The sequence below is a fragment of the Arthrobacter sp. ISL-48 genome (assembly GCF_018613805.1).
Taxonomy (GTDB): Bacteria; Actinomycetota; Actinomycetes; order Actinomycetales; family Micrococcaceae; genus Arthrobacter.
In genome coordinates, this window is record NZ_JAGGPL010000013.1 from 226150 (window position 1) to 283820 (window position 57671).

Here is a 57671-nt window from a genome sequence, read left to right on the forward strand (position 1 = left end):
TGCTGGCAAAGATCTTTTCGCCGTCGAACCCGATGGCTCTGGGGCCCTTGAGTTTGGCTCGTTCCGGGTACAGCTCGTTCAGGTTGTCCGCCCGGTGCTCGACGGCCCTCCGGAAGGGGAAGAGCGGAATGCCGAGGTCCTGCAGCTTTTGCGTGAAAACGGGGCCCGTGTACCAGGCGACGTCGTGGCCCCGTTCCTTGAGCCGTACCGCAACGCCCGTCATCGGATTGAAGTGGCCGTCAATGGCCTGGCTGGCGAAAAGGATCTTCATGGTTCCGCTCCCACTTGCCCCGCACGGTCCCCGGCGTGCAGGGAAAGGTTCCTGAACCCTAGTCCGGCCAGACCCTACCGGCAAGGGACCGGCCGCTGCACTGCCAGATGCCGTGCAGTTCGGCTAAGCGTCCAGTTTGGTCAACGGCGCGTACCGCAGCAGGAGCCGCTTCTCCCCGACATCGAACTTCACCTTGGCCACGGTCTTATCCCCGGCGCCTTCCAGGGCCAGAACCGTGCCGTTACCGAAGCTGGTGTGGTTGACCTTGTCCCCCACGCTGACGGCAACCACTTCCTTTTGCGGCTGTACCCGGTTCTTCGCAATAGCGGCCGGGACGTCGGCGTTGAACCCTGCGCTGGAATCGGCACCCGCTCCCCTGGCGGTGCCTGCGCCCCAGAAGGAACCGCCATACCTGCTCGAGCCGATGGACGCGCCGCTCCCCCAGCCTCCGGACTGCCGGCTGGTGCCTTCACGTTTCCATTCCACCAGTTCTGAGGGAATCTCTTCCAGGAACTGGCTGGCGGGGTTGTACTGGCTCTGGCCCCACATGTTGCGGACCTCGGAGCGCGTGACATAAAGCCGCTTGCGGGCACGGGTCAGGCCCACATAGGCGAGCCGGCGTTCCTCGGCAAGTTCCTTGGGGTCGGTGGCGGAGCGCTGGTGCGGGAAGAGCCCGTGTTCCATTCCTGTCAGGAACACGACAGGGAATTCCAGTCCCTTGGCGGTGTGGAGGGTCATCAGCGTGACCACGCCCAGCCGCTTGGCTTCAGCCACCGCGGCGTCGATGTCAGCCCCCGGGGCATCAGGAATCTGGTCGGCATCCGCCACGAGGGACACCTGCTCCAGGAAGGCGCCGAGTGACCCTTCCGGATTCTCCTGTTCGTATTCACGGACGACGGCGACGAGTTCGGCCAGGTTCTCCACGCGGGACTCGTCCTGGGGATCGTTACTGGAACGCAGCCCGGCGAGGTACCCCGTCTGTTCCAGGACTGCTTCAAGGGCAGCGGCGGCGCCGGAACCGGACGCGACTTCTGCCAAGTCATCGAGGAGCTTCACGAACCCCACGACGGCATTGACGGAGCGGGTGGCCATGCCCGGGGCTTCCTCGGCGCGCCGGGCCGCAGCCATGAAGGACATGCGTTCCCGCTGGGCCAGCGCGGCCACGGCCCCTTCGGCCCGGTCTCCGATGCCGCGCTTGGGTTCATTCAGCACGCGGCGCAGGTTCACGTCGTCGTCGGGGTTGACCAGGACGCGGAGGTAGGCGAGGGCGTCCTTGATTTCCTTCCGCTCATAAAAGCGGGTGCCGCCCACCACTTTGTAAGGCAGGCCAACGCGGACCAGCACGTCCTCAATGGAACGGGACTGCGCGTTGGTGCGGTAGAAGATGGCAACGTCCCCGGGGCGGAGGTTGTCCTCGTCCTGGAGCCGGTCTATTTCCTTGGCGATGAACTGTGCTTCGTCGTGTTCGTTTTCGCCCACGTAGCCGATGATCTTGTGGCCGTCGCCCTCTGCCGTCCACAGCCTTTTTTCGGGCCGGTTGGGGTTGCGGGAGATCACCGAGTTGGCCGCGCTCAGGATGTTCTGGGTGGAGCGGTAGTTTTGCTCCAGCTTGATGGTGCGGGCGTCCGGGTAGTCGTTCTCGAATTCCACGATGTTGCGGATATCGGCGCCACGGAAGGCGTAGATGGACTGGTCGGAATCGCCCACCACCGTGAGCTCGGCAGCTCCTGGCCCCTCGCCCACAATTTCGCGCACCAGCGCGTACTGGGCGTGGTTGGTGTCCTGATATTCATCCACCAGGACGTGGCGGAACCTGCGGCGGTAGGAATCGGCGAGCGCCGGGAACGCGCGGAACATATAGACGGTCTCGGCGATGAGGTCATCGAAGTCCATGGCATTGGCCTGTCGCAGCCGCTGGGTGTAGCCCTTGAAGACCTCCGCCACCGCCTGTTCAAACGGATCGTTGTGGTTGGCGGCGGACGCGTAGGAGTCGGCGTCGATCAACTCGTTCTTTAGCGCGGAGATCTTGTGCTGGATGGCCTTGGGCGGGAACTTCTTCGGATCCAGGTCCAGGCTCTTGGATACCTGTGTGACGAGTCGCAGGGAGTCAGCGGAGTCGTAGATGGAGAAGTTGGACTTCAGGCCGACGTTGGCGGCCTCCTGCCGAAGGATGCGCACACAGGAAGAGTGGAACGTGGAGATCCACATGATCTTGGCGCGTCCGCCCACCAGCGCCTCGATGCGCTCCCGCATTTCCGCGGCAGCCTTGTTGGTGAAGGTGATGGCCAGGATCTCGCCATGATGGGCGCGGCGGGTGGCGATCAGGTAGGCGATCCTGTTGCTGAGGACCCTGGTTTTCCCTGACCCGGCGCCGGCCACAATGAGTAGAGCGCTGCCTGAATGCTTAACGGCCTCCTCCTGCTGAGGATTGAGCCCCTGCAGCAGTTGAGCGGCGTCTGGCCGGTGATGGCCTTCATGGCTGCCGCCCTCGGCACCCTGGGCCGCTGATCCCTGGCTGCCTGCCTGCCGGTTGTTCGCAACGCCGCCGGGATTTTCCGCGCCGCGCCGGGACCCGCCGCCACCGAAAGCGGCGTCAGCGGTGAGGCCCTCCCCGCGGGACTTAGTGAGGGCTGCGGCTGCGGGAGCGGCCTTGAACGGTCCGTCAGAGTACGGGTCAAACAACATATCCATGGTGCCTACAAGTCTAGGCGGTGGGGCCGACACTCACTTCCAGCCTGTGGATTACTCGCCCGCGCCTTGGCTCAGGCCACCGAACCGGACTCAAGTGCGGCACGTAACTGGCGCACCGCCGTCGTGCCTCCTGCCATGAACCACTCCAAGCCGTTAACCCGGACGGTGTCAGTGGCGCCACCGGCAGCGCGGACGATTGCCTTGCCGGGCAGCCAGTCCCATTCCGGGCAGCTGTGCTGGAACCAGCAGCCCAGCTGCCCGTCTGCCACCCGGCCCAGGTCGCAGGAGCCGGAGCCAAGCATCCGCAGCGCCGCCGCCGAAGTTGCGGCCGCGTGCCACGGCATGGCGCAGAGCGGATCGGCCAGCCAGCTGGGATGGATATAGGTGGCGGCCCCAAGCTGGGCGACATCGGTGCTGTTGCGCGCGCCGTTGTTCTCCTGGAAGACGGTGAGTGCTTGGCCGTTAAGCGTTGCCGGGCGGGATCCGCCACCCAGCCAGAGTTTGTCCTCCTCTGGCTGGAAGATCGCACCGAGCAGCACATCCGAGGAGTCCTTGAGCGCTATCGCGGAGCACCAATAGGTGGAGCCGTGCAGGAAGTTGTAAGTGCCGTCCACGGGATCGATGACCCATGTCCTGCCGCTGCTCCCTTGGACCGACGCGCCCTCCTCCCCGAGGATGCCGTCTTTCGGCCGGCAGCGCTGCAGCTGCTCCAGCACGTACGCCTCCGCTGCGTGGTCCGCCGCCGTGACGATATCCGAGACGGAGGTTTTCTGCTGCGACTGCAGCCCCGCCATCCGCATCAGGAGCGCCAGCTGGCCGGCTTCACGGACAAGTGCGGACGCCAGCTGGTAGTCGTCCAATGAGGGGTCGAGTTCAATTGCGCTGTGCCGGCCAATGGTCATGGCTTCAGTTTATGGGGCGGGATAATGGGGCCATGGCCAAAACCCCAGCGCAGCGGATCAAGAAGCACGGCTCCAAGGCGGCTGTTCCGCAGCACCACCTTCCGCCGGTGATCAATCCCACTACCGCCCGCTCGCCGCAAAAGGCCCAGAACAACAGCAACCTGATCCTCATCGCCGGAGTGGTGGCCAGCCTGTTCCTGTTCTGGTACGTCCACCTGCTGACACTGAACCAGCTCACTCAGCTCACCGGCGGACTCGCCATGCCCGACTCCCTGCTGGGCGGCTTCGGCACCGCCTACATCGGCCAACTGCACGGCGTCATGGACGACGCCGCCCGTGGCCAGCTCAACTACGTCCACAAGACCGCTGGCACCCTTTTCCCGCTCATCTTCGGCTTCACGTGGCTGCTGCTGATCGGCACGAACGTCGCCCGGAAGCAGCTTCGCTGGCTCCTCTGGGCGGTCCCGCTGCTGTTTGTTGTGGTCCGGCTGTGGGGCAACGTTGCCGTTGACGGGGTGCTGGCTTCTGAAACGCCCGACGCCGGCCAGGTGGCACTCGCTTCCACGCTCACCGTTGCAGGTTGGATCCTTCTGGTCCTTAGCCTGCTGGCCGGAGCCGCGGCGGTGTTTCTGGGGAAAACACGGGATGCAGGGAGAAGCGACTAAACGTCGAGCCCCATGTGAGTCGCCAGCCTCTTCGCCTCAAGTGAAGTTTTCGTGGCCGTTTTGGCTGCGGCCAGCCTCAACACGGCCCCGATGAAATCTTCCGGCACGTTGGCCGCTGTCCTCTGCTCGCCGGGAACGGCTGCCCATAGTTCGGTGCACGTAGCGAGCAACTCCGGAGTGCCGGCAGGAAGCCGGTGAAGGTCGGCTGCAACCCGTACTGACGTGGTTATTGCCGGCCAGACAGTGTCAAGATGGCCTTCGTAGGCCACCAGGGCAAGGCCCCGGGTGAGGCGACCCAGCTCAAGCCGACCTGCATTCAACCGGCGTTCGACGGCCGTTCTAAGGTTTTCGGCGTTCAGCAGGCGCCGTCTGCAGAGCTCCAGCATGGTGTCAACGGCGTCTTCCCGGTGCTCCGGATTGTTGGCGACGAGCTTTCCGAGCAGCCATTCCTGGGTTTGCAGGCCAATGCCTCCGGCGGTTGCGCCCGTCATGTGACCGTGACGCCGGCTGACCAAGTCATCGTAAAAGGACCTCTGCCGGGACCATGTGGCGCCCAGGTCCGGCCAGAAGGGCACAACCGTCGATGCTGCGGGCCAATGGTTCCACTGCCAGTCCCTGCTGTCCGACCACATGTCCTTCGTGATCAACTCCCGGGGGATGGACGGAAAACGTTCCAGCGAAATAGGCAGGACGAGTGCTTCATTCTCGCGCGAAGGGGCGAAGCCGCCCCCGCCGACCCAGTCACGCAGGATCCGCCCGGCCAGGCGTTCGGGATCGGCTGAGCCGCCCAGCGGAGTGACAGGAAGCTCAGGTATATCCGATGCTGACCGCTTGTCCAGCGGCCCCAGCCTCAGGAGTGCCTGGAAAAAGTCCGTTTCCCCGTATTGCCAGCCTTCGCGGGCAAACAGCTGGAGCATAGAGACAAGCCGATCCAATTCCACCCTGAAGTCGGAGCGGCTGGGAGTGGCCAGTGAGTAGGGAACCAGCCCGGCTTGGACAGTCAACTCGCTGTAGCGAAAAACGCGGATAACCGCGAGAGCGTTTAGGCGGCAGAAAGCGTCTGGCCAGCTGAATGGCCCTGACCTGGAAGCCTGGACACGCGCCGTCAGGAAGCGGTGGGCACTACGATCATGCTCCCCTGACGCCCACATGGTCAGCACTGTTTCCGGATCGGGGTGAGCCCAATGGTCCGAGACCCGCGGCAGCGGCCTGGGCAGATCCCCGCTCCGGATTGAATGTCGCCGCGCGTACCAATCCCGGACCTCGTGGGGCGCGTGGTAGACGGAGCGTAGGAAGCGGTCGAGGTACTGCTCCTCTGCCAAGGTGTACGCGCCGTTCCTGTTCCACAGCGGTAGCGGCTTCTCAGTATCAACGTCGAACGCCACGTACACAGGAACTTCCGGCAGCCTGGTCCCGGTGCCCCACAGCGAAACCCCCGAAGTTTGTTCCTTCGCCATTGCGTCCGCCGATACACCCAGTATTGACTCCGCCAGGGTACGGATTCCCAGATCCGAGGATTCCCAAGCAGCCTCCCAACAGGCCGCTAGGATATCTTTGTTGTACCCAGCGCCCGCCCGTAGCGACTTAAGGTGCCGCACCAGCCGGTTCTGCGGTTTCTTCTCGCTCCTGCCGAACACTGCGACGCTGACGTCCTGAAGGTCCCCGCCAGTAAGAGTTGTCGCAAGCAGGAGCTCCAGGGCCATGAACGACAGGAATCCGGGTGCCGTCGCGACGGTTGAGATCAGCAGCGGAATGATCTTGCCCGCTTCGACTGGTTCAAGTTTCAAAGCCGCCAGAACCTCGGCCAGAACACGCTGGTTCGGAGATCCATCGCAGCGGGACAGTGCAGTAGCGGCCAGCTCGAGGATATAGGCCCGACTGACTGTCCCCCGCTGGATGTATTCACAGACGGCGGCTCCCACGCCTGCGCCCTTCAACGGGGCCAGCGCATCCGGAATGCCAAAGCAACGCATCAGGGCTTCGGGCGCAGTGGCGTCGAGGTCAAACAGTTCCACCAGGTGTTTCTGCATTCTGGGAAGAACTTCGGAACGGCCTGAAGGATCGATGCGGAACTGCAGCCCTCCCCAGCTCGGGTATTCGTACTTCGCAGCAGTTTCATCGTCCCAGACTTCGTGGATCCGTCCCCGCATGAGCTCCCGGTAATAGAGTGCCCACAGCCGGGGATAGGCAATCAAATCATTGGTGGGAAGGTTGAAATGCAGAATGATCGGCAGGCAATGACGGATAAGCGCGGCAGCTGTTTCTCCGCCCGCCTTTGCGTTCTTGTTGATTGAAGCCGCCACGAAGCTGCGGCACCAGTCCTCGCCCTTCGACACCAGGATGTCGACGATCAGCATGACCTCGACGCTTCGGCTCGATGCCAGGCGCCGCCAGAGCAGGAGGCCGGCAGCTTTGCCTGGAGGATTTATAGACACGGTGACGAGGTCCCGGACAGTTGCGCGGAAAGGCAAGAGGACGTGATCCGTATGAACATTAGTGCGCCAGTCGGCGTCGTCACGCAACAGCGACTGGCCGCCTTTCGTGAACCATGTCCTGGCCTCCGAGAGCTCGTCCGGAGGGACGGCCCTGATGTACTCAAACAGGGCAGGCCGGTCGCCGACCGTTAGCAGCCGCCGGATTTCCTGCACCATATGCGGATCGCCGCGTTCTTCAGGGCTGGTCACGCTGCGCCTCCCTCCGGGTCCGAGGCGTTGCTTAGCCTGAGCAACTGCACGGCCAAGACGTGTTTGCAGGGTCCCCGCGATCCGCGGTGCTCATGCCACCAGGGACACGTGCACTGGTAGGATCCTTCAGCCTCCCAGATTTTGTGGACGTATGTGCCAACGCCGGAGGGCACTTCCCAGTAGGTGTCCTGCCGGGTCAAGCCCCCGGTGGCCACGATGCGGCGTGCAGCCGCAAGCCTCGGGTAGTCCTTGACGGTGCGTTCCGAATCTAGCGGCAGCTCGCGGTGGAAATAGGCACCTTCGAGCAGGTCGAATCCCACTTTGCCGGATGCCCCCAAATGGGCGAGTCCGTGCGTGATCCGGTGGGCAGCAAGACCTGTCCTAGCTTGTAGCACGGCAGTTGAAATGACGGGCTGCCAGCCAAGGAACTCCAGAACGGCGGCGCCGGCATCGTCCGCGCCGGGAACAGCGAGCGACTCAAGGATCCCGCCCTCTCCGGAGAAACCCCTCCAGGGAGCAGGCGAAAGCAGCAGGGTGAAGTCGGCTCCGGGCAGCCTGAAGACCCAGCCGCTGGCCCCACTGTGGTGCTTGAAAATATCCAGGTGCGTCGCAAACCGTGCCACTCTCTTGGCGGAAGCTACCCGCCCGGTACCCGCTAAGGTAACCGTCGACGGCTTCGGCGTCGTCACCTCCCGGAGTCCTCTGCCCGATGGCAGGAGGAATACGGTCCGGCCCGGCTGCGCTGCTGGGAGTGCGGCAAGGAACTGGCCGACAGCGGATCCACTGATCGTGGCAAGGTGAGACATTGCCGCGGCCAGGCCCGGGGTCTCGGCGAAGCCCCGGACCCAACGGTCGGGAAGTTCGACTTTCCGTTCCACATGGCTCGCCGCCGGCGTCGAAATCAACAACTCGTCCCGGCCGACGGACAAATGAAGCGTCTCGTTGCGGTGTACGTTGGCGAGCGCGGAGCGGAGCGGGCTATTGATGTCCACGTTGGTTGTGCCGAAGCCGATCTCACCACCATCGAGGCCTGCTGCCAACAGATCCAGCCGCGCGTGAACGCCGTTGCAGGCAGAGAACGACTCGCACCGCAGCCGGTCTCCACTGGCGGTCATGACCGGATCGAGGACGTCGCTGAGCCGGAAAGCTACGTCAAAATATCTCGACGCGGCGACGTCCGCTACGGCCAGCAGAGCGTTCGCCACCACATCCGGCCGTGCCGCGAATCCGCGGAAAAAGCTGGGATTATCCACGATTCCCTGAGGTGTGGCGCCCAGGGCAGATTCAAGCAGAAGCTGCTTCCCGCCGTCGGCATCCTGAAGCGTGGATTCAGCCAAATAGCCGCTCATGGATTGGCCTCAACACGCAGTTGTACCTGGTCAGGGGTGGAGGCCACATCCGGGTGCAGGGACCGGTCCCCCACCGGCGAGGCCGCAGGCGGCGTCGACATAGCGAAAGCCTAAACCGGCACTCCGGGCATCCACCACGAAAGAAGGCCTCAAGTTTTCGTCAAGGCCGGGCACTGCCTAGTATTGGGTCCTGACATCTGCGGCTGCCTGGGCGCGCCTCTGCTTCCGGTGCCGGTGGACCCGCTGCGCAATGACCAACCCAGCCGCCGCCACCCCTACCGTGACCGGATAGCCCATCAACCGTTCCAGCGTTCCGGGCTCCGGGACGTCCATGTGCGTCAGGCCGCCCGTCACCAGCGCGGCGAGCGATGCCAGCCCGCACACCAGGATGAACCACCCCAGCGGGGTCTGGTTCAACCACAAAACTCCCAGCAACAGCAGCGCCGCTGAGCCTGCAATGAAGTACATGAGCGCGCCGGCAAAGTGCCATTGAGAGCCTGCATCCTCGGGAAACAGGCCCACCATCATGGTGCCCGCACCCGCGGTCCCGGTGAGCACCCGAAACCACAAGGCCGCAAGCCAGGGTTTCCTGTAGCGGCCGGGATGAACGCGGGCACCGGGCCTGGCAGCGACACACAGCAGTCCAGAGCCCAGGAGCATCGCGCCGAGGAGCATCCCGAGCCCCTGCACCACAAAAGAGGCATTCATGAGCAGGTGCAGCGGAGAACAGACATCCCGGCCGTCATAGATCCCGCACTGCACAGCGCCAAGATCGCTGATATAGCCGGTCCGGCGGTCGTACGGCCGCGGCCCCGCCCAGGCACCGATCACCGCCGTTTCAGCGGCAAAATACTGCAGGACACTCAGGACGGACCATGCTCCGAAGTACTGGCGGGCTGACGTTGTGTCCGGGATGAAGGCCACCGCGGGCGCGGACATCGGGGCTGAGCTCATGCCAAGAGCGTAGTACGGGCTCCCACCTTGTATGCTTGTATCCGTGTCCGGACGGACCGGCCCTGCCGGAACAACGGATGCGCGCCCTCGTAGCTCAGTGGATAGAGCACGGCTCTCCTAAAGCCGGTGTCGTTGGTTCGATTCCAATCGAGGGCACTTGAACCATCCCGAACCGGAGTTTGACCTCCGCGCGTACCTGTTCGGTTCCCGCACCGGTAATGTCACCGAAAGTAAAGCGGGCACAGGACGCTGGAACGTGGAACGCCAACTCCTGGACCGGTCGGCTGGCACCCGCGGAACCTTTTCCGGCGTCGTGCGTTTTTCCGCCACGGACGACGACGGCGGCCTGGCCTTCCACGAGGAAGGCATCCTCCGCTGGCCCTCCTTTACAGGTCCTGCCTCGCGCGGCTATCTCTTGAAGCCCGCCGGTCGGGCAGATGCCCTGGACGTGTTTTTCGCGGACGGACGGCCCTTCCACCGAATGAGCTTTACCCGGGAAGCCAACCTGGACCGGCACTGGTGCGATCCTGACACCTATCGCGTGACGTACACCCTGGATAACGCTGACCGGTTCAGCTATGCCTGGGACGTGCGGGGGCCGCACAAAGACCTGCTGCTGACGTCCCGCCTGACCCGGCTATCCTGAACGGTTAGGCTCGGAAGCATGAAAGCCCGAATCGTGGTCTCCGCCGTCTGCGTTTTCGACGACGCCGGCCGGCTCCTGACCGTCCGCAAGAGCGGCACCGCCATGTTCATGCACCCCGGCGGAAAGCCCGAGCCCGGGGAAACCGCCGCGCTGGCCGCCGCCCGGGAACTCGCCGAGGAAGTTGGCATTGTTGTCGATCCGGGCGAGCTGGAGCTGATGGGCGTCTGGATTGCCGACGCCGCCAACGAGGCCGCCACGGACATCGAGGCCACGGTGTTCAGGGCGCCGGGAACCTGGACGGCCCATCCATCGGCCGAGATCGCCGAGATCCGCTGGCTGGACCTGGCCGCGCTGGATCGGGGAGTGCCGCTGCCCGCGGACCTCGCCCCGCTGCTCACGGACCACATCCTGCCGGAGCTTGCCGGGACGCGCGGCTAGAACTCCGGTACGGCTTCCTCGACCACCGCGGTGGCCTCAGCGAACTGCGTCCGGTAGAGCTCCGCATAGCGGCCCTCGGCCGCCAGCAGTTCGGTGTGCGTTCCGCGCTCCACGATCCGGCCGTCCTCCACCACCAGGATGACGTCTGCCGCTCGGATGGTGGAGAGCCGGTGGGCAATCACGACGGCGGTGCGCCCCTCAAGCGCGGCGCCCAGCGCAGCCTGTACGGCGGCTTCGTTCGTGGAGTCCAGGGCGGCTGTTGCCTCGTCCAGGATGACCACGCGCGGCTGCGAGATCAGCAGCCGGGCGATGGTGAGGCGCTGGCGTTCCCCACCCGAGAGCCGGTAGCCGCGCTCCCCCACCACCGTCTCCAAGCCGTCGGGCAGGGAACGGATCATGGTTTCCAGCCTGGCCTGCCGGATGACGTCCCACATGTCATCATCGGTGGCGTCGGGCCGGGCCAGGCGGAGGTTGGAGGCGATGGTTTCGTGGAAGAGGTGGCCGTCCTGGGTGACCATGCCGAGGGTGTCGCGCAGGGAATCAAAGGTGACGTCACGGACGTCCAGGCCGGTGCCCGGCACTGTTCCACCGAGCCGCACGGCGCCGGAATCGACGTCGTAGAGCCGGGACAGCAGCTGGGCAATGGTGGATTTGCCCGCTCCCGAGGAACCAACCAGCGCCACGGTCTGCCCTGGTTCCACCCTGAAGCTGATGCCGTGCAGCACTTCTTCGCCGCCGCGGGTATCCAGGGTGGACACTTCCTCCAGCGAGGCAAGCGACACCTTATCTGCTGACGGGTAGGCGAAGCGGACGTCGTCGAACTCGACGGACACCGGCCCCGGAGCTACGTCCACGGCGTCGGGCTTCTGCTTGATCAGCGGCTCAAGGTCCAAAATTTCAAAGACCCGCTCGAAGCTGACCAGGGCGCTCATGATCTCCACCCGGGCGTTGGACAACGCGGTGAGCGGCGCATAGAGGCGGGTCAGCAGCAGGGCCAACACCACCACATCCCCCGGAGCGAGCTGGCCGGCGATGGCAAGCCAGCCGCCCAGCCCGTAAACGAGCGCCAGGGCGAGCGCGGACACCAGGGTCAGGGCGGTCACGAAGGTGAACTGCAGCATGGCAGTGCGGATGCCGATGTCCCGGACCCGGCCGGCCCGGAGGGCGAATTCCCGGGATTCCTCGTCCGGCCGGCCGAAGAGCTTGACCAGGGTGGCTCCGGGGGCGGAGAACCGCTCGGTCATCTGGGTTCCCATGGCGGCATTGTGCTCCGCGGCCTCGCGCCGCAGGTCGGCAAGTTTGGAACCCATCCGCCGGGCAGGGATCAGGAAGATCGGCAGCAGGATCATCGCCAGCACGGTCACCTGCCAGGATGTGCCCAGCATGACGATCAGCGTCAGGATCAGGGCAACCACATTGCTGACCACAGCGGACAGAGTCCCGGCGAAAGCGGACTGGGCTCCGATGACGTCGTTGTTCAGCCGGCTCACCAGGGCGCCGGTACGGGTCCGGGTGAAGAAGGCGATGGGCATCTTCTGCACGTGGTCAAAGACCCTGGTGCGGAGGTCAACGATCACGCCTTCGCCAATTGTGGAGGAGAGCCACCTGCTCACCAGCCCCAGTCCGGCCTCGGCAACAGCCACGACGGCGATCAGCGTGGCCAGCCTGATTACTTCGTCCGCGCCGTCCTTGTTCACAATTGTGTTGACCACCTGACCCGCCAGGACAGGCGTGGCCACCGCGAGGAAGGCCAGCGCAATGGACAGCGCCACAAAGGCAATCAGCTTTCCGCGGTGCGGGCGGGCGAAGCCCATGACCCGCTTCAGCGTGGCTTTGGAGAACGGCTTGGAGCCGCTCTTGGCGCGGGTGATGTTGTACAGCGAGCCCCAGGCCACGCGTTCCATGCTCATCGTTGGTGCTCCGTTGCGCCGGTCATCAGTTCAGTTACCATCCCGTTTTCCACATTCCACCGTGCATCCAGCTGAACGTTTTCGAGCAGCCTCCGGTCATGGGTTACCAACAGCAAAGCGCCCTCATAACTTCCCAGCGCCTCTTCCAGCTGCTCTATGGCGGGCAGGTCAAGGTGGTTGGTGGGCTCGTCCAGGACCAATAGGTTCACACCGCGTGCCTGTAGCAGGGCCAGCGCCGCGCGGGTTCGTTCGCCGGGCGAGAGGGATTCAACCTGGCGTGCGGTGTGGTCCGCCTTCAGCCCGAATTTGGCCAGCAGCGTCCGGACCTCGGCCGGGGCCAAGTCTGTGAGCACGGCCTCGACGGCGTCTGCCAGGCTCAGGTGCCCGGCCAGCAGCCCGCGTGCCTGGTCGATTTCGCCGATGGCCACCGAGGCGCCCATGGCGGCATTGCCGGAGTCTGGATCCTGTACGCCCAGCAGCAGCCGCAACAGCGTGGATTTTCCGGCACCATTGGGCCCCGTGATGCCGATCCGCTCCCCTGCGTTGAGTTGGAGGTTGACCGGGCCCAGGGTGAAGCTTCCCTGGTGCACCACGGCATCCCTCAGTGTTGCCACCACGGCGCTGGACCGGGCTGCCTGGCCAATGGTGAACTGCAGCTGCCATTCCTTGCGCGGCTCTTCCACCACGTCCAGCCGGGCAATGCGGGACTCCATCTGCCGGACCTTCTGGGCCTGCTTCTCCGAGGACTCGGTGCTGGCCGCACGCCGGATCTTGTCATTGTCCGGGCTTTTCTTCATGGCGTTCCGCACGCCCTGGGAACTCCACTCGCGCTGCGTGCGTGCACGGGAAACCAGGTCCGCCTTGGTGGACGCGAACTCCTCGAAGCGATCACGCGCTTGCCGCCGGGCCACGGCCCGTTCCTCCAGGAACGCCTCATAGCCGCCGTCGTACACTGCTACTGAATTCTGGGCCAGGTCCAGTTCCACAATGCTGGTGACGCAGCGGGCAAGGAACTCCCGGTCATGGGACACCAGCACGACGCCGCCGCGAAGGCCCTGGACAAACGCTTCCAGTTTGGCCAGCCCGGCCAGGTCCAGGTCGTTGGTGGGTTCGTCCAGCAGGACGACGTCGAAGCGGCTCAACAGCAGGGCGGCCAAAGCCACACGGGCGGCCTGGCCCCCGGATAACCCTGTCATGGGAGCGGCTGCACCGGTCTTCAGGCCAAGGTCGGCGAGCACGGCCGGAATGCGCTCGTCAAGGTCCGCCGCTCCGGAGGCCATCCACCGGTCAAAGGCCAGCGAGTAGGCGTCATCGGCGCCGGGAGCGCCGGAGCCCAACGCCTCGGCTGTAGATTCCATCTCCGCGGTGGCCTGGGTACACCCGGTCCGGCGGGCAATATATCCGGCGACCGTTTCGCCGGCCACCCGTTCATGTTCCTGGGGAAGCCAACCCACGAACGCGTCTGCCGGGGCAAGGCTGACGGTACCGTCCTGGGGCTGGTCCACGCCGGCCAGCAGCCGCAGCAGCGTGGATTTGCCGGCACCATTGGCACCCACCACGCCCACTACATCGCCGGGCGCCACCGTCAACGAAAGGTTCGAGAAGAGTGTGCGGTGGTCATGGCCACCGGAAAGGTCTTTGGCAACAAGGGTTGCAGTCATTGGTCCATTCTCCCGCCCCCGCTCGGGAGGGCATAAAAGAACCCGCTGGTCCGGACTTGGGGGGTGTGCGGACCAACGGGCTCGACCATCAAGCATAGTCGAGCCTGGCTTGCGCGCAAAATCAACGGCCCGCCGGCAGGCTAAAATCAAGGCAGACATCCGTCCTGCAGAGAGCCCTCCATGCCCATCCCCGCCAAGGCGTTCCAGCGCTGGCTGCAAGGCATCGCCGCTGACACCAGCACTGCTGACGTCTGCCGGATCTCCGGTATCAAGCGGACCACCCTCGCCCAGCAGTTGGTCCGCGGCAAGGTCTCGGGGACCACCGTGGTGAGCATAAGCAGGGCCTTCAACATCAACCCCGTCGATGCGCTGGGGGTGTTCGACACGTTCCGCGACCTGGCCGGCCCGCCACGTCCACCCACCAGATCCGAACTCGTGAGCCAGGTCTCCACACCCGACCTCCTGCGCGCAGTGCTGTCGCGGCCCGCTGTGGACCCCGCCGGCCAGCCGTCGGCCGAACGTCCCACCCTGAGCCCGGCGCCGCATTCCACCTCAGTCAAGAACTGGGTGGAGGCAATCGACGACGGCGAGCTGCGGCACAGGGTATCCGCCGCCACCGGAATTGCGCCGCAGAACTATTCGGCGCAGCTTACGGCAAACCGGCTGGCGCCCGAATTGGCCGTCGCAACGTCTCTGGCTGCCGGCGTCGGGCCTGTGGGCGGCCTGGTGGCCACCGGGCTGATCACGGAAGAGGAGGCAGGCTGGCCGCCGGACGCTCGGCAGGCTGCCGTGGACAGCCTGTCCGATGGAGAGTTGGCGACGCTGGCCGGAGAGAGGCTCCTGGCGCTTGGCAAAGCACTCCGGCGCCAGGAGCAGGACCAAGAAAAGACTGACAAAATCTGGGAGAACCTGGGATGATCGAAATTCTTCAGTGGTCCACCCTGGCCACGTGTGCCGCAGTTGCCGGGGCCCGGCTTCCTAGCGCCCTGCGGGGAGAAAACCGAACGGTCTTCTACATTTTTGCGCTGTTTACAGTGGCCATCCTGCTGAGCATCGAGGCGCCGTACGTTGCCATCGACCACCTCCTGGGCGGAATCAACCTGGCCAACCTTATCCTCCGCTTTGTGATTTTCGCGGCGATCTATTTTGTAGGCATCCGCGTTACGAAGGGATTCGACGCGGAGGACGGCCATCGGCTGATCACAGGCCGGACGGGAAAGGCCGTCCTTGCGTTGGTCTCCGTGGCCGTGGTGTTGCTGTTCCTCATGATGGACACCGCCGGTTCGTCGTCAGGACTGAAAGGCGTAGCGCTGAGGGATGCCCGGAATGGGCTGCTGGTGGAGTTGTATGGTGCCGCCGGGCGTGCCTATCCCAGCTACGTATCCCTTGTCCTGCTACCTGCCATGGTGCGGGCCGTCCGGAGCGCACTGCCGGCACTGGTGCGGGTGGCCGCCTTCCTGCTCGCGGCGGGTGCTGTGGCCATTGCCCTGACGTTGCTGTTCCCACTGGTGCCGCCGCAGTGGGGTACCGCCGAGTTCATTATCAACTACACGGCAGTGCTGTGCTTTGTGCTGGGACTGGCATTGATCAGGGTGGCCAAAATCCGGTATGGCCGTAATGTTGCCCGGCAAAGGACTTCTACTGCCGAGTAACCCCATGTGGGTTCACAAAATCATTAGAATGTGAAACAATCATGAATGTGTGAAGGCGAAGCGCTGGGCGTTTACGAACGGGGTAAATTCTTGGACGTTGTGCTTCAGGGTTCTTTGCACACTTTGGGGGGATGAGTGGTGGCGGCCGTTGGGACCGCCCCCACTCAGCCCATTAAAGGGGTGGCCGTCCTGCGTGTTTCTACCTGCCGAACCTTAGGGTCACCAGCTGGAAAGGACGCAGGGAGAGCCCCACGGTCCCCTCCCCTGACGCCGCCACGCCGGGAGCCTGGACGGGACGTTCCAGCAGATCCGTGGCCTGGGCGCCATGGACGGGGAAGTTGGCCGTGAGCACGCCGGCTGAGCGCTGGCCCAAGGACTCGTAGAGCCGCACAATGACATCGCCCGAACCGTCCTCCGCGAGCTTGACTGCTTCAATGACCAGCGCCGGATTGTCCATGGTGAACAGCGGCTCCACAGGCGTTGCGCCGCGGATGACGCGCGGGGCCAGGTTGGTGCGGTAACCCTCCTCCACGGCCTCGGCAATACCGGCACCTGGCCGGATGGTCACGGTCAGTTCATGGTGCCCGCGGTCGGCGGCGGGGTCGGGGAACTTGGGCGCGCGCAAAAGTGAGAGCCGTACGGTAGTGGTGGTCCCGCCGTCGTCCTCCCTGATGCTCCGGGTGACGTCGTGCCCGTACGTGGACGAATTCGACACCGCGACGCCATAACCTGGCTCGGCCACATGGATCCAGCGGTGGGCGCAAATCTCAAACTTCGCAGCCTCCCATGACGTGTTGATATGGGTGGGACGGAAAACGTGGCCGAACTGCGTCTCGGAGGCTGAGCGGTCCGCACGAACATCCAGGGCGAAGCCCAGTTTGAGCAGCTTCTCGCGCTCCTGCCAGTCGACGGCGGTGGTGATCGCCAGGGAGCTCCCACCAGCCTCAAGCGTGATCCGCTGGGTGATGGCCGAGGATCCCGCCAGCCGGTCCACGACCACAACGGCAGTCCTGCCGTCGTGTTCCACCCGGATGGAGCGGGCTTCGGTGAGAGGCGTGACGTTGCGACGGTAGAACTCGTCGATGTCCCAGGCGTCCCATTCGTTGGGGGTATCCCGGTGCAGCTCCAGCAGGTTGCCGCTGTGGCCCGGCGCAATCGCTTCCCGGCCGGTGGCGTAGTCGGTCAGGGATGTGATGAGTCCGTGGGCATCCAGGACAGCCCTGATGATGCCGTTGTCCAGCACGTATCCGCCGTCCGCCGCCGTAGCCGTTGCCTCGGCGGGTTGCTCTGCGGCGAACGGTTCGGCGGCCGCGAGGGCCGGAACGCCATTGCGTGCATGGGGGGCGGCGTTGAGCAGGAACTCGCGCTGGCCGGAGCCCAGGATCGAGGCAGCGGCCTGGGCAATGATGCTTTCGAGCCCGGCGCTGATGGCGGCGTAGTTCCGCTCGGCATCCTGGTGCACCCAGGCGATGGAACTCCCCGGCAGGATGTCGTGGAACTGCTGCATCAGGACCAGCTGCCAGAGGCGCTTTAGCTCCACCGCAGGGTAGGTAAAGGATCCGCCGCTGCGGACAGCCGCCGTCGCGCTCCAAAGTTCTGCCTCCCGGAGGAGGTGTTCGCTGCGTCGGTTGCCGCGCTTCGTCTGGGCCTGGCTGGTGTAGGTGCCGCGGTGAAGTTCCAGGTACATCTCGCCTACCCAGACGGGCAGGGCCTTGTACTCTTCCTCGGCCTGGGTGAAGAAGCTCTCTGCGGAGCCGATCCGAACCTTGGGTGAGCCTTCCAGGTCAGCGGTGCGGCCGGCGGCTGCCAGCATCTCACGCGTGGGTCCTCCGCCCCCGTCGCCATAGCCGAAGGGCACGAGGGACGTATTACCGCGGCCATGGTCACGGTAATTGCGTTCGGCGTGCGCGAGGTCGCGCGCGCTCAACTCGGAATTGTAGCTGTCTACGGGAGGGAAGTGCGTGAACAGCCGGGTGCCGTCGATGCCTTCCCAATTGAAGGTGTGATGGGGCATCCGGTTGACCTGGTTCCATGAGATCTTCTGCGTGAGGAACCAGCGGCTGCCCGCGGACTTGACGATCTGCGGCAGGGCTGCCGAGTAGCCGAACGAGTCCGGAAGCCAGGCTTCCCGGCATTCCACGCCGAACTCCTCGAGGAAGAAGCTCTTGCCCTCCACGAACTGGCGGGCCATGGCTTCACCGCCGGGCATGTTGGTGTCCGACTCAACCCACATGCCGCCGACGGGGACAAACTGGCCGGCCTTGACCTTTTCCCGGATCCGGGCAAAGAGCTCCGGGTAGTACTCCTTCATCCAGGCAAGCTGCTGGGCGGAGGAGCAGGAAAAGACAAAAGCGGGGTTTTCGTCCATGAGCGCCACCACGTTGGAGAACGTCCTGGCACATTTGCGGATGGTTTCGCGCACCGGCCAGAGCCAAGCAGAATCGATGTGGGCATGGCCTGTGGCTACAAGCTGGTGGGCCGAGGCATAGGAAGGCCGGGACAGCACTTCGGCGAGAGCTTCGCGTCCCGCAGCCGCGGTCGCGGCGACGTCGTCCGGATCCATGATGTCCATCATGCGTTCGAGGGCGCGGAGGATTTCATGGCGCCGCGGCTGCTCCGTGGGGAGTTCGTGCATCAGTCCTGCGAGGGTCCAGATGTCCTGCTGGAGTTCCCACACGGTCTGGCTCAGTTCCGCGATGGCAATCGTGCCCAGCCTGTACTGCGGTGCCGTCCCGGCTGTGGCCTTGTCCCCGTAGGGCATGGCCGCGAAGGTCCAGCCCTGGGCGACGTCGGGGTTGGCCGCCGCTTCGACGTAGAAGTCCACGGCCATGCCGCTGCCCAACAGCTTGAGCGGGATGTACTGGTTGCGTGGCGAGATGGCCTTGATGATTGTGCCGTCCGGCCGCCAGGCGATGCCCTCGCACTGGAAGCCGGGGATCTCCGTGGTGAATCCCAGGTCAACCACAATTTCTATGGCGGTGTCCGGCTCAGTGCCCCAGGTTTCGGGAACGTCGCCCTGCAGCCTCAGCCATTTGGTGCCCCACGGTTTCCCCCAGGCAGCCCCGTGCTCCTGCGTCAGGAAGTCGTGCCGCAGGGCCTCGAGGACGGTCACGGGTTCGTCCGGCACATCCCAGCTGCTCAGGCTGAGGGGAACGCTGCGTGTGTAGACGGCGGGAGTGATGCGCTCGCGCACAAAGCGGTCCAGGCGGACTTCCGTGATCCGGCGGTCGTCATGCAATGTAGGGCCTCTTTAATGCTTGAAACGGGAGTGTCTGAATCTGGATCAATGTTTCCATTCGATGGATAAAATCTACCGTTCTGTAGCCCAATAGCCAAGCAACACCGGCCATGTGCGGGGCCTTCTTTGCATGGTTCTCTATCCGTGAAGCCCGGCGGGAGCCGGGGCGGCGGAGGGGAGAATGATCCTGCCCTGCCCGGCGTAGATGTTCAGGCTGGTGCCCCGGCTGAAACCGGCCAGCGTCATGCCGCTGGCCTCCGCCAGTTCCACAGCCAGGCTGGAGGGTGCGCTGACCGCCGCCAGGACCGGAATGCCGGCAAGGGCTGCCTTCTGCACCAGTTCAAATGACGCTCGGCCCGATACTTGCAGGACCAGTCCGGAGAGCGGAAGGAGCCGTTCACGCAGTGCCCAGCCCACCACTTTGTCCACCGCGTTGTGGCGTCCCACGTCCTCGCGGAGGCACAGGAGCTGCACGTCCCCGTCATTGGTTATTCTGAACAGCCCCGCTGCATGCACTCCCCCGGTAACGTCGAACACGGCCTGGGCCTCACGGAGCCGTTCCGGCAAGGACGCAAGGACGTCGGCGCGAACGGTGAATGGGTCCGCTGCCGGACTGTAGTGGGAAGACTTACGGACGGCCTCGATGGAATCCGTGCCACAGATGCCGCACGAGCTGGAGGTGTAGACGTTCCGCCCGGTTTCGGGGAGCTGGACATCGGGACGCAGCTGGGCTTCCACCACGTTAAACGTCTGGACGCCGTTTTCGTCCTCCCCGGCGCAGAACCGCAGCGACACCAGCTGCTCAGGGGCCCCGATGATCCCCTCGGACACCAGGAAGCCCGCCACCAGGTCAAAGTCGTCACCCGGAGTACGCATGGTCACGGAAAAGGAGAGTGTGCCGAGCCGGATCTCCAGCGGTTCCTCGACAGCCAACACGTCCTCACGATGCCGCACCGGGAACTCAAGTGCATTCGGAGAGCCGTCCAGCACGTACTTGTGTACCTTGCGGCGCTGGGTCACCCGGCCCATACGGTGCCCGCCCTGCGTGAGAAGACTGCCGGATGGATCCGGGACGTGCGGGCCTGGCTGCTATGCCTGTTCATAAGTCCATCATTGCAAGCCGCGGGCGGGGATGCCAGCGGCACCCGGCTCAGCCCAGCAGGGCGCTCCAGTCTACCGGTCCCGCCGGGGCCGCGGGCTTTCCTGCCGCCTTGGCATCCGTGTGCGTGGGGGTCCTGGATGCGGCCTTGGACTTGGGTTTGGCGGCTGGCTCCGGGACGGGGACGGGCGGCCCCCAGGGCAGCGCGAACGCCCGCACGGCCTCACCCAGCTGCACCCCGTGTGGGGGGACCACCATCACGCCGTCAGCGGATGCCAGCCCGCGCATCATGCCCGGTCCGGTGTGCTGCGCTGGTGATGCCATGCCGTAGAGCAGGCGGAAGGGCATCAGCCGCGTCCGGCCCGGATCGGGCTCGATGGTCGTTCCGCAGGGGACCTCCCGCACCGGAGGCATGGTTCCGTGCCCCAAGGCCGCCAGCAGGGGCTCGCCCACCGTGGACAAGGCCATCATGGCTGCCAAGGGGTTTCCGGGCAGTCCCAGGACGAATCGTCCGTCCGGGAGTTCGGCCAGGACGGCGGGGTGGCCGGGACGCATGGCTATCCCGTCAATGATGAGCCGCCCGCCAAGATCGGCCACTGCCCGGCGGAGGTGGTCTGTTCCCGAGCGTCCCGTGCCGCCGGTGGTGATGACGACGTCGGCTGGAAGGACCGCTGGCGCCGGGAATGGGGCCGGTTCCGGCTCCGGCGTGGTGGAAGGCAGTGGGATGTCTTCCAAGCCGGTCAGCCATTCGTCGTATGAGTCTCCGATCTTTTGCCGTCCGCCAACAATGCCGCCGAGCATCTCCACGACGGCCGGCAGTTGGGGACCAAAAGTGTCCCGCACCTGTCCTGGCTCGGGCAGCCCCTGGGAAACCACCTCAGAGCCGGTGAGCAGGAGTTTCACCACGGGCTTTCCCCGCACCAGCACGGAATCGTGGCCAGCCAGCGCCGCAAGGGCCAAATGTGCAGGATTGAGGGTTACCCCGGTCTTCACCAGCACTTCCCCCGTGCTGGATTCCTCACCCGCCTTCCGGATGTGCTGGCCGTTCCGCGGCTCGCCCGGCCTGGCGCTGCCGCCTGTCATGAGGAGTGGCAGTCCGTCGTCGTCGGTGCCCATCACTGCACTTTCGCTGCGCAGCACTGCCTTGGCTCCGGCCGGAATCAGGCCGCCGGTCACTATGGGGCTTGCCTGGTGCGGCGCGAGCCGTTGGCCCGCCTCCGCCAGGATCCAGGGCCCGCTGCCGTTGACAGCCCAACCGTCCATGGCGGACGACGCATAATGAGGCATGTCCTGCAATGCGGTGATGTCTTCCGCCAGGATCCTCCCCAGCGCCTGCTGCAGCGGAACCCTCCCAGGCGGAATGGGCGTGGCTGAGTCAAAGGCGGCTGTCCGCGCTTCCTCCCAGGTGTGGGCCAGGTGCCTTGCCGGGCTTTGCTGCGTTTCCGGATTATCCGGTGTGTCGCCAGGGGCGGCGGTCATTCGCCAGGAGTCCCGGCGGCTTCAGCGTCGTAGTCGGAGGCCAGGGCACGCGCCACGTCCATCGCAGCGGCCATGGATGCGGCGTCGGTAGCCTGGCCTGATCCTGAGGCCAGGCCTGCTGCGAAACCAGCAATGAAGGTGGTCAACGGCGCCGCCGGCCGGACCACCGAGTGGGCAGCCACCCCGGCCAGTGCGAGGATCGCGTTGACGTCCATCTGGACGTCTTCGAGCTCATATGCCTGAAGCAGCGACCTGCACCATTCCTCCAGCGTCTCATCCTGGCTTTTCACGGTCTGCCTCCCAAATCTATTGTGGCCGCACTGGTCCGGAACCGGGTCATGGTTCCTGGCTGGCCACTCCAAGTGCGGCGGCATCATCCCAGGTGTCCACGTCATCTGTGGAGCCCGCAGGGACGGTGACAAGCTGCACGTCCAGACTAGCAAGGAGTGTGGTCACAGAACCGTTGGTTAAGACGCCGCGGGACGCGATGTCCTGCACGGAGCGTCGTAGCGCAGCTGTGCTATAAAGTCCCACCAGGGGCTGCCGGCGGCCGCCCGCGGAGACGGCCATGACGCCGTCGGAACCAGCACCATGGCCCGGATGGCGGAAACTGCCAAGGCCGCGGGGCTCCCTCGCGCCCCCTACCTGCGGTGATCCATGCAACCTGAGCGCCTCGGTCAAGGTGCGCACGGCAGCCGCAACGTTGGGCATGTCACAGGCAAGAACCAAGGTGAAGGGGCGGTCGGCCCCTGCCCGGGCCAGCGACTCCAACCCGGCCCCGATGGCCGCCGCAGGCCCGGCGAACGGCGGATCCTCCCGGCAGTTGAGCACACCTGTAGGCAGAATCTCGGATTCCGGACCCACTACGACGACAGCCACGGCACCCCGGGCGGCGTCAACGGAACGCTGAAGCAAGCTGGCGCCGTCGTACACCAAGCGCTGCTTGGGGGTCCCGCCCAGCCGTGAGGAACGGCCTCCCGCGAGAATCACTGCATCAAATTCCAGGGCATCAGGGTCCACAGTCCCAGCCTAGCTGGACGCTCGGGGAAGGGCCCACGGGCAAAGACGCCACTCAGTGAAAACGGGGCGCTCCTCAGCCAACCAGTGCGGCCGGGTAAGGCATTGTTCAGGCGGCCCGCTCAGGCAACAGGAAAGGATCCCAGGCCGGAGTGGGTTTCTCCAGCTCCTTGATCTGCCAGATCGTGCCGTGCGGGGGCTCGGGGACGAACCGCAGTTTCCAGCCCATTTCGGCCGGAGTGTGGTCGCCTTTGACGTTGTTGCAGCGCAAACATGCTGCCACCAGGTTTTCCCAAGAATCCGCGCCGCCCCGCGATTTTGGGTGGACGTGGTCAATGGTGTGGGCGGCCTTGCCGCAGTAGGCGCAGCGGTGCCCGTCCCTGCGCAGCACACCCCGGCGGCTGACGGCGGTGACCTGGTTGTATCTGGGGCGGATGTAGCGGTTCAGGAGAATCACGGACGGGCGGCCCAGTATCTCCTGCGGCCCCACCACGGGATCGTCGCCTTCCGCCACCACGCTTGCCTTGCCTGTCAGCACAAGCACCAGCGCCCGGCGGAAGGTGATTACCGCCAGCGGTTCATATCCAGCATTCAGAACGAGAGTGCGCATGCACATACCTCTTCACGGCCGCACCCGTCAGGGGCACGAGGGCCGGCTGCCCCCGGCATGTCCGGGCTATGGATCGACACCACAAGAGTAAACAAAGAAACCCGGGATCGGCTAATCCGGGGTGTCGGCAAACCCGTGTCGGCGGCCGTCCCAAGACGGACCCGTCTGGAACGTGGGGCAAAAAGAGGCAAAGACAAAGGACCCCCGCCGAGGCGGGGGTCCTTTGAAGCGCTGGCCGGGTTTCCTAGCTGACGCGGATGAAAACAGGGCCGGAACCAACGTAGGCGCTGAACACAACGGTCTGGTTGCCGTTGTAGCCGCCATGCACTGCCTGGCCGTTGCCGGCGTACACAGCGATGTGGGCGACGCCCGCTCCGCCGTCGGCGTAGTAGATGAGGTCGCCGGGCTGAGCCTCGGCGGCGCTCACGGTCCGGCCCAGGGACAGGTAGCCTGCAGGCCAGTCGTGGAAGTGGATGCCAACGGCTGCCAGGGCGTTGGTCACCAGCATGGTGCAGTCCTGCTGGACACCGAGCTGTGCGTAGGCTGCGGACAGGATGGCCTGGCCCTTGCCGCTGGCGGCTACCGGGGCGGAGGCTGCAGCGGCAACCTTGATGGAGGCCACGGGCTTCGCGGCCGGAGCCGGCTGGACCTCAGCCACGGGGGCGGGTGCCTCAACAACGGGAGCCGGCGTCGTGGTGACTGCGGGCTTCTCGTAGGAGATGGCGATCGTGGAGGCAGCGGAAATAGTAGCCGGGGCGGCGGCCTCCACCTCAAGGTTGGAGGTGGGAGCGGAGTCACGCTGAACGTTGGTGTCTGCGGCGTTGGCCGCGATACCGCTGGTCAGGACAAGGCCGGACGCAGCGGCGATCACCGCGGCCTGGCGGCCCATGCCACCGGCGTTGTCGCCGACAGCCTTGGCAATGACAGCAAGCGAGTTGGTCTTGGTGACCTCGGCGCGGTGCCGTGCAACGATTGCACGAGTAGTCATTATTTCTCTCTTTCGATTTCCTTTGGACCGCGTGGGCAGCCACAGGGCTTTGGACGTGCCGGCATCTTGGGGGTACGCCGGCACGCCCCGAACGGGGATTTAGCGGAGGTGTTAATAGCGAAGAAGTGGTTCTTCAGGAACCCGTGAAGAGCTTCGGTACGGAACTACTGCAGGGTGAAGAACGAGGAAGTGCCTGTGGAGGCCACCGAGTGCAACAGGGTTCCCTGTGACGGGTTCAGGGCGCTGATCATCATGCCGTTGCCGACGTAGATGCCGACGTGGGCGCCACCATTCTGCATGACCAGGTCACCGGGAGCCGGTGTGGAGGTCGGCTTCATGGCCGTCCAGGCATTAGTCCGGGGGATGCTGATGCCGGCCTGGGCGTAGACCCATTGCGTGAAGCCGGAGCAGTCCCAGCCGTTGGGAGTGGTGCCGCCCCAGACGTAGGGGTGGCCGATGCCTGTGTAGGCAATTGCTGCCAGGCCTGATGCCGCAGCCGACGACACAGCGCCTGCGAGTTTGCTCGCGGACGTCGCCTCAGAAGCACGGCTTGCACCGGTTTCCGACGCCGTGGACTGGGCACGAACGGTTTCGACCTTCGGGGCGGGCGCGGTCTTGACCGCAGGACGCTCGAAGGAAACAAGAGCCGTGGGTGCAGCAGTTACGGCAAGGGCAGTCTGGGCGGAACCGGACTCGGCGGACGCGGATACGCCGGCGGCGCTATCCGCTGCGTTTGCCGGAAGCCCCATGCTCAGGATCAGACCTGATGCAGCTGCAATGACAGCAGCCTGGCGACCTACGGTCCCGGCATTTGCACTAACAGCGTTGGACACGTGGCCCAAAGGGTTGGTACGAACCGTTTGCGCGCGGTGGCGCGCAGCATTATGGCGTGAAGACACGAAGGTAGCCTCTCCCAATGCCTGCGAGGTGAGCTGTCGGATTCGGATGGGAGTTCACCCGGCCGCGCTGCTTCCTGGGAAGCTTTGCGACTTAACCCCAAGGCCTTCATATCGAAGACCAAAATTGGTTCCCCCGCCCCTGCCAGACGATGTAATGCGAACGGACCTTGAGCGGTGGCAGAGCTAGGCAATCCACTCAAGAACGTCAACTTCGGAAAAGTTGACGCGCTTTAGACGGTACAGCAGTTTGGATCGAATGTCACATTCAGGTCACGGCATGTCATGAGGATATGAGAGTTAATCATCACTTCTCTAAAGCCAGCCCATCGGGTCGACTACTTCACCGTTGACTTGGACCTCGAAATGGAGGTGGCAGCCAGTAGACGCTCCGGTGGTGCCACTGAGGGCCACAACATCGCCACGGCTGACTGTCTGGCCAACCTTGACGTTGAAGGAAGAGAGGTGGTTGTACGTGGTTTCGAGGCCGTTTCCGTGGTCCACAACCACGCGGTTGCCCCCGCCGAACTGGTGCCAGCCCGCGAAGGTCACAGTGCCACTGGCTGCCGCCAGGACTGAGGTGCCGCACTGGGCCACGAAGTCCTGGCCGCGGTGGAAGTCACCGCTGCCGCCCGTAATGGGGCTGACCCGGTATCCGAACGGTGAGGCTGTAACCAGGTGGGCGAGCGGAGCACCCAGGGTGCCTGCGGACGCAGCGCGCGTGATGGAGCCGGCCGACTGGGCGCTCAGCAACTGTTTGAGCTTTCCGTCAGGGTCACCGGCGGTGACCACGGAGGAACGGCTGAAGTCGATCTTTGCAGCTGCTTCTGCGGAAATTTCCGGCTGGGTAACAGATGCAGCCAACGCTGTCTGGCCGGCTTCCGGGGTCGCCATGACGGTGCCGGTTGCCGGAAGGGTAACGGTGAGCACCAGGCCGGTGGCGGCCAGGGCAATGCCGGCCTTCTGGCCTAGGCCGCTGGCTGCGGCATAATCGGTGATTTGCCGGAAGGGGCCGCGGCGCCTGCGCGCATCCCGTTGCGGATCGCGGGGCCTGTCCACTGCAACGACTTCGGCAACCCGGGGCACCGAAGCGGGGCCCGCCGCACGGCGGCGTCCCCTGGAATTCTGCATGGTCAAGAACGGTTCCTCTCTGGATAGCCTGCGAAGTTAGCTGTCGGATTCGGGTCAGAGAGTGCAAAGACCCGGTCCGCCGTAAGCAAGCTTCGGCGCAGAAATATCCCGTGAGGATCCTTCGCTGGAAGAGGCTTGCTGCTGACGGACTTCACCCCAAGGCAGTCAGAAGACTGCCGGTTGTGGTTCCTCCGCCTCTGCCAGTTTGTTGATTCGTGCACTTGATCTGCTGGCAGAGCTCGGCTCCAGATCAAGTAACGCTTTAGTATCGACGCTTGGTGGTCAACTATAGGTGATTAAGCCGTACAGTAACAATTCCGTTATCTTCGACACAAACCCCGCCCGCGCCCTGACTGGCATGGCTTCCAGGGCTGTATTTTGTCCTCCGAATGGCTTTATTCAGCGAACGGAAACGAAGACATGCGCTGCAACTTCCGGGGGCAGTTCCAGCGCTCCTTCAATCCCGGGAACACGCACCGAGATGTATTCCCCGACTCGCTCCAGCGACACGGAGGCGCCGGGACGTATTCCGCCTTCATCAAGCTGCACCAGCAGCTCCGGTTCCACCTGGATTGGCTCCGCCAGCCGGCTGACCGTCACGTTGGAATCCGAACCGTAGCCCTTCATGGCTTCAAGGAGATTAATCACACCGTCGGTAAATGACGTGGACGCCGGGCCGCCCAGGGCCGCGAGCCCGGGTATGGGATTGCCGTACGGGGACTCGGTAGGGTGGTCCAGCATTTCGAAGATGCGCCGCTCAACCCGTTCACTCATGACGTGTTCCCAACGGCAGGCCTCGTCGTGGACATATGCCCAGTCCAGTCCGATGACGTCCGCCAGGAGCCGTTCCGCCAGCCGGTGCTTCCGCATGACCTCGGTTGCACGCTTGCGGCCGCTGTCCGTCAGCTCCAGATGGCGGTCGCCCGAGACCACCACCAGGCCGTCGCGTTCCATCCGCCCAATGGTCTGGGACACCGTGGGTCCGGAGTGGCGCAGGCGTTCGGCGATGCGGGCCCGAAGAGCCACGATGTTCTCTTCCTCAAGCTCCAAAATGGTCCGAAGATACATCTCCGTGGTATCGATCAGATCCGTCATCCAGCTCAGCTCCTCGAGCGCAAGTACCTAGCGTTGTCCCACCGTACCGCGTAGCGACAGCGACGTAGTTCGGTAAAAGCTTAGCCTATTTTGAATTTGTCCGGATAATTCCCAAGACGGTCCAGGGACTGTCTCAATGACTGGACTATGACGGTCCCGGTTCCCCGCCGGTCCGCGGTTCAGGCAGAATACAAGAGGTCCCTGATGCAGTCGCCGCTGACTGCCCGCCACCCCACCGTCCCGGACACAGACCATGTCCACGCCGAAATTGGAGCCCCTGTGAGCGAACCCAGCATCACTATTCCTGCCGACCTCCTGCCAACGGACGGACGGTTCGGCGCCGGACCGTCCAAAGTCAGGCCTGAGCAGATCGAGGCACTCTCGGCGGCTTCCAAGAACATCCTTGGCACATCCCACCGGCAGGCTCCGGTCAAGAATCTCGTAGGCTCCGTCCGCGAAGGCCTGAGCCAGTTCTTCCGCGCTCCCGAGGGGTACGAGGTTGTGCTGGGCGTGGGAGGGTCCACCGCATTCTGGGATATCGCCAGCTTCGGGCTCGTGGAGAAGAAAGCACAGCACCTGTCCTTTGGCGAATTCGGCTCCAAGTTTGCGTCGGCCACCGACAGGGCCCCCTTCCTTGAGGCCTCCTCGATTATCAAATCGGAGCCCGGCACGCGACCGGCGGCAGCGGCGGAGACCGGCGTCGACGTCTATGCCTGGCCTCAGAACGAGACGTCCACGGGCGTTGCAGCGCCGGTCAAGCGGGTAGCCGGGGCGGACAGCGGGGCGCTGGTCCTGGTGGACGCGACGTCCGCCGCCGGCGGCCTGGACGTCGACGTTGCCGAGGCGGACGTGTACTACTTCGCGCCGCAGAAGAACTTCGCTTCCGACGGCGGCCTGTGGCTGGGCCTGTTCTCCCCCGCCGCGCTGGAGCGCGCCGCCCGGATCAAGGCCAGCGACCGATGGATCCCGGACTTCCTGGACCTGCAGACGGCCATCGACAACTCGCGGCTCAACCAGACGTACAACACCCCGTCCCTATCCACGCTGGTGACCCTCGACGCCCAGGTGCAGTGGCTGAACTCGAAGGGCGGCCTCGACTTCGCCTCCGCCCGCACCGCTGATTCCGCCGGTCGTATCTACAGCTGGGCAGACGCCTCCGATTTCGCCACCCCGTTCGTGGCCAAGGCCGAAGAGCGCTCCAACGTCATTGCCACCATCGACTTTGACGAGTCCGTGGATGCGGCAGCTGTTGCCAAGGTGCTGCGGGCCAACGGCGTCGTGGACACCGAGCCGTACCGCAAGCTGGGCCGCAACCAGCTCCGGATCGCCACCTTTGTTGCGATCGAGCCCGCAGACGTTTCCGCGTTGCTGGCCAGCATCGACTATGTGGTGGGAGAACTCCGCAAGTAGTCGGCGAGGACGGACACTTGCGGCCCCGCGAATTGGGGCCACAAGTGTTTATTCCTGCTCTTGCAGCGGTGCGGTTCCTGCGATGGTGCGCAGGTGTCAGTGTTCGACGGCGTCCGCTGTTCCGTCGTCGTCCACAGCCGGCTCCCGGCCGGCGCCGTTTGTCGTGGCCCCGAGTGCCGTCTCGTCATAGTCCTCATCCTCGTCGGCGAGGGAATCTTCGGCGTCGGCAGCATCCCCGGAGTCCTGCATCCCGGTACGTTCCCCGACGGCGGCGTCCGTTGGTCCGTCGTCGTCCGCGGGCTCCTGGGCTGCCAAATCCTGGCCAGCCGAATCCTGATTTGCGGACTCCTGGTCCTGGGCGTCCTCCGGACGGACGCGCTCAGCCCAAGGAACCCATTCGGGGGGCAGGATGGAGTCCTCCGACGGCAGCAAACCGAGCTCATTGACCGTGACCACCTTGGAGCGCGAATTTCGGGTCAGTACTGCGTACCACTGCCAGCCAAGGTAACCGGGCAGCTTGGATTCGAACAGGTGGGTGACCAGGCGGTCACCTTCGCTCTTCGCTGCCATGTGCCGGCCGATGTCCGTGGCGGCGGTGATGCCCTCGATGGCAATTCGGGCCACGTCCACGGCGGCGGCGAGGACGGCGTCCGGTTTGCCGGTCCGCCATACGGGCACGCTCGCGCGCCGCTTCGACTCAGTTTTCGGCGCCGGCTTTTCAGCCTCCGGATTCATCAAAGGCCTAAACGTCCAGCTCGTCGGCAACCTTACGCAAGGCGGCGGCAATAGCCTTGCCCTTGTTGCCTTCCGGGTACTTCCCGGCAGAGAGGGTGCCAGAGAGGTTGTCCAACACACTGACGAGGTCTTGGACGAGGGGCGCGAGGTCCTTGGCGCTGGGCCGCTTTGCCTTGGCAATGGATGGAGTCTTGTCCAGGACGCGCAGGCCCAGGGCCTGCGCGCCCTTGCGTCCGTCAGCGACGCCGAACTCAACGCGCGTACCGGCTTTCAGCTCCGTGATGCCTTCTGGCAGCGACGACTTGGGCAGGAACACTTCCTGCCCATCCTCGCCCGCGAGGAATCCGAAACCTTTTTCCTTGTCATACCACTTGACCTTGCCGGTAGGCACGTAATCAACCTTCTTCGTTCTGATGTCTTGAGACACGGCCGGCAGTCACCGCATCCGCACTGATATGCAGGTTCAGGGTATGACAGCCCGGACCGTGTTGGCCTGTATCAGTCAAGGTTATCCTGCCCAATGCCTGAATCCTGCTTTCCCCGAGTCTTCACACCGACTGTCGCTCCGGCTGTACCCGGTTTTCACTTCGCGGGCAGCAGGATGGCTGTTAGCGTTACGACCATGACACCCACGCGTTACCGGCGGCCCCTGATGATCTGTGCAGCATTTGTTGCGTTGCTTTCCCTGGCTGCGGTTGGATCCGTCATGGCGCTGGCTTTCGCCGGAACCGTGGCTCCGGTCTGGGTCACGTCCACGGCGTTATACGGCCTGCCGGTAGCGTTCCTGCTGATGGTCTTCCTGGTCCTGGACAGTGTGGCTGGCCGGCGCCGGGCAGGAAAGTCCGGCGGGCGGTAACGTTGAACTGATGTCCCTCATTCGCGCGCTGAGCAAGGATCTGGAGGCACGCAGCGATGAATCGTTGCGGGCCCTGTTCGCCGCGCGGCCGGACCTCATCTCCCCCGCCGTTCCCGACTTCCCTGCCCTTGCCGCCCGCGCCAGCGCACGGGTCAGCGTCCAGCGCGCCCTGGAACGACTCAACAGGCCACAGATGCAGGTCCTGGAAACCCTGCACCTGTGCACCAATACGGACACGGAACACAGCGCCTCTGCCGCGGGGCTGCGGAAGTTCATTGCGGGCTCCAGCCTCGCAGCCGTAGAGCAAATTCTGGCCTCACTCCAGGAGCTGGCGCTGGTCCACCAGGCCGAGCCCCCGCATGGAACAGCCGCGTCTGCCCACCGCCAGCGTTTCTACCTGCCGGTGGGGTGCCTGAAGGACGTGGTCGGGATCTATCCGGCGGGGCTGGGCCGCAGCTACACCGAGCTGGTGCGGCTGCAGCCAGCGTTCGCCCAAAGGGCGGTCCAGCTCGTTGCTGAACTTCGCCGCAGCGGAGTGGCCATTCAGGGAGCCACCACGCCCATGGAAGCGGCGCTCGCGCTGCAGCACTGGACGTCCTCGCCGGAGGCCCTGCGCCGAGTATTGGCCGCCGCTCCGGAACGCACCACGGCGCTGCTCGCACGGTTCGGTAACTGGGCCATGGGAGCCGTCCCCCAGGCCCAACGGAAAGCCTCCGTGGCAAACGAGGGCACCGACGTCGGGCCCGTCGACTGGCTGCTGGCCCGGGGCCTGCTGGTACCGCTGGACGCCGCGCACGTGGAGCTGCCGCACAGTGTGGGCCTGTCCCTCCGGGGCGGAGCCATCATTAACGACTTCACGCTCTCACCGCCAGTGCCGGAGCTTGGCCATACAACCGCCGTCCTTCGCCGGAATGCCGCCCTGGGCGCCATCGCGGAAACCCTTCGGCTGGTAGGCGAACTCCTCTATGCCTTGAAGGAGCAACCACTCGTTACGCTCCGCAGTGGCGGCGTGGGGGTCCGGGAGATGAAGCGGCTTGCCGACGCCCTGCGCGTTGACCTGCGCCGCGCTGGACTGCTGCTGGAGCTGTGCGGACTTGCCGGACTGGTCCGCCTCGATGTTGACTCGTCCGCCTGGGTGCAGCCCCCGCAACTCGAGTGGCTGGTCCTGCCCCGACAGGAACAGTGGCTGTGGCTGGTCAATGCGTGGTTGGCGAGTGAGAGGGTGCCGTCGCTGGTGGGTCAGCCCGTGATCGGACCCGGGTCCGTGTCAGCGCCACACCGGGCTGCAACGGGGAGCACCATCAATGCGCTCTCCGCCGAGGCGCAGCGGCCCGACGCCCCAGTAATCAGGAAGCGGATCCTGGAAATCCTGAACGATCTCACAGGGGAGGCGGCTGCCCCGGACGGCAAGGCTCCCGTGCTGGATGCCGCCGCCGTGCTGCAGCGGGCCGAATGGGCGCAGCCCCGAATGGCACGCCGTTTCAGCTCCCTGATCCGGGGTGTCCTGGCGGAGGCGGAGATGCTGGGCCTGATCGGGTCCGGTGCCCTCAGCCAGCTGGGAAGCGCCATCGCCGAGGATAACCCGGACGAGGCGCTCGGCGTCCTGGGTGAGCATCTGCCGGCCGCGCTGAACCATGTACTGCTGCAGGCAGACCTCACTGCCGTGGCCCCCGGATACCTCTCCCCTGAGCTGAGCGAGAAGCTCCTGCTGATGGCAGACGCCGAAGGTCAGGGTCCTGCCACCATCTACCGGTTCTCCCCGCACTCTGTCAGGCGTGCACTGGACGCCGGGTACGACGCGCCAGGCATGCTGGGCTTCCTGCGCGAACATTCCGCTACCGCTGTGCCGCAGCCCCTGGAATACCTGGTGCAGGACACCGCGGCCCGGCACGGCCGGCTGCGGGTGGGAGCGGCCGCGAGCTTCATTCAAAGCGACGACGAAGCAACGGTAATGGAGTTGGCGTCCGAATCCAAGGCGTCGGGCCTGGGACTGGCCAGGATCGCGCCGACCGTGCTGATCTCATCCGCCCCGCCGCGGGAAACAGCGCAGGTCCTCCGCAGCCTTGGCCTCTCGCCCTCCGTGGAGGAATCCGAACCATCGGTGCTCAGGCTGCGACGGACCACGAGCGCCCCGGGCAGTGCCCGCCCTGTCTACACTGCCCCGCGGACGGCGCCGGCAGAAGCAGAAGTGGAAGCCCAGCTGGCCGTGCTGCGGCACGTGAATCCAGCTGCCACCGGAAGCCCAAACGGCGGGAGTGCGGCTGGCTCCGGCGAATCGGCGACCCAACTGGGTCTGGAGACGCTGCAGCGTGCCATCCGGCTCAAGCAGAGGGTCAGCATGAACGTGGTGGACAGCCTGGGGAATGCCAATCTGGAAACCGTTGTTCCGCTGTCAGTAAGCGGCGGACGTGTCAGGGTTTTTGACCCGGCAAAGGACACCGAACGGGTGGTGTCCATCCACCGGATCATTGATATAGAGGCCGCAGAGGAACTGCGCCAGTGAAGGACTCGCCCCCGTGAACGACGGCCCGCTGATTGTCCAAAGCGACAAAACCATACTGCTGGAAGTGGATCACGAGCTGGCCACCGAGGCCCGCCACGCCATCGCCCCCTTCGCGGAACTGGAACGCGCCCCGGAGCACATGCACAGCTACCGGCTCACGCCGCTTGGCCTGTGGAACGCCCGGGCCGCGGGGCTGGACGCCGAGAAGGTCCTTGACACCCTGCTGAAGTACTCGAGGTTCCCTGTTCCACATTCGCTCTTGATCGACGTCGAAGAAACCATGTCCCGGTACGGGCGGCTCCGGCTGGAAAAGGACCCCCAGCATGGCCTGGTGATGCGGACGGACGACTACCCGGTACTGGAAGAGGTCATCCGGGCCAAGAAGATCCAGCCGTTGCTGGGGCCTCGGATCGATGGCGAGACCATCGTGGTGCACTCCTCCCAGCGGGGCCAGCTCAAACAACTGCTCCTGAAGATCGGCTGGCCGGCCGAGGACCTCGCCGGCTACGTGGACGGGACTCCGCACCTGATCGCCCTGAACGAGGACGGCTGGAAGTTGCGGCCCTACCAGCAGCTGGCCACGGAAAACTTCTGGGCCGGAGGCAGCGGTGTTGTGGTGTTGCCGTGCGGCGCAGGGAAGACGCTCGTGGGTGCGGCCGCCATGGCCACAAGCTCAACAACAACGCTGATCCTTGTCACCAATACCGTAGCCGCACGCCAATGGAAGGATGAGCTGCTCAAGAGGACCTCCCTCACCGAGGATGAAATCGGCGAGTATTCCGGCGCGGTCAAGGAGGTCCGGCCCGTGACCATCGCCACGTACCAGGTCCTCACCACCAAACGTGGCGGCCTCTACCCGCACCTTGAGCTCGTGGACGGCCACGATTGGGGTCTCATCATCTATGACGAGGTCCACCTCCTGCCCGCCCCGATCTTCCGGATGACCGCAGATCTGCAGGCGCGCCGTCGGCTTGGCCTTACCGCCACGCTGGTCCGCGAGGACGGCCGGGAAGGCGAGGTATTCAGCCTCATCGGGCCCAAGCGCTATGACGCGCCATGGAAGGACATCGAATCGCAGGGCTACATTGCCCCGGCGGACTGCGTTGAGGTCCGCGTCGACCTGCCACGCGACGAGCGCGTCGCATACGCCATGGCCGAGGACGCAGACAAGTACAGGCTGTGCTCCACCTCGGAGTCCAAGACGCGGATCGTAGAGCAGCTCGTCGCACGGCACGAGGGAGAGCAACTGCTCGTGATCGGGCAGTACATTGATCAGCTGGACGAAATTGGCGAGCGGCTGCAGGCTCCCGTCATCAAGGGTGATACGTCCGTGAAGGAACGCCAGAAGCTCTTCGATGCCTTCCGGGCAGGCGACGTGCACACCCTGGTGGTATCCAAGGTGGCCAACTTTTCCATCGACCTGCCCGAGGCCTCGGTGGCCATCCAGGTCTCCGGGTCCTTCGGCTCACGGCAGGAGGAGGCACAGCGGCTGGGCCGGCTGCTGCGACCCAAGAAGGACGGCCGGGCGGCCCGCTTCTACTCGCTGGTTGCCCGGGACACCTTGGACCAGGACTTCGCAGCCAAGCGCCAACGGTTCCTGGCCGAGCAAGGCTACGCCTACCGGATCATGGACGCCAAGGACGTAGGCCAGCCCGGATAGCGGGCCGCCGGACCGAGTCCCGAGCGATCGCGGACGGAAGGATCATCAAACTCACATCCACCATCCAGAAAACTCACAGACTCTGGGAGCATGATGGGAGAATGAAGAAGAACGGTCCAGAAGCCAAGCTCCTCGTTGTTGATGACGAACCCAACATCCGCGAGCTGCTGTCCACCTCGCTGCGGTTCGCCGGGTTCGAAGTAGTCTCCGCAGGGAACGGACGTGACGCACTGGCTGCAGCCGAGCTCCATGCTCCGGACCTGGCCGTGCTTGACGTCATGCTGCCGGACATGGACGGCTTTACCGTCACCCGAAAACTCCGCGCCTCCGGCAAACACTTCCCCGTACTTTTCCTGACGGCGAAGGACGACACCGAGGACAAGGTCACCGGCCTCACGGTGGGTGGGGACGACTACGTCACCAAACCCTTCAGCCTGGACGAGGTGGTGGCACGGATCCGCGCCGTGCTCCGGCGCACCCAGCCTTTGCTGGATGACGACGCCGTCATCCGCGTGGATGACCTGGAGCTCGACGACGACGCCCACGAGGTCCGACGCGGCGGCGCGGTTATTGAGCTGTCCCCCACCGAGTTCAAGCTGCTCAGGTACCTCATGCTGAACCCGAACCGGGTGCTCTCCAAATCCCAGATTTTGGACCATGTGTGGGAATACAACTTCAACGGGGATGCCTCCATCGTGGAGTCGTACATCTCGTACCTGCGGCGCAAGGTGGACATTGATCCGGACGCACCGGCCCTGATCCAGACCAAGCGCGGGGTGGGCTACGTACTCCGGACGGCAGAGAAGCGCTGACCTTGCTGCAGCGGTGGAAGTCCGCCTCCCTGAGGTCCCAGCTTGTCGCCATCATCATGGCGCTGCTGATTGTTGCGCTGACGGTGACCGGCGCGGGCACCCTGACGCTGCTGCACAGCTATCTCCAGGGCCAGGTGGACGACAAACTCAATGCCGCCATCGAACTTGCCCACAAGCAGCGCTCGTTCAGCCAGCTGCAGGGCCCCAATCCTGTCCCCACCGACTATTCGCTGATTCTCTTTACCCCGGGCGAGGACCCGTACCCCTTCGGCGGCGACCCCAACAACCGCCCTGATATCGGCGAGATCACCGTGGAGCAGGCACAGGAACGTGGCAACCAGCCCTATCAGGTGCGCGGCACGGACGGCGAGAACTGGCGGGTAGTGGCAGTAACGGTCCTGGACAACGGGACCGCAGCCGTGGTGGTTATCGGCCTGCCGCTGCAGGGCGTGGACGATGTCCTGAAGCATGCCACCCTGGTGGTATGCGGCGTTGGGCTGCTGACCCTCCTGCTGGCCTCCCTGATCGCCAGCTGGACGGTCTCCCGGTCCTTCAGGCCGCTTGCCCGGGTGGAGCGGACCGCTGCCGCGATCGCCGCGGGCGATCTCTCCCGGCGTGTGGACGTGGAAAGTCCGGGCACGGAGCTGGGAAGGCTCAGCAGCTCGCTGAACGCCATGCTGTCCCACATTGAAACAGCTTTTGCCGCACGCACTGCCTCGGAGGGCAGGATGCGCCGGTTCGCAGCTGACGCGTCGCATGAGCTGCGTACCCCGTTGGTGACCATCAGGGGGTTCTCCGAGCTCTACCGCCACGGCGCCCTGGCCACCGATGAGGACGTTGCAACGGCCATGGGGAGGATCGAAAGTGAAGCCAAGCGGATGGGCTCCATGGTGGAGGACCTCCTGCTCCTGGCACGGCTCGACGAACAGCGGCCACTGCAGGAGAAGCCCGTCGACCTCCAGCTGATTGCGCATGATGCCGTAGTGGACACCCAGGCGAGCGACCGGACGCGCTCCATCTCCCTGACCGGGCTGGACGGGGGAAGTGCGGCACCCGCCCCTGTTTTGGGCGACGAAGCGAAACTGCGGCAAGTATTTGGCAACCTGATAGGCAATGCACTGCGCTACACCCCGGAAGGCACCCCGATCGAGCTGGCTGTGGGAGTCCGGACGGGCGACGGCGGACAAACGTATTCTGTGATCGAGGTGCGGGACCACGGTCCCGGCATTTCCGAGGAAGATACCTCCAAGGTCTTTGAGCGCTTCTACCGCGCGGATACGTCCCGGACCCGCGAGACGGGCGGCAGCGGCTTGGGCCTCGCCATCGTGGCGGCCATCGTCGGATCGCACGGTGGTTCCGTGCGGGTGGAAGAGACCGACGGCGGCGGCGCCACCCTTGTGGTCAGCCTGCCCATGAGGGAGGAGGCCGGCGGTCCGAGCGATGACAGGCAGGGCGCTGGGGGGACGGACCCTGAAGCGGAGGGTACGGGTGACCGGGGCGCCGCTGCGCAGGAAACGGGTGTCCGGGGAACCGACGACCATAACCGGGGCGACGGCGGCCACAGTGACGGCCGGGTTATCCACATATAGCGACCAGTCGTGGCATAGAGCCCAAGCCCGTCCGTAGGGTCGATGTAGTGGTCCGGAGCCGCCGGGCCGGGCAGCGGATGCTGTCCATAGATCGAAAGGCAACAGCCATGAGCATCATTTCCGTCGACCCCGAACTCCTTCAGCTCAAGTCGGCCAACGTGAAAGCCACCGTGGACCGGATCAGCGCCGACGTCCAAACCATGAAGCGTGGCCTGGACGAACTCCAGGCCACCTGGCGGGGTTCTGCGGCCAACAACTTCCAAGCGCTGGTCACCGAATGGACCCTGACCCAGGGCAAGGTGGAGGCGTCTCTTGCATCCATAAATGTCGCCCTGGCGTCCGCCGCATCCAGTTACGCGCAGACCGAGCAAGGCAATACACAGCGCTTCAGCTGAACTGCTCTCAGCTGAGGATGCAGGCAGGCCGCTGGCTTTGTTGCAGCGGTGCGAGGGAGCTCACAGTCTCCGGCGATGTCAGGCCTCGGGCGTGCCCTGGTGGAACCGCAGTCTCCAGCGACCGCCGTCGAGGACCCACAGCGAGCTTCGGAGAGTCGTGCCCGAGCGCGAGTAGCTTCGGTACGTCAACAGGACCCCGTTGGTGCCGAGGCGGTCCGCCCCCAGCACTTCAAGCTCGGTCCGCTCCCCTGGGTCCTCTTCCAGTGCCATCATCATCGCGTCGCGGGTCCAGACCCTTCCCGAGCTTCCGATCTCCATGAAGTCAGGGTGCAGCAGGACTCCGGTGCGGCCGACGTCGCCGCGGACGTCGGGGCCCAGCAGTTCGCGCTCGAGCTCCTCCACGATTGCTTCCGGAGCAGGCTCGGCACGGGTGGATTCCGTCGCGGCAAACGAATCACCCTCCAGTTCGCTGAACAGGTCAGGTTCGTCATAGGTGGCCAGGCCTCCGCCAGTGACGGTCCCAGCCGTGGTGGCTCCGGCCGCGTTTATGGCAGTGCTCGGAGTCGGGGCCACTGCTGCTGCGGTTGGCGCTCCTGCAAAGCCTGGGCCCGAGCGTGCGGCAACTCCCTGCTGGTAGGCGGTGGCGGCGGCCCTTGCCCGCTCATCGGCTGCCTCATTGAGGTCGTGGCCTGCGTGGCCCTTGACCCATTCAAAGGTGTATTTGCGGCCGGCGAGTTCCCGGTCAAGTTCCTTGAGCAGTTCAACGTTGAGGACAGGCTTGCCGTCGGCCTTCCGCCAGCCTTTCCGCTTCCATCCCGGCATCCACTTCGTGATGGAATTGATGACGTACTGGCTGTCGCACAGAATCCGCAGGTCTTCTTCGGGGACGTGCGCCGTGGCCCGGAAGAGGTCGAGGACGGCCATCAGTTCGCCCTGGTTGTTTGTGCCGTGAGGCCATCCCCCTGCCCGCCAGCAACCGTCATCCACATACCAGGCCCATCCGGCAGGACCGGGATTTCCTAAAGCCGAACCATCGGCTGCTGCAGTAATCGTCACTTCTCCATCCTGCCAGATCCGCCGGACAACCTTCGGCCGGCCTGCGACCCAATGGGCCGTTCTGATCCTGAGGCACGCAGCCTCGGCCACCTTCACATTCCGCACGGTTTGCTATGGCCGAGAAACCGCTTACCCGGATCTATTGACGACGACCGAAAAGCGCGGAACAATCGAATCCCAGGCTGAGAAACCGTTTTCTCGCCGGTTGTCTTCTCCGCCGGTACTGATGCTGCGCGGGGGCACAAATGGATTCATGTTCACAGGCACAGGAAGGCGCGTCAATGAAGATTCGAACTATGGGCCGGAGGAAGTTCCAGCTCGGCGCTGTTGCCGTAGCTCTTTCGCTCCTCGCCACAGGCTGTGGTGCATCCGCCGGCTCGGGTGACGATAAGGAAGTTACATTGCGGTTCGCCTGGTGGGGCAACGAGTACCTCAACGCGCAGACGGAAAAGGCCATCTCGGCCTTTGAAGCCGAACACCCCAACATCAAGATCGAATCGGAGCCGGGAGAATGGGCCAGCTACTGGGACAAGCTCGCCACCAAGACCGCAGCCAATGACGCTCCGGACGTCATCCAGATGGACCAGAAGTACATTGCCGAATACGGCGGACGCGGCGCACTCCTGGACCTGTCCAACCAGAGCGGCATTGATATCTCCAAGATGGACAAGGAACAGCTTGCCTCCGGCCAATACGACGATGCCCAGTACGGGCTGAGCACGGGTAAGAACGCCTACGTCATCATGGCGAACACCAAGGTCTTCGAGGCAGCCCACGTTCCGGTCCCTGACGACACCATGTGGACATGGGATGACTTCATGGACACCGCTGCAAGGCTGAGCGCAGCAGGTGATGGAAAGAGCTACGGCGCCGCCTATGGCAGCAATGAAGCCGACCTCATCATCTGGCTGCGGCAGCACGGCGAGAACCTCTACTCCGAGGGCGGCGGGCTTGGTTTCAATACCGCCACGGCTGCCTCCTTCTGGGAACGGCTGAAGGAACAGCGCGATTCCAAGGCCAGCCCGCCCGCCACCGTGGCCACGGAGGATTCCGGTGCGGGCCTGGAGGAAAGTCTCTTCGGCACCAACAGGGTAGGCATGGCCTGGTGGTGGACCAACCAGCTGGGCTCGCTGCAAAGCACCACGGGCAGCGACATCAAGATGCTTCGCGCCCCCAGCAGTACCGGCAAGTCCGCGGACAACGGCATGTACTTCAAGCCCACCATGTTCTGGTCAGCCTCGTCGCGGTCCAAGCACCCGGATGCGGCCGCCACGTTCATCAACTATCTTGCCAATAGCCCTGCGGCCGGCGCTATCCTGATGACCGACCGCGGCGTACCGGCGAATTCGGAGATCGTTGAAAGCATCAGCCCAGCCCTGAAGCCTGCCGACACAACTGTGGTGGGCTTCCTCAAGGACGTCGCACCGGACATCAGTGATGCTCCTCCCGTGCCGCCAGTCGGGGCAGGCAGCGTCCAGAACGTGATCAAGCGCTTCACGGACGAAGTCCTGTATGACAGGCAGACCCCGAAGGCCGCGGCTGAGAACTTCAAGAAGGAAGTTGAGGGCATGCTGGCATCGGCGCGTAAGTAAAGCCAACAAGACCCTTCAGGACACAAAGAGTGCGGCCCCCTCTCACGAGGGGGCCGCACTCTTTGTGCGCGGAACAGGTTCCGGCTGGTGAGGCTAGAAGCCGCCCATGCCACCCATGTCGTCCCCGCCACCCATGGCCGGAGCGTTCTTCTCCGGCTTGTCGGCCACTACAGCCTCGGTGGTGAGGAACAGGCCGGCAATGGACGCCGCGTTCTGCAGTGCAGAGCGGGTCACCTTGACGGGGTCGTTGATGCCGGCGGCCAGCAGGTCGACATATTCGCCGGTTGCTGCGTTCAGGCCGTGGCCTGCGGGCAGCCCGCGGACCTTGTCCACGACGACGCCGGGCTCAAGGCCGGCGTTGAAGGCGATCTGCTTCAGCGGAGCGTCGATGGCGACGCGGACGATGTTGGCGCCCGTTGCCTCGTCACCGGTCAGGTTCAGGTTGGCAAACGCCTTGGCGCCGGCCTGGATGAGTGCAACGCCACCACCGGCGACGATGCCTTCTTCAACTGCAGCCTTCGCGTTGCGGACAGCGTCCTCAATGCGGTGCTTGCGTTCCTTCAGCTCAACCTCGGTTGCGGCACCGGCCTTGATGACTGCAACGCCGCCGGCCAGCTTGGCCAGGCGTTCCTGCAGCTTCTCGCGGTCGTAGTCGGAATCGGAGTTTTCGATCTCGGCACGGATCTGGGAAACGCGGCCGGCGATCTGGTCGGCGTCGCCGGCACCTTCAACGATGGTGGTCTCGTCCTTGGTGACAACAACCTTGCGGGCGCGTCCCAGGAGTTCCAGGCCGGCAGTCTCCAGCTTGAGTCCGACTTCCTCGGCGATGACCTGGCCACCGGTGAGGACGGCGATATCAGCCAGCTGGGCCTTGCGGCGGTCGCCGAAGCCCGGAGCCTTGACGGCAACGGACTTGAATGTGCCGCGGATCTTGTTGACGATCAGGGTGGCCAAGGCCTCGCCCTCGATGTCCTCGGCAATGATCAGCAGCGGCTTGTTGGACTGCATGACCTTTTCCAGGACAGCAACCAGTTCCTTGACGTTGGAGATCTTGGAGTTGACGATCAGGATGTACGGGTCCTCGAGGACCGTTTCCTGACGATCAGCGTCTGTGACGAAGTACGCGGAGATGTAACCCTTGTCGAAGCGCATGCCCTCGGTGAGCTCAAGCTCCAGGCCGAAGGTGTTGGACTCCTCGACCGTGATGACACCTTCCTTGCCGACCTTGTCCAGGGCTTCGGCAATGAGGGCACCGATTTCGTCGTCACCGGCGGAAATGGATGCGGTGGCCGCGATCTCTTCCTTGGTTTCGATTTCCTTGGCAGAGGCAAGCAGCTCCACCGTGACAGCTTCAACAGCCTTCTCGATGCCCCGCTTGAGGGACAGCGGGTCAGCGCCGGCCGCAACGTTGCGCAGGCCTTCCTTGACCAGGGCCTGGGCCAGCACGGTAGCCGTGGTGGTTCCGTCGCCGGCCACGTCGTCCGTCTTCTTGGCAACTTCCTTGACCAGCTCGGCGCCGATCTTTTCGTAAGGATCGTCCAGCTCGATCTCCTTGGCGATGGAAACACCATCGTTGGTGATCGTGGGGGCGCCCCACTTCTTTTCGAGGACGACGTTGCGTCCACGCGGGCCGAGGGTGACCTTGACGGCGTCGGCGAGGATGTTCAGGCCCCGCTCAAGACCGCGGCGTGCCTCTTCATCAAATGCAATGATCTTGGCCATAACGGCAGTAGTCCTTTCGGGACAGTCGTTAAGAATGAACCTAAACTGCGGTGCCCGCGACGGACGACCCTTCTCCACCGGCCTCTGTATGCCGCCGGATCGGGATCTCACCCCAGCAAGGTGTTTCTTTCGCTCCACGCACTGGCGCCGAGGCTCCGCAACCGGCCGAAACCGGGCTTTGCTTTAGCAGTCGGTACGTAAGAGTGCTAACACAATAATTAGCACTCCATGGGTGAGAGTGCAAGCGAAAGGCATCAGAAATAGCTCCCCGGGCGGCCTATTCGCTGCCGGCGATCAGCCTGCCGACCGGCCGGCTGCCTCGCGTCCCGTCACATGGGCGTTGTTGTCCGGCCCGTAGGTGAAGACCATGAAGTTCGCTGTGGTGATGTCGCCGTTGGCGTCGAAGGCAATCGGCCCGGATTCGCCGTCGTAATCAATTCCGGAGCCGGACTTTTGCAGGGCCTGGCAGTCCTTGAAGGAGGTACACGGTTTGCCCGCCTGCTCCGCGGACGTACCACCGGGAGAGCCGCCTGATACGGCGATCAGGTTGGCAGCGATGGACCGCCCAGAGTCGTCATCCGCTTTTGAGGCTGCCAGGACAGCCAGGTTCACGGCGTCGAAGGTCTCGGCAGCGAAGGACAGGTCCTTCAGCCGGGGCTCCACGGCGATGAGGCGCGCCTGGAAGTCCGCCGAGGGGAACACTCCGGGAGCAATCGCCCGGGCCCCATCCAGGGCTTTGGAGCCGAGGCCGGAACCGTATTGGACAAAGGCGCCGTCGCTCAGGATAATCCTGCTGCCGGACAGTCCTGCGTTGTTCAGTTCGGCGATGGCTCCCTGGGCCGCGTCGCGCGCGATCAGCACCACGGCGTCCGGTGCTGCCTTCTGCGCCGCGGCTGCAGCCTGCCGTGCGTCCCCTGGCTTAAATCCTGCTGTGGAAAGAGTATCCAGGCCTGCATTCCTGGCGGCGCTGGCCACAGCAGCGGAAACGTCCTTGCCGTAGGCGCCGTCCTGGTACACCACCGCAAGGCTCTTGGCGCCGCCAACCTTGGCTAGCTTCACCAGCACCGACGCCTGGGCGACGTCGGCCGCCGCCGTCCGGAAGTAATAGCCGCCGTTCTTGTATTTACTCAGGCCCGCAGCCGAGTTTGCCGGTGAGATCAGCGGGACCCTCGCCCGGGACAGGACATCAATGACGGACGGCGCGTGGCTGGAATCGGTCGGCCCGATCACCACATCGGCCTTGGCTGTCAGCAGCTTCTTAGCCTGGGCCTCAGAGTCTTCACCGGCAGACTGAGGAAGCAGCTCAACGGGTTTGCCTTTGAGTCCGCCTGCGGCGTTGATTTCCTGCACGGCGAGTTTGGCCGCGGCAAGCTCTGAATCGTTAAGGAAGGCCTGCTGCCCGGCATTGTCCAGGATCAGACCCACGCGAAGCGTTCCGTCACCGGACGCTTCCACAGAGTCAAGCCGGGCATTGCCTGCCGCGGTAGCACACCCCGCCAGCACCAGCACGGTCGCTGCACCAACGGCGGCCCGGCATATGGCTGTCCGGAAGGTGGCGGACGTGGGAATGAAGATCTTCACTCGGCCGGCCGGACGCTTTCGGCCTGCGGGCCCTTCTCGCCTTCGCCAATTTCCAGCTCCACGCGCTGCCCCTCGTCCAAGGCCCGGTAGCCCTCACCCTGGATGGCCGACCAATGGACAAACACGTCGTCACCTGACCCGTCAACGGTGATGAAGCCGTAGCCCTTTTCGGCGTTGAACCATTTGACGGTTCCCAGTGCCATGATGTCCACTCTTTCAGTAGCGTCCGCAAGGCCCACGCCACTGTGTGCCGCTTTTTACGAACCGAAGCCTGAAATTACTCTAGCCAATGGCCCGGGGACGGGCCGAGCCACCGGCCGCGTCGGCAGCCAATAGTTATTCAGGCGTAACCGGGACTTTTACTTGAATCCAGGGCCAAGCACCACAACCACCGGGACCTGGAATTCGGCGCTCTCCACAATGGTGGGGATGTTCAGGAGCTTGGCGAGCGACTGAGCGTTGGCCTTCTGCGCGGTGCCGGAGTAGAAGATCACCGACGTCTTCTGAGGCGCGCCACCCCAGTTGCCTACCTGGCCCAGCGTCCAGCCGTCTGACTGGACTATCGAACTCACGCGGACAGCGAGCCCGGCTGTTCCGGATCCGTTGTAGACCGCGACGCCTTCGGTTTTGTTCACCACAGCGGACGAAGGCGTCGGGCTGGGTGTGGAGCTGGGCACGGCTTCGGGGCTTGTCGACGGTTCTGCACTTGACGAGGGCTGCGGGGTGTCGCTTGCCTCAGCACTGGCTTCCGGCGACGCGGCGGACTCCAAGCTCGAGGAGGCCTGACTGCCGGCCGGCGTGAAGCCGAGCTTCGGCAGGATCAGGAAGGAAACCAGGCCGATGGCCAGGGCAGCGATGCCTACCGCGAGGATGGGCCACAGCCTGCGCCGTGAAGGCGTCCCCGCGGCACGGTGGACACCCTGGCGCGAGGCGGTCTCCGGGACCTTGTCGAATTCATCCCGAGCGTATTTGGTCATGGTGGCGAGACGTCCTTGTTGATTGCCGCTGATGGCTCAGCGCGGTCCTAATGAGCGTCGGAACCCAGGCGGCGTGCAGTACGTGCCCGCTGACGCGACGTACGTAGTCTACGCAATCTCTTGACCAGCATGGGATCGTGGGCCAGTGCATCCTCAGTGTCAATGAGCGCGTTCAGCAACTGGTAGTAGTGCGTCGCCGACAGGTCAAAGAGTTCCCTGATGGCCTGTTCCTTGGCCCCGGCGTACTTCCACCACTGCCGTTCCAGAGCGAGCATCTGCTGGTCACGCTCGCTCAGCGGCGAGTCACGAAGGGTGAAGTCCGCCAGCACAGAACCGCGCTCTTCCTGCTCCGGCAGATGTTCCCGAGCTGCTTCTGCCACGACTCTCCTTCAATGCTTAGGGTAAAAGTCCCACCCCCATGCTACGGACGAATAACAACCTTGTCATTTACGCCGCGTTACGCGGGCACGGATCCCTGCGAGAATGGGAGCGTGTTTGATTTTGACCCGCTGTTCGAGCTGGAACCGGTTTCGGTGGAGTCCATCGGCTTTACGGAGATGGCACGGCTGCCGCTCGGTGAGCTGATGGCCGCTGACTGGGCCGAGGCACTGGGCGGCGTGGAGGCGGAACTCCGGGCGGTCCTTGACTTTCTTGCCGCCGAAACCGCATCGGGGCACCAGGTGCTCCCCACGCCGTCGAACGTTCTGCGCGCGTTCCGCCAGCCGCTGGCGGAAGTCAAGGTTCTCATTGTTGGCCAGGATCCTTACCCGACGCCTGGCCACGCCGTCGGCCTGTCCTTCTGCGTTGATCCGCGCACGCGCCCCATCCCGCGGAGCCTGGCGAACATCTACCGGGAACTTGAGGCCGATCTCGGCATCCCCGCCCGTGTCCACGGGGACCTGTCCGCCTGGGCGGACCAGGGAGTCCTGCTCCTCAACCGCGTGATGAGCGTACGGGCAGGTGCCGCGGGTTCGCACCGGGGGAAGGGCTGGGAGAAGATTACGACGGCGGCGGTCACCGCCGTCGCCAACCGGCGGACAGCGGACGGCGGCAGGCCCCCGCTGGTGGCCGTGCTCTGGGGCAAAGATGCAGACACCGTGCGGCAGCTCCTTTCCGGCACGGCAGTGGTGTCCAGCGCCCACCCCAGCCCCTTGTCGGCGTCGCGCGGCTTCTTCGGTTCCCGGCCTTTCAGCCGCGTAAACGAGCTGCTGAAGGAGCAAAGCTGCGCCGGCGTAACCTGGGAACTCCCCCAGGTTCCTTAGCTTAGGGTTGCCTTATGAGCACAGTCCCCGCGGCCACCAGCGCCACCAAGAAGAGCCGTCCCCAGATCAACCTCACGGTGCTCCGCCGCGAGGAACTCTCGCCGCACATGGTCAGGATTATTGCCGGCGGGGACGGCTTTGACGGCTACGTCAACAACAACTTCGTGGACCGCTACGTCAAGATTGTCTTCCCGCAGCCGGGCGTGCACTATGCCCAGCCATTGGATCTGTGGACCATTCGGGAAACCATGCCCCGCGAGCAATGGCCCTTTACCCGCACCTACACCGTCCGGTGGGTGGACCTCGCAGCCAGGGAGCTCGCCATCGATTTCGTCATCCACGGCGACGAGGGGCTGGCCGGGCCATGGGCCGCCTCAGCACGCCCGGGCGACGCCCTGACATTTACAGGCCCGGGCGGTGCCTACAACCCGGCGACTGATGCCGATTGGTACCTCTTTGCCGGCGACGAAGCGGCCTTGCCGGCCATCGCCGCATGCCTGGAATCCCTGCCTCCGGAGGCGCGCGGCCTCGCGTTCCTCGAGGTGGACAGCGACGCCGAGATCCAGCCAATCTCAGCCCCCACCGGCGTGGACATCACCTGGCTGCGGCGGAACGGCGCACCGGCGGGCACCGGCGACCTGCTGGTGTCAGCAGTCGCCAACGCGGAGTGGCCGGCCGGCAGGGTTGATGTCTTTGCCCACGGGGAGCGCGGCTACATGAAGGCCCTGCGGGACGTGTTTTTCGTCCAGCGCGGGCTTGAACGCAGGCAGGTTTCCCTGTCCGGCTACTGGGCCACAGGCCGGGTTGAGGACGATTTCCAGGCCGAGAAGAAGCTCCCCGTGGGGCAGATCTAAACTGGCAGGTCCAGGCAAGGAAATCCAGGGAGGGCTACCGCCGGCGGGCCCGCCGTCGCTCGTTGCTCGCCAGGCTGCGCGTCAGGGGTCTGGCCAAGGTGTCGCCGAGCACGATTCCGGCGGCTGCGCCCAGCACAATAGCCCCTGCGTTGAGCATGCCGCCCGCGCCCAGCAGAATCTCCGATTCCTCAATGGTCAGCACGTACATCGAACGGAAGATTGTCAGTCCCGGCAGCAGGATCAGGGCCGCCGGCACGGCCACCACCAGCTGCGGAGCCCCCATTTTCAGTGCAACGACCCGTGCCAGCAGCCCGATCACTATGGCGGACAGTGCCGGCGAGAACCTGTCCCCGATGCCCAGTGACTCCGCACCCAGCAGCACCAGGTATCCAGCCATCCCGACGGCGGCCGTGGGCACCAGCAGCTTCCAGGTCGTCTGCTCCGTAATCCCGATGGCCATGACTGCAACGGCAATGAAGATCACCAGCACCCACAGGTCGTATGCCGGCGCGAACGTCGTCGTCACGTCAATCTTCGGCATCCCCGTCATGGAACCCAGCACGAAGGCGGCGGCGATCCCGGCCACCAGCGCACCGAAAGTGAGGATCGTGGACAGGAACCTCCCGGCGGCTGTCACGGGGAAGCCGTTGATGGCATCCTGCACTGAGGACACCAGACGGCCGGTGGGCAGCAGGAGCAGGATCCCGCCGACAACGACGATTGCCGGTTCGGAGGTCAGCTTGAACTGCCACAGCAGCAGGGCCACAAACGTCACCACGAATGAGCACGCTGCCGTGGTGAAGAAGTCGGGGACACGCCACCGCCCCAGCCGGCGGGCCAGCAGGCTCACTCCGATGTTGATCACAAAGGCAACTGCGGATGACACTGGATCGCCACCCAGCACGCCCACGTAAAGGGCGGCGAAGACGCCGAAGGCCATGGTGACCATCCAGCGCGGGAAAGGCTTTGGGCTCGTGATCGCCTCGTCCAGCCGGCGGATGGCCTCGTCCCTGCCTACTCCCCCGGCCACGATGTCAGTCACCAGCTGGTGCACCTTGGCCAGTCCTGCGTAGTTGTTGGTCCAGGAACGCACCACGCGCAGCAGCGTAATGGGCGTCTGGTCCTTGGGAGAGTAGTTGAGGGCCACCGACTGGTTGGTGATGTCCACCTCGATGTTTTTCAGACCCAACGCTGCGGTGACGGCGATGATGCTCGTCTCCACCTCCAAGGCGCCAGCCCCGTACCGGAACATGGTCTCGGCCAGGTGCAGGGAGAAGTCCAGGGTTTTGCGCGCGGAGGTGTCCACTCCTCCCACCTGGATCAGCGGATTGGCGTAGGGGCTCCCGGCGAGCCGGTCCACAATGCTCAGGGGCGCCGTCGGCGGGTTCTCCCCCTGGACCAGGCGCCGCAGCATCCTCTTGGCCGCCGCGTTCTGGCGGAGCTGGGAGGGCGAAAGCGGCTCGGTCTTAGGGAGTCCGTCGGTATGCGGCCTGGTTCGGCGGTCTTCGGGTCGATCCTTCACGCTGGGTCCTCCTCCCGCTCGTCTGATGTCTGTTGCTGCAGGTGGTGTCAGGCCCTGCCCTTGAGGGGCAGTTTGCCCAGCAAGGTGCGGGCCGCCATGACGGCCGCCCGGGCCAGGCGGTTGGCCTGGAACACGAGCGGACGCACGGGCATCACGAAGTCGCCCAGCAACTGGACCACCTCCCCGCCGAAACCTTTCTTGAAGGCGTAGCCGCCGTGGCCCTCTTCATCCTGGCCCTCGATGCCGAAGGTGCCGTAGAAGTTGTACCGGGAGTAGCCCTTCTCCAGGGCATGCAGCATCATCCCCCAGTACAGCGAAGTGGCGCCGTTGAAGTAGATATAGTCCTGTTTGGTCCCGCCAATGACGCACACCACCTCATCGCCGAAGCATACAAAGTGAATGGCCGCCACAGTTGCCACGCCCACGGAATCCGGGAACCGCTCGATGTCCTTAAGGCTGCGCTCGTAACTGTCCACGAGGTCCTGGACCACTTTGAGCCGGTTGGCCTTCTTTTTGCTGCCGGTCTCCTCGACCTCGCGGCGCAGCTCGGCGGCGGTCACGGACTCGGCGTCGAGCCGTTCGGTGATGGACCTCCGATACGCGGGGATGTCGATCTTGGCCATCATGAGTTTGGTAAATTCGGCCGACGTGGTCCGCAGGAGCTGTTCGTAGTATTCGCGTTCCCGATAGATGAAGCCCTTTTCATCCCCGGCCGTGCTCAGCGCGTCGTAAAACTCATCCAGGGTTTCCAGGGTGGCCTGCTCCAGGAACACGCCGTTCTTCTCGGCCTTCCGGATGGCCTTCCTGGTCCGGTAGCTGGTGCCCATGATGAGCTCTTCGGGATCCTGGATGCCGTCGAGTTTCTTGATGAACATCCAGTTGACGTTGGCGAAGTTCATGTCCGAGCCCTGGTGCTCAAAGCCCAGTCCCGCCAGTTCGGCGATCAAAGGCCGGTTGTCCTGGATCTCCGGGTGCTCGGCACCGTCTGCGTCGCGGGCAATGTACAGGAGGTTGGGGGAAATCCTTAGCTCGGCGGCTTTGCGCTGTGCGGCCCGCTGCTTAAGGAGTTCGACGACGGCGCGCACCAGCCCAGCGTCCGCGTAGTCCAGGAGCGGGCCCTTGGCGCACTCGCAGACTTTGTAGCCAAAGCGGTTTGTGGTGTAGTTCAGCTTTCCGGCTGCGACCAGCTCACCATCGCGCCTGACGCCGAAAAGCTCCACGACCTGTCCGCGTGAACGCTGGAAGCGGGTGAAGTCGGCGGACTGGATGAAGTTGTTTTGTGGATGGTTCAGGGAAAAGGACTCGAATTCGGCGTCACTGAGGACGGCCAACTCGAGCTCGGTCCCGGCCTTGATCGGATTCACAGAAGTTTCCTCACCTATGGATGTGCTGTCGGCTTGTGGCATGCGCTGACCTTCGTTGATGGATGGGTGGGCAGGCGCAGGGTCAGTAGAACTGGCCGCCGGTGCGCATGGTTTCGAGCCGCCGGAAGATGCGTTCGGCACCCTTGACCCACAGACGGTACCTGAGCGGAGCCAGGACGTAGTCATAGCAGCCCACAAAATCGGTGACCGTCTTGGTGAAGCTGGTCTTGAACATGCCCATGCCATGCAGCGGGTGTGATGTGTCCTTGATCCTGGCCGCGGGAGGGGCACCGCAGAAGTCATACTCGGTGCAGCCGAGTTCCTTCATCCGGCGGATGGCAGCCCACTGGACCAAGTGGGAGTCACCGTACTGCTTCCGGTTTTGCGTCGACCCGCCGTCCTTGTAGGTTGCCTTCGACCCGAAGTTGATGACGAAGGCACCTACGCTCGGCTTCCCGTCCTCATAGACGAAAAAGAAGTTGCCTTGGCCCCGGTTGCAGAACTCGTCCCAGAACCAGGAGTAGTACTCGAAGCTGCGCAGCGGCATGGAACCCTTTGCCTTGACAGTGTCCGCCATCAGCTCGTAAAGGGCACGGTATGTTTCCGGGCTCTGTTCCCGTTGGACCACTTCGCAGCCTTCACGTTCGGCGCGGCGGATGGCGTTGCGGGCGCGGGAGGAGATGGACCTCAACACCTGGTTCTCAGGCGGGGCGATATCAAGCAGCGCGGTGGAGTCGTTGGACTGGATGTTGGGAGCCTTCAGCATGCCTGAGGCCGCCAAGTGTGCGTGAGCTTCGCCGGTTGCCTCGATGTCCGGCTCGATCTTGATGGCGAAGACGTTGAGCTTCCGGCTCCGGGCGAAGACAGCGCACGCCTCCAGCGCCGGCTTGAGGTCCTCCACGGCGGACAGGTCTGGCCCCTTGATGAGGTACCAGAGGCGGCCCAGCGCCGGGAATTTCTTCTCCAGCACCAGGTTATAGCTGGCGGCTCCCGCGGATTCCAGGACCAGGAAGCGGACACCCCAGCCGTGGCCGTTCTTCACCGACGCATAGGCCGCCGACTGTAGCATGTTGCCGCCGTTCGGGTTGGCCGTGATGTGCTTGTCCCAGTTCTCAATCTCTTCGGCTGTGGCAAAGCGGGCGGTGAATTCTCGCAAGGGGGCCGGGTCCAATCTCAGGGTTTTGTGCGCGGTCTGTGGGTGAGGTCTGTGGGTGAGGCGGCGGGCGGGCATACAGCCACAAGTCTAAAGCCTGATCCGGCCAGGGCATTCCAGCAGGCCGCTGCGGCCTCCCGCCTTGACTCCGGGTTCGCGCTTCGCAAGGGTGGAAGGATGCGGTCCCCTTCCGTAGAATCCCCAGACGTTAGTGAGCCGGTGTCCGGCAGCAGGGGAACGGGCAAACGGGGAACCGCTAGGCAGTTGCCGATGCTGCTGGGCTTCCTCGTGGCTTCTGCGGTTGTGGCCGGCCTGGGCAGCTTGCCAGTCGTGGCCAACGTGAACGGCTGGTTTGCCACCGCGGACATGCCGCCGTGGACCCCGCCAACGTCAGCTTTCGGCCCTGTCTGGACTAAACGCCTGGGCCGCTATCAACAATTGAGCCGTTCAGCATTCCACGACGTTGACGGCGAGGCCGCCCATGGCCGTTTCCTTGTATTTGGAACTCATGTCCTTGCCGGTTTCACGCATGGTCACGATCACCTCATCCAGCGAGACACGGTGCGAGCCATCACCCCAGAGCGCCATCTTGGCCGCGTTGATGGCCTTCGCCGCAGCGATCGCGTTCCGCTCGATGCACGGCACCTGCACCAGCCCGCCAATCGGATCACACGTCAAGCCAAGGTTGTGCTCCATCGCGATCTCCGCGGCGTTCTCCACCTGCGACGGCGTCCCGCCCATCACCTCAGCCAGCCCCGCAGCCGCCATCGACGACGCCGAACCCACCTCACCCTGGCAGCCCACCTCCGCACCGGAAATGGACGCCTGCTCCTTGTACAGCACCCCGATAGCGCCCGCCGTCAACAGGAACTTCACCACCACGTCGTCGCGGTCCTCCTGGCTGGCGTTCTCCATCCCGGGCGCAAAATGCAGCGCGTAGTACAGCACCGCCGGAATGATCCCCGCCGCCCCATTCGTCGGCGCCGTGACCACCCGCCCGCCGGAAGCGTTCTCCTCGTTCACGGCCAGAGCGATCAGGTTCACCCACTCCTGCCAATACTTCGGGTCATGGAAGTCCTCGTCCCCGCCTTCACTGTCCGGCCGGGAGCTTTCCTTTTTCAGCCGGTCGTACCAGTCAGGAGCACGACGGCGGACCTTCAGCCCGCCCGGCAGCACGCCCTCACGCTTCAGGCTGACGTCCACACAGCTCTCCATCACCGAGTAGATGTGCAACAGACCGTCCCGGATCTCCTCGACCGTCCTGCTGTCCTCTTCATTGACCCGCATCACCTCACTGATGCCCAGCCCGGTCTCCCGGCAGTGTTCCAAAAGTTCCGCAGCGGTGCGGAACGGCAGCGGCAGCACCTTCTTGGACTCCTCCAGCTCCTGCAGCGCGGCGTCCTCCTCGCCTTCGCGGACAATGAACCCGCCACCCACCGAGAAGAACGTCGCCGCGTGCAGCACCACACCCTCCGCGTCGGACACCGTAAACGTCATGCCGTTGGTATGCCTCGGCAGGATGGTCAACGGCCGCAGCACCATGTCCTTCACCCCATACGGCAGAGGCACCGAACCCGCGAGCTGCAGCACCCCGGTCTCGGCAATCCCAGCCAACCGCTCCTCCACCTCATCCGGCAGAATCAGCTCCGGATGGAAACCCTCCAGCCCAAGAAGGATGGCGGTCATGGTGCCGTGACCATGACCGGTCGCCGCGAGCGACCCATACAGGTCAACCCGCAGCGACGCCACCCCCGCCAGCACCCCGCAGGACTTCAGCTCCTCCGCGAACACCGCAGCAGCCCGCATCGGCCCCACCGTGTGCGAACTCGACGGCCCAATACCAATGGAAAAGAGGTCAAAAACTCCAACAGCCATGATGGTTCCTAACTAAGAGTCTGGTCGGGTTCGGGGAGGGGGTCCACCCGCGCAGCGGAACGCTCCCACGAGGGGCCGGCGGAGCCGGACTTTTCGAAAGCGTGCATCAAAGCGACGAAGTGGGCCCACACCGGCAGGGTTCCCTGGCCGAGCTTGCGAGGCTAGGGTGCCGGTGGGGCGCAGCACGCGTGAAAAGTCCGGTCCGCCGGTCCCGAACCCAGCCACCGAGTACCCGGCTACTGGGTGCGCTTGTAGAACGGAAGTGCCACGACTTCGAACGGCTCTGCCTTACCGCGCAGGTCAATGTCCAGGGCGATGCCGGGCTCGGTGTGCTGTACGTCCACATAGGCCATCGCCACGGGGTAGCCCAAGCTGGGACTGGGCTGGCCGGAAGTGACTTCACCAACCACCGCGCCGTCCTTGAGGACCGGGTAGTGCCCGCGGCCGGCGCGGCGCCCCAGGCCCTTGAGGCCCACGAGCCGTCGACCGGCGGTGGTGCCCGCTCCTGCCTCCTTCTTGGCTGCGAGCGCGGCCTTGCCCACAAAGTCGCCTTCCTTGGACAGTGCGACGACGGGGCCGAGTCCGGCGGCGAACGGGTCGACATCCAGGGAAAGCTCGTGGCCGTAAAGCGGCATGCCGGCCTCGAGGCGGAGCGAATCGCGCGAGGCAAGACCTGCCGGCGTCAGCTCCCCTTCGTCGGCGATGGCGACGATGGCCTGCCAGAGGGCCGGGGCGTCGTCGTTATCAATGAAGATCTCGAAGCCGTCCTCTCCGGTGTAGCCGGTACGGGCCAGCAGGAGGTCCTGTCCGGCGCCGCCTACGAGGAAGGGCACCTCCACCGCGGCATAGTACTTGAGCTCCGTGACCAGGCTGTGCTGTGCGGCGGGGACCAGGCGGAGGAGGAGCTCCTCGGCCTTGGGACCCTGGACGGCGATCAGCGAGGTGACAGCCGAGACGTCGTCTACTATCACGTCAAAGCCACCCTCTTGGCCGGAAGCTGCCCTATCGGCCAGTGCCGCAGCAACTACCTTGGCGTTGCCCGCGTTGGGGACCACCAGAAACACATCAGTGCCGCCTTTTCCCGTGCCTGCGGCCGGGGGGCGGCGGTATGTGATGAGGTCATCGATGATGCCGCCGTCATCGTTGCAGATCAGCGAGTACTTAGCCTTGCCCACGGCCATCGCGGAGATCTTGCCCACCAGTGCATAGTCCAGGAACGCGGCGGCGTCAGGGCCGGTGACCCATACTTCGCCCATGTGGGAGAGGTCGAAGATGCCTGCGGCCTTGCGGACGGCATGGTGTTCGGCCAGCTCGGAACTGTACTTAAGCGGCATCTGCCAGCCGCCGAAGTCGGTGAAGGACGCACCAAGTTTCTTGTGCTCTTCGTAGAGTGCTGTGAAGTTCTCAGTCATGATGGCAGTCCTCAGTTTTCGAAGTCTTCTGTGGCGTCCTCGAACGCTTCGAGCGGCGGGCAGGAGCAGATGAGATTCCGGTCGCCCAGGGCACCGTCAATGCGGCCTACCGGCGGGAAGTACTTGTCCTGCCTGAGCGAGTGCACCGGGAACACAGCCTGTTCGCGCGGGTACGCACGGTCCCAGTCAGTGCTTATGGCTGCAGCCGCGGTGTGCGGTGCGTTACGCAGGGGGCTGTCCGCCACGGTGAAGTCGCCGCGTTCCACCTGGTCGATCTCCGCACGGATCGCGATCATCGCGGTGATGAAGCGGTCCATCTCGCCAAGGTCCTCGGATTCCGTGGGCTCCACCATGAGAGTGCCCGCAACAGGGAAGGCCAGCGTGGGCGCGTGGAAGCCGTAGTCGATGAGCCGTTTGGCTACGTCCTCGGCTGTGACGCCGGTCTTCGCCGTGAGCTGGCGGAGGTCCAGGATGCACTCGTGCGCCACGAGCCCGCCTTCGCCGGTGTAGAGCACGGGGAAGAAATCGTTGAGGCGCGCTGCGATGTAGTTCGCCGCGAGCAGCGCGGACTTAGTGGCTTCGGTCAGGCCTTGGCCGCCCATGAGCTTCACGTAAGCCCAGGAGATAGGCAGGACTCCGGCGGAACCGTACTTGGTCGCGGAGATCGGGACGTCGTTGCCTTCCGTCCAAGTGACCGCGTTGCCCGGCATGAACGGGGCAAGGTGCGCCTTGGCTGCCACCGGTCCGACGCCCGGTCCGCCGCCGCCGTGCGGGATGCAGAAGGTCTTGTGCAGGTTCAGGTGCGAGATGTCGCCGCCGAAGTTGCCCGGCTGCGCGAGGCCAACCAGCGCGTTGAGGTTGGCGCCGTCGATGTACACCTCGCCGCCAGCAGCGTGGATGGCGTCGCAGACCTCGCGGACGTCGGCGTCGTACACACCGTGGGTGGACGGGTAGGTAATCATGATGCAGGACAGCGCGTCCTTGTTTGCCTCGATCTTGGCATAGAGGTCGGCGTGGTCGATCGTTCCGTCCGCCGCCGTGGCCACCACTACCACCTTCATGCCAGCCAGGACGGCAGAGGCGGCGTTGGTGCCGTGCGCCGAGGCGGGGATCAGGCAAACATTGCGCTGCTCGTCCCCGCGGGACAGATGGTAGCCGCGGATGGCCAGCAGGCCTGCGAGCTCGCCCTGGGAGCCGGCGTTGGGCTGGATGGACACCTGGTCGTAGCCGGTAATCTCGGTCAGCTGCGCTTCCAGGTCCGCGATCAGTTCCCGCCAGCCCTCGGTCTGGGAGTCAGGCGCCAACGGGTGGATGGAGGCGAATTCCGGCCAGGAGATGGCCTCCATCTCGGCCGTGGCGTTCAGCTTCATGGTGCAGGAGCCCAGCGGGATCATAGTGCGGTCCAGCGCCAGATCCCGGTCGGAAAGCTTGCGGATGTAGCGCAGCAGCTGGGTTTCGGAGCGGTACGTGTTGAACACCGGGTGCTGCAGGAAGTCGGAGGAACGTCCGACGGCGGCATCCAGGGAGAAAGCAATGTCGGTGCCGTCGGCCGCGTCGACCCGGGTGGCACCAAAGGCGGCCAGGACGCCGTCGACAACTGCCGCCGTCGTTGTTTCATCGGTGGAGAACCCGACCGTGTCGGCGTCGATGCTGCGCAGGTTGATGCCCCTGGCTTCAGCGGCGGCAACGATTTCGAAGGCCTTGCCCGGCACGGAGACGGTGACTGTGTCGAAGAAGCTGGTGTGCAGCACGTCCAGGCCGGCGGCCTTCAGGGACGCCGCCAGGGTTTTCGCATGGCCGTGGGTGACCTGGGCGATCGCTTTCAGGCCATCCGGGCCGTGGTACACCGCGTACATGGAGGACACGATGGCCAGCAGCGCCTGGGCGGTGCAGATGTTGGAGGTGGCCTTCTCGCGGCGGATGTGCTGCTCACGGGTCTGCAGCGCCAGGCGGTAGGCCGGAATGCCGGCGGAGTCCTTGGAGACCCCCACCAGGCGGCCGGGCATCGACCGCTCCAGGCCTTTCTGCACTGCCATGTAGGCGGCGTGGGGTCCGCCGTAGAACAGCGGGACGCCGAAGCGCTGTGTGGAGCCGACGGCGATATCGGCACCCTGCTCGCCCGGAGGAGTGATGAGGGTGAGGGCCAGGAGATCAGCGGCGACGGTGACCAGCGCACCGCGCTCCTTGGCATCGGCAATCACCGCTGTGTGGTCCCAGACCCGGCCGGAGACGCCGGGCTGCTGCAGGACGACGCCGTTGATGTCGCCGTCGGGAAGCCCTTTAGACAGGTCCGCAACCTCAACTTCGAAACCCAGCGCCTCGGCGCGGCCCTTCACGATGGCAATGGTCTGCGGCAGGCAGTCTGCGTCCAGGACCGTCTTGCCGTCCTTCGAGGTCTTGTTCTTGTTTGCCCGGCGCATCATGAGCACGGCCTCAGCCACGGCCGTTGCCTCGTCCAGGAGTGACGCGTTGGCAATGGGCAGGCCCACCAGGTCCTGGACCATGGTCTGGAAGTTCAGCAGCGCCTCGAGCCGGCCCTGGGAGATTTCCGGCTGGTACGGCGTGTACGCGGTGTACCAGGCCGGGCCCTCGAGGATGTTTCGGCGGATCACGGGCGGCGTCACGGTGTCGTAGTAGCCCTGCCCGATCATCTGGACGGCCGTCTTGTTCTTGGCCGCGAGCTTACGGAGTTCGGCGAGGGTTTCCACCTCACTCAGGGCCTTCGCGAGCTCCAGCGGAGAGTCCTGGCGGATGTCCTTGGGGACTGCCGTGTCCACCAGGGCGTCCACCGTGTCGTAGCCGACTGCCTTGAGCATGGCGTCGACGTCGGCCTGGCGGCGGGCACCGATGTGCCGGTCAACGAAGGATGTGGCGGCGGGGATGGCGGAGGCCTGGATGGGGGAGGCCGGAATGACAGTCACAAGGAACTCCATAACTAAGGCGGCGCAGGGTACGCCACATCGATTCGGTTCCTCCCCGCTCTGTATTGGACCTGAGAGTTTCCGCGTTGCCTGCTTGCGCAGGCCCGCCCTTGCACCGTCGGTGAGCACAGCAGTCCTGGCATTCCGGAGCGATCCGGGATAATCCAGGCGGACGGCCTGCTACTTTCCAGAGTTGCCTCGCCGCGGCGGTACATGGGCCTGCGAGATTCCTGGGGAGGATTTGCTCCTACGGCGCCTGCGTGTACCTACTGGCAGAACTCTCCCGCCGCAGATCAAAGGCATATTCATTTTGTTTGCTGATTGAGCGCGGCCATTGAGAGCCACCACAGAGTCCAATTGTCCTATGCCTGTGGTGTTGGGGCAAATGGCGCGAGCTCAAAATTGCCGGTTCAGCCGCGGAGCCGCTCCAACGCCGCCAGCAGTGCCCCGACATGGTCCGCGGTTTCATGTGCCGGCACGGGTCCCACCGAGAGCATTGCGTTGAAGTACAGGCCGTCACCCATGTAAAGCACGGGTTTGGCCATGGCCGGGCCAACATCCTGGGCAATCTCTTGGAGCCAGCGCTGCTGGATGGCTGCGAACCGCTGCCGTGTTTCCTCGTGGGCCACCTCGGCAAGTCGCGTGGCCGCCACCACCGCGCGGTCCAGTGGGGTGTCCGCCCAGACGGAAGATTTGATGAAGTAGGCGGCAGCGCCCTCCTCGGCGGCGGCCATGGCGTCGGCGTCTGCCGCCGCCAGTTCGTCCAGCCTGTCCAGCAGGACCTCAATCAGTGCTTCCTTGTTGGGAAAGTGGTAGAGCAGCCCACCCTTGGAGACCCCGGCCCGCCTGGCAACCGCATCAAGTGTGGCGGCACGCTCCCCCACCTCGATCAGCAGCGACTCGAAGGCGTCAAGAACAGCCTCGCGGGCTACGGGTTTTCTGGCCATGGTTCTAATCATGCACGCTTCAGGACGGCCATTTCTTAACTGTACCGTCCAGACGGTATAGTTAAGCCATGACCAGGTCCAACACCTTCCTTCGGGA

49 protein-coding genes, 1 tRNA gene, 1 pseudogene and 3 riboswitches (2 of these 54 only partly in view) are annotated in these 57671 nt (G+C 64.6%); of the genes and pseudogenes, 18 read left to right on the forward strand and 33 right to left on the reverse strand.

Going from position 1 to position 57671, the window contains the following annotated elements:
* From J7E83_RS13455 to J7E83_RS13465, 3 genes are all read right to left on the reverse strand, one after another.
* On the reverse strand, positions 1–271 hold the start of the coding sequence (locus J7E83_RS13455; RefSeq protein ID WP_214962857.1) for a glycosyltransferase. It extends 1040 nt beyond the left edge of the window; only the first 271 of its 1311 coding nucleotides appear in the window; its start codon is at positions 269–271; its stop codon lies beyond the left edge, outside the window.
* Between the two features lie 123 nt (positions 272–394).
* Positions 395–2956 (reverse strand): DNA helicase PcrA, encoded by a 2562-nt coding sequence (pcrA, locus tag J7E83_RS13460; protein ID WP_396020547.1) that lies wholly within the window; start codon positions 2954–2956, stop codon positions 395–397.
* A 77-nt stretch (positions 2957–3033) separates the two neighbouring features.
* The gene (locus J7E83_RS13465) at positions 3034–3864 is read right to left on the reverse strand and encodes an inositol monophosphatase family protein (RefSeq protein ID WP_214962861.1); all 831 of its coding nucleotides are present in this window, start codon (positions 3862–3864) and stop codon (positions 3034–3036) included.
* A 32-nt stretch (positions 3865–3896) separates the two neighbouring features.
* Between J7E83_RS13465 and J7E83_RS13470 the strand changes: the two genes are divergently transcribed.
* Entirely contained in the window at positions 3897–4529 is a 633-nt protein-coding gene (locus tag J7E83_RS13470; protein ID WP_214962862.1) for a hypothetical protein, read from the forward strand.
* On the opposite strand, the gene J7E83_RS13475 is transcribed toward J7E83_RS13470, so the two are convergent.
* The 3 genes from J7E83_RS13475 to J7E83_RS13485 all read right to left on the reverse strand — a co-directional run bounded on the left by J7E83_RS13475 (position 4526) and on the right by J7E83_RS13485 (position 9516).
* Positions 4526–7213, reverse strand: coding sequence for a hypothetical protein (locus tag J7E83_RS13475; RefSeq protein WP_214962864.1), 2688 nt, complete (start codon positions 7211–7213; stop codon positions 4526–4528). The genes J7E83_RS13470 and J7E83_RS13475 overlap by 4 nt on opposite strands.
* Positions 7210–8562: an SWIM zinc finger family protein gene (locus J7E83_RS13480; RefSeq protein ID WP_214962867.1), complete on the reverse strand. Its 1353-nt coding sequence runs from the start codon at positions 8560–8562 to the stop codon at positions 7210–7212. The genes J7E83_RS13475 and J7E83_RS13480 overlap by 4 nt, the downstream gene beginning before the upstream one ends.
* A 177-nt stretch (positions 8563–8739) precedes the next feature.
* Positions 8740–9516: a DUF998 domain-containing protein gene (locus J7E83_RS13485; protein ID WP_214962869.1), complete on the reverse strand. Its 777-nt coding sequence runs from the start codon at positions 9514–9516 to the stop codon at positions 8740–8742.
* Between the two features lie 83 nt (positions 9517–9599).
* Here J7E83_RS13485 and J7E83_RS13490 point away from each other — a divergent pair.
* From J7E83_RS13490 to J7E83_RS13500, 3 genes are all read left to right on the forward strand, one after another.
* Positions 9600–9672 (forward strand) — tRNA-Arg (locus tag J7E83_RS13490).
* Between the two features lies 1 nt (position 9673).
* The gene (locus J7E83_RS13495; protein WP_214962871.1) at positions 9674–10162 is read left to right on the forward strand and encodes a DUF6314 family protein; all 489 of its coding nucleotides are present in this window, start codon (positions 9674–9676) and stop codon (positions 10160–10162) included.
* A gap of 18 nt (positions 10163–10180) precedes the next feature.
* Positions 10181–10600 carry an NUDIX domain-containing protein gene (locus J7E83_RS13500; RefSeq protein WP_214962873.1) on the forward strand — a complete coding sequence of 140 codons (420 nt, stop codon included), beginning with the start codon at positions 10181–10183 and terminating at the stop codon, positions 10598–10600.
* On the opposite strand, the gene J7E83_RS13505 is transcribed toward J7E83_RS13500, so the two are convergent.
* A complete protein-coding gene (locus tag J7E83_RS13505) occupies positions 10597–12510 on the reverse strand; it encodes an ABC transporter ATP-binding protein (RefSeq protein ID WP_214962875.1) in 1914 nt (637 codons plus the stop codon). The genes J7E83_RS13500 and J7E83_RS13505 overlap by 4 nt on opposite strands.
* Complete coding sequence (locus tag J7E83_RS13510; protein ID WP_214962877.1) at positions 12507–14171, reverse strand: ABC-F family ATP-binding cassette domain-containing protein; 1665 nt, start codon at positions 14169–14171, stop codon at positions 12507–12509. Before J7E83_RS13510 ends, J7E83_RS13505 begins: the two co-directional genes overlap by 4 nt.
* A gap of 180 nt (positions 14172–14351) precedes the next feature.
* On the opposite strand from J7E83_RS13510, the gene J7E83_RS13515 reads away from it, so the two are divergent.
* Together J7E83_RS13515 and J7E83_RS13520 are read left to right on the forward strand one after the other, a co-directional pair.
* On the forward strand, positions 14352–15089 hold the full coding sequence (locus J7E83_RS13515) for a hypothetical protein (protein WP_214962879.1): 738 nt from the start codon (positions 14352–14354) through the stop codon (positions 15087–15089).
* Positions 15086–15823 carry a hypothetical protein gene (locus J7E83_RS13520; protein ID WP_214962881.1) on the forward strand — a complete coding sequence of 246 codons (738 nt, stop codon included), beginning with the start codon at positions 15086–15088 and terminating at the stop codon, positions 15821–15823. The genes J7E83_RS13515 and J7E83_RS13520 overlap by 4 nt, the downstream gene beginning before the upstream one ends.
* 199 nt (positions 15824–16022) lie before the next feature.
* Here the strand turns inward: J7E83_RS13520 and J7E83_RS13525 are convergent, their stop codons facing one another.
* From J7E83_RS13525 to J7E83_RS13570, 10 genes are all read right to left on the reverse strand, one after another.
* Entirely contained in the window at positions 16023–19061 is a 3039-nt protein-coding gene (locus tag J7E83_RS13525) for a glycoside hydrolase family 38 C-terminal domain-containing protein (protein ID WP_214962883.1), read from the reverse strand.
* A gap of 138 nt (positions 19062–19199) precedes the next feature.
* Complete coding sequence (gene fdhD / locus J7E83_RS13530; protein ID WP_214962885.1) at positions 19200–20090, reverse strand: formate dehydrogenase accessory sulfurtransferase FdhD; 891 nt, start codon at positions 20088–20090, stop codon at positions 19200–19202.
* Between the two features lie 121 nt (positions 20091–20211).
* Positions 20212–21639, reverse strand: coding sequence for a molybdopterin molybdotransferase MoeA (locus J7E83_RS13535; protein ID WP_214962887.1), 1428 nt, complete (start codon positions 21637–21639; stop codon positions 20212–20214).
* On the reverse strand, positions 21636–21929 hold the full coding sequence (locus J7E83_RS13540; RefSeq protein ID WP_214962889.1) for a DUF6457 domain-containing protein: 294 nt from the start codon (positions 21927–21929) through the stop codon (positions 21636–21638). Before J7E83_RS13540 ends, J7E83_RS13535 begins: the two co-directional genes overlap by 4 nt.
* Before the next feature lie 46 nt (positions 21930–21975).
* On the reverse strand, positions 21976–22659 hold the full coding sequence (locus tag J7E83_RS13545; RefSeq protein ID WP_311379672.1) for an NTP transferase domain-containing protein: 684 nt from the start codon (positions 22657–22659) through the stop codon (positions 21976–21978).
* A gap of 106 nt (positions 22660–22765) precedes the next feature.
* Entirely contained in the window at positions 22766–23266 is a 501-nt protein-coding gene (locus J7E83_RS13550; protein WP_214962891.1) for an HNH endonuclease, read from the reverse strand.
* Positions 23267–23510: 244 nt separating this feature from the next.
* Entirely contained in the window at positions 23511–24254 is a 744-nt protein-coding gene (locus J7E83_RS13555) for an NlpC/P60 family protein (protein WP_214962893.1), read from the reverse strand.
* A 164-nt stretch (positions 24255–24418) separates the two neighbouring features.
* On the reverse strand, positions 24419–25087 hold the full coding sequence (locus J7E83_RS13560; RefSeq protein WP_311379673.1) for an NlpC/P60 family protein: 669 nt from the start codon (positions 25085–25087) through the stop codon (positions 24419–24421).
* A gap of 70 nt (positions 25088–25157) precedes the next feature.
* Positions 25158–25343, reverse strand: a riboswitch (cyclic di-AMP (ydaO/yuaA leader).
* 122 nt (positions 25344–25465) lie between these two features.
* Positions 25466–26281, reverse strand: coding sequence for a M23 family metallopeptidase (locus J7E83_RS13565; protein ID WP_214963035.1), 816 nt, complete (start codon positions 26279–26281; stop codon positions 25466–25468).
* A 10-nt stretch (positions 26282–26291) separates the two neighbouring features.
* Positions 26292–26535, reverse strand: a riboswitch (cyclic di-AMP (ydaO/yuaA leader).
* Positions 26536–26680: 145 nt separating this feature from the next.
* Positions 26681–27376 carry a metal-dependent transcriptional regulator gene (locus J7E83_RS13570; RefSeq protein WP_214962897.1) on the reverse strand — a complete coding sequence of 232 codons (696 nt, stop codon included), beginning with the start codon at positions 27374–27376 and terminating at the stop codon, positions 26681–26683.
* A 279-nt stretch (positions 27377–27655) separates the two neighbouring features.
* Between J7E83_RS13570 and serC the strand changes: the two genes are divergently transcribed.
* Positions 27656–28786 (forward strand): phosphoserine transaminase, encoded by a 1131-nt coding sequence (gene serC, locus J7E83_RS13575; protein ID WP_214963037.1) that lies wholly within the window; start codon positions 27656–27658, stop codon positions 28784–28786.
* Between the two features lie 96 nt (positions 28787–28882).
* On the opposite strand, the gene J7E83_RS13580 is transcribed toward serC, so the two are convergent.
* Positions 28883–29464 carry a DUF3027 domain-containing protein gene (locus J7E83_RS13580; RefSeq protein WP_396020546.1) on the reverse strand — a complete coding sequence of 194 codons (582 nt, stop codon included), beginning with the start codon at positions 29462–29464 and terminating at the stop codon, positions 28883–28885.
* Positions 29465–29528: 64 nt separating this feature from the next.
* On the reverse strand, positions 29529–29912 hold the full coding sequence (locus tag J7E83_RS13585) for a cold-shock protein (protein ID WP_214962901.1): 384 nt from the start codon (positions 29910–29912) through the stop codon (positions 29529–29531).
* Between the two features lie 231 nt (positions 29913–30143).
* Here J7E83_RS13585 and J7E83_RS13590 point away from each other — a divergent pair, with 231 nt between their 5' ends.
* The 6 genes from J7E83_RS13590 to J7E83_RS13615 all read left to right on the forward strand — a co-directional run bounded on the left by J7E83_RS13590 (position 30144) and on the right by J7E83_RS13615 (position 37336).
* Positions 30144–30377, forward strand: a complete 234-nt coding sequence (locus tag J7E83_RS13590; RefSeq protein ID WP_214962903.1) for a hypothetical protein — start codon at positions 30144–30146, stop codon at positions 30375–30377.
* Positions 30378–30387: 10 nt separating this feature from the next.
* A complete protein-coding gene (locus tag J7E83_RS13595) occupies positions 30388–32880 on the forward strand; it encodes a helicase-associated domain-containing protein (protein WP_214962906.1) in 2493 nt (830 codons plus the stop codon).
* A gap of 13 nt (positions 32881–32893) precedes the next feature.
* Positions 32894–34540, forward strand: coding sequence for a DNA repair helicase XPB (locus tag J7E83_RS13600; protein WP_214962908.1), 1647 nt, complete (start codon positions 32894–32896; stop codon positions 34538–34540).
* A gap of 101 nt (positions 34541–34641) precedes the next feature.
* Entirely contained in the window at positions 34642–35352 is a 711-nt protein-coding gene (locus tag J7E83_RS13605; protein ID WP_214962910.1) for a response regulator transcription factor, read from the forward strand.
* Between the two features lie 2 nt (positions 35353–35354).
* Positions 35355–36941, forward strand: a complete 1587-nt coding sequence (locus J7E83_RS13610; protein ID WP_214962912.1) for a HAMP domain-containing sensor histidine kinase — start codon at positions 35355–35357, stop codon at positions 36939–36941.
* Positions 36942–37048: 107 nt separating this feature from the next.
* Entirely contained in the window at positions 37049–37336 is a 288-nt protein-coding gene (locus tag J7E83_RS13615) for a WXG100 family type VII secretion target (RefSeq protein ID WP_214962914.1), read from the forward strand.
* 78 nt (positions 37337–37414) lie between these two features.
* Here the strand turns inward: J7E83_RS13615 and J7E83_RS13620 are convergent, their stop codons facing one another.
* Complete coding sequence (locus J7E83_RS13620) at positions 37415–38392, reverse strand: ribonuclease HI family protein (protein ID WP_214962916.1); 978 nt, start codon at positions 38390–38392, stop codon at positions 37415–37417.
* Between the two features lie 281 nt (positions 38393–38673).
* Here J7E83_RS13620 and J7E83_RS13625 point away from each other — a divergent pair, with 281 nt between their 5' ends.
* Positions 38674–39984, forward strand: coding sequence for an ABC transporter substrate-binding protein (locus J7E83_RS13625; RefSeq protein ID WP_214962918.1), 1311 nt, complete (start codon positions 38674–38676; stop codon positions 39982–39984).
* A 93-nt stretch (positions 39985–40077) separates the two neighbouring features.
* Here J7E83_RS13625 and groL read toward each other — a convergent pair whose 3' ends face one another.
* The 5 genes from groL to J7E83_RS13650 all read right to left on the reverse strand — a co-directional run bounded on the left by groL (position 40078) and on the right by J7E83_RS13650 (position 44644).
* Positions 40078–41706 carry a chaperonin GroEL gene (groL, locus tag J7E83_RS13630; protein ID WP_131134151.1) on the reverse strand — a complete coding sequence of 543 codons (1629 nt, stop codon included), beginning with the start codon at positions 41704–41706 and terminating at the stop codon, positions 40078–40080.
* A gap of 294 nt (positions 41707–42000) precedes the next feature.
* Entirely contained in the window at positions 42001–43287 is a 1287-nt protein-coding gene (locus J7E83_RS13635) for an ABC transporter substrate-binding protein (protein ID WP_311379676.1), read from the reverse strand.
* On the reverse strand, positions 43284–43490 hold the full coding sequence (locus tag J7E83_RS13640; protein WP_131134153.1) for a cold-shock protein: 207 nt from the start codon (positions 43488–43490) through the stop codon (positions 43284–43286). The genes J7E83_RS13635 and J7E83_RS13640 overlap by 4 nt, the downstream gene beginning before the upstream one ends.
* 156 nt (positions 43491–43646) lie before the next feature.
* Positions 43647–44264 (reverse strand): LytR C-terminal domain-containing protein, encoded by a 618-nt coding sequence (locus J7E83_RS13645; RefSeq protein ID WP_214962920.1) that lies wholly within the window; start codon positions 44262–44264, stop codon positions 43647–43649.
* Positions 44265–44311: 47 nt separating this feature from the next.
* A complete protein-coding gene (locus J7E83_RS13650; protein WP_214962922.1) occupies positions 44312–44644 on the reverse strand; it encodes a DUF3263 domain-containing protein in 333 nt (110 codons plus the stop codon).
* 111 nt (positions 44645–44755) lie between these two features.
* On the opposite strand from J7E83_RS13650, the gene J7E83_RS13655 reads away from it, so the two are divergent.
* Positions 44756–45526 (forward strand): uracil-DNA glycosylase, encoded by a 771-nt coding sequence (locus tag J7E83_RS13655; RefSeq protein WP_311379678.1) that lies wholly within the window; start codon positions 44756–44758, stop codon positions 45524–45526.
* A gap of 14 nt (positions 45527–45540) precedes the next feature.
* Positions 45541–46380: a siderophore-interacting protein gene (locus J7E83_RS13660; protein ID WP_214962924.1), complete on the forward strand. Its 840-nt coding sequence runs from the start codon at positions 45541–45543 to the stop codon at positions 46378–46380.
* 34 nt (positions 46381–46414) lie between these two features.
* Here the strand turns inward: J7E83_RS13660 and J7E83_RS13665 are convergent, their stop codons facing one another.
* The 3 genes from J7E83_RS13665 to J7E83_RS13675 all read right to left on the reverse strand — a co-directional run bounded on the left by J7E83_RS13665 (position 46415) and on the right by J7E83_RS13675 (position 50422).
* A complete protein-coding gene (locus tag J7E83_RS13665; protein WP_214962926.1) occupies positions 46415–47902 on the reverse strand; it encodes a threonine/serine exporter ThrE family protein in 1488 nt (495 codons plus the stop codon).
* Positions 47903–47949: 47 nt separating this feature from the next.
* Positions 47950–49266, reverse strand: coding sequence for a peptidoglycan bridge formation glycyltransferase FemA/FemB family protein (locus tag J7E83_RS13670; RefSeq protein WP_214962929.1), 1317 nt, complete (start codon positions 49264–49266; stop codon positions 47950–47952).
* Between the two features lie 82 nt (positions 49267–49348).
* Positions 49349–50422 carry a peptidoglycan bridge formation glycyltransferase FemA/FemB family protein gene (locus tag J7E83_RS13675; protein WP_251043842.1) on the reverse strand — a complete coding sequence of 358 codons (1074 nt, stop codon included), beginning with the start codon at positions 50420–50422 and terminating at the stop codon, positions 49349–49351.
* Positions 50423–50689: 267 nt separating this feature from the next.
* Between J7E83_RS13675 and J7E83_RS21430 the strand changes: the two are divergent.
* Positions 50690–50821 (forward strand): annotated as a pseudogene (locus J7E83_RS21430) (tryptophan-rich sensory protein); the annotation flags it as partial.
* Between the two features lie 45 nt (positions 50822–50866).
* Here the strand turns inward: J7E83_RS21430 and J7E83_RS13685 are convergent.
* From J7E83_RS13685 to J7E83_RS13700, 4 genes are all read right to left on the reverse strand, one after another.
* Entirely contained in the window at positions 50867–52294 is a 1428-nt protein-coding gene (locus tag J7E83_RS13685; RefSeq protein ID WP_214962933.1) for an L-serine ammonia-lyase, read from the reverse strand.
* 236 nt (positions 52295–52530) lie between these two features.
* Positions 52531–53706, reverse strand: a complete 1176-nt coding sequence (gcvT, locus tag J7E83_RS13690) for a glycine cleavage system aminomethyltransferase GcvT (protein ID WP_214962934.1) — start codon at positions 53704–53706, stop codon at positions 52531–52533.
* 11 nt (positions 53707–53717) lie between these two features.
* Complete coding sequence (gene gcvP, locus J7E83_RS13695) at positions 53718–56639, reverse strand: aminomethyl-transferring glycine dehydrogenase (RefSeq protein ID WP_214962936.1); 2922 nt, start codon at positions 56637–56639, stop codon at positions 53718–53720.
* Positions 56640–56824: 185 nt separating this feature from the next.
* Positions 56825–56923: riboswitch (glycine riboswitch) on the reverse strand.
* Between the two features lie 114 nt (positions 56924–57037).
* On the reverse strand, positions 57038–57574 hold the full coding sequence (locus J7E83_RS13700; protein ID WP_214962938.1) for a TetR/AcrR family transcriptional regulator: 537 nt from the start codon (positions 57572–57574) through the stop codon (positions 57038–57040).
* 68 nt (positions 57575–57642) lie between these two features.
* Here J7E83_RS13700 and J7E83_RS13705 point away from each other — a divergent pair, with 68 nt between their 5' ends.
* Positions 57643–57671: the 5' end (the start) of an MFS transporter gene (locus J7E83_RS13705; RefSeq protein ID WP_214962940.1), read on the forward strand. Its footprint extends 1591 nt past the window's final position; the window shows 29 of its 1620 coding nt (coding positions 1–29); the start codon lies at positions 57643–57645; its stop codon lies beyond the right edge, outside the window.

Excerpts from the sequence above, each read along its gene's own strand:
- pcrA (WP_396020547.1), bottom strand. The coding sequence starts at position 2,956 with ATGTTGTTTGACCCGTACTCTGACGGACCGTTCAAGGCCGCTCCCGCA.
- J7E83_RS13465 (WP_214962861.1), bottom strand. The coding sequence starts at position 3,864 with ATGACCATTGGCCGGCACAGCGCAATTGAACTCGACCCCTCATTGGAC.
- J7E83_RS13470 (WP_214962862.1), top strand. The coding sequence starts at position 3,897 with ATGGCCAAAACCCCAGCGCAGCGGATCAAGAAGCACGGCTCCAAGGCG.
- J7E83_RS13480 (WP_214962867.1), bottom strand. The coding sequence starts at position 8,562 with ATGAGCGGCTATTTGGCTGAATCCACGCTTCAGGATGCCGACGGCGGG.
- J7E83_RS13485 (WP_214962869.1), bottom strand. The coding sequence starts at position 9,516 with ATGAGCTCAGCCCCGATGTCCGCGCCCGCGGTGGCCTTCATCCCGGAC.
- J7E83_RS13500 (WP_214962873.1), top strand. The coding sequence starts at position 10,181 with ATGAAAGCCCGAATCGTGGTCTCCGCCGTCTGCGTTTTCGACGACGCC.
- J7E83_RS13505 (WP_214962875.1), bottom strand. The coding sequence starts at position 12,510 with ATGAGCATGGAACGCGTGGCCTGGGGCTCGCTGTACAACATCACCCGC.
- J7E83_RS13510 (WP_214962877.1), bottom strand. The coding sequence starts at position 14,171 with ATGACTGCAACCCTTGTTGCCAAAGACCTTTCCGGTGGCCATGACCAC.
- J7E83_RS13515 (WP_214962879.1), top strand. The coding sequence starts at position 14,352 with ATGCCCATCCCCGCCAAGGCGTTCCAGCGCTGGCTGCAAGGCATCGCC.
- J7E83_RS13520 (WP_214962881.1), top strand. The coding sequence starts at position 15,086 with ATGATCGAAATTCTTCAGTGGTCCACCCTGGCCACGTGTGCCGCAGTT.
- fdhD (WP_214962885.1), bottom strand. The coding sequence starts at position 20,090 with ATGGGCCGGGTGACCCAGCGCCGCAAGGTACACAAGTACGTGCTGGAC.
- J7E83_RS13535 (WP_214962887.1), bottom strand. The coding sequence starts at position 21,639 with ATGACCGCCGCCCCTGGCGACACACCGGATAATCCGGAAACGCAGCAA.
- J7E83_RS13550 (WP_214962891.1), bottom strand. The coding sequence starts at position 23,266 with ATGCGCACTCTCGTTCTGAATGCTGGATATGAACCGCTGGCGGTAATC.
- J7E83_RS13555 (WP_214962893.1), bottom strand. The coding sequence starts at position 24,254 with ATGACTACTCGTGCAATCGTTGCACGGCACCGCGCCGAGGTCACCAAG.
- J7E83_RS13565 (WP_214963035.1), bottom strand. The coding sequence starts at position 26,281 with ATGCAGAATTCCAGGGGACGCCGCCGTGCGGCGGGCCCCGCTTCGGTG.
- J7E83_RS13570 (WP_214962897.1), bottom strand. The coding sequence starts at position 27,376 with ATGACGGATCTGATCGATACCACGGAGATGTATCTTCGGACCATTTTG.
- J7E83_RS13590 (WP_214962903.1), top strand. The coding sequence starts at position 30,144 with ATGACACCCACGCGTTACCGGCGGCCCCTGATGATCTGTGCAGCATTT.
- J7E83_RS13595 (WP_214962906.1), top strand. The coding sequence starts at position 30,388 with ATGTCCCTCATTCGCGCGCTGAGCAAGGATCTGGAGGCACGCAGCGAT.
- J7E83_RS13605 (WP_214962910.1), top strand. The coding sequence starts at position 34,642 with ATGAAGAAGAACGGTCCAGAAGCCAAGCTCCTCGTTGTTGATGACGAA.
- J7E83_RS13615 (WP_214962914.1), top strand. The coding sequence starts at position 37,049 with ATGAGCATCATTTCCGTCGACCCCGAACTCCTTCAGCTCAAGTCGGCC.
- J7E83_RS13625 (WP_214962918.1), top strand. The coding sequence starts at position 38,674 with ATGAAGATTCGAACTATGGGCCGGAGGAAGTTCCAGCTCGGCGCTGTT.
- groL (WP_131134151.1), bottom strand. The coding sequence starts at position 41,706 with ATGGCCAAGATCATTGCATTTGATGAAGAGGCACGCCGCGGTCTTGAG.
- J7E83_RS13640 (WP_131134153.1), bottom strand. The coding sequence starts at position 43,490 with ATGGCACTGGGAACCGTCAAATGGTTCAACGCCGAAAAGGGCTACGGC.
- J7E83_RS13645 (WP_214962920.1), bottom strand. The coding sequence starts at position 44,264 with ATGACCAAATACGCTCGGGATGAATTCGACAAGGTCCCGGAGACCGCC.
- J7E83_RS13660 (WP_214962924.1), top strand. The coding sequence starts at position 45,541 with ATGAGCACAGTCCCCGCGGCCACCAGCGCCACCAAGAAGAGCCGTCCC.
- J7E83_RS13685 (WP_214962933.1), bottom strand. The coding sequence starts at position 52,294 with ATGGCTGTTGGAGTTTTTGACCTCTTTTCCATTGGTATTGGGCCGTCG.
- gcvT (WP_214962934.1), bottom strand. The coding sequence starts at position 53,706 with ATGACTGAGAACTTCACAGCACTCTACGAAGAGCACAAGAAACTTGGT.
- gcvP (WP_214962936.1), bottom strand. The coding sequence starts at position 56,639 with ATGGAGTTCCTTGTGACTGTCATTCCGGCCTCCCCCATCCAGGCCTCC.
- J7E83_RS13700 (WP_214962938.1), bottom strand. The coding sequence starts at position 57,574 with ATGGCCAGAAAACCCGTAGCCCGCGAGGCTGTTCTTGACGCCTTCGAG.